We start from the raw sequence: 57671 nt of genomic DNA on the forward strand, positions 1-57671 counted from the left end.
AGAAGAGGTTATTTTACAGTGTGAAAGCACCCGAAAATAAAACAATGGTCAGGAAAATGAGTGCGACAATTCCGCCAATTCTACTCATGATCAAGTAAGCTTCGCTTGGCTCTGATTCACCTTTAACCATCCAACCATAGCGCATATACCAACCGAAGGATGGATAAACGATATTAAGTATTGCAAAAATGATAAAAAGAATAATGAAGACAACCATATTCATCATCTCCTTTTTATGTAATACGTGAAGGGTAGGGGAATGTTTCGGAAGAGGGGCGAGCGAATGATCGGAGCTGCTAACGATCTTAAATGGCAACAGCGATTTAGGGCCAGTACGTACATGAAATAGACAAAAGTGTTGCTAGACGGGCAGGCATGGTATTATCTGATCCTTTAAAAGTAAAATGGCGAAAAACCCAAGTCATTTTAACCACGACCTGGGTTTCTCATCATCTGGAGGTATTTAAGGGAGTCCCTTTTAATTATCGTAATTTATAATTGAATTCATCTCCATTTATTGAGATCACAACGTTGATTGATTTATCATCTTTAGACGCTTCTTTGGGTAGTTCGGAAATAAAATGGAGAATCCCTGTTTTTAATGGCTCAATGCTTGTGATATTGGTATAGGTAAAGTCGGATCCGCCACTTTCCTCAATTGTCGAAAAGCTATTATACTTGTATTTTTCATCATAGATTACTGTGACTGATGCAAACTCATCGGAGCTTTTTCCTGACGTTAAGAGACTCTTTACATTTAAGACCGTTTCTAAGTAAATATTGTCTGCATCTTTTACTTCGTAGTAGGAATAGTAATCACGAGGTTTAGGTGGAACAACTTTTGATGTGAATTTTGCTTTAGTTAAGGTGATTTCTGCAAAATCCGGAACTTCAAATGACTTTTTCAGTTCAATAGTATTTTTTTCTTTTGCAGTTGATTCGGGTGCTGGTTCGGGTTCGGAGGGCGATTCGCTCTCAGGGGAACTTTGGTCATTCAAGGATTCAAGTTGTTCTTTTAATTGTTTGTTTTCTGCAGTAAGTTGGTTTATCTGATCCTTGAGGCTGCTGAGCTCCTCAGTTTGAACCGTGCCAGTCGAATTATTTGTATTACAGCCGGCTAAAACAATGAGTAAGAAATAAAAGCGAACATTAATATTCGTTTCATGTTACCTCCTGAAATTTAGGAAACTTTGTTCATGTAGATCTCTTTTGTAGATTCTATAAACTTGTATAACCTTTTTCCTCTGACCATCCCCAGTAAATACTTTATTATAATGCGATGAATACCTCCGTTTGTTTATTAGTTTCAGTTCTAATGTCCTATCCTATTATAAATCAATTATCCTATTTTGGCGATCTGTGGAAAATGACGGGGAAAGTCGCCTTTTAGAAGCCACAATGAGCATCAAAGAAACTAGTAACTTCTTAACTCCCCAAATTGCGGCTCCAACGAAAACGATAAAAGCAACTCCATTTAAATACGCAACCATTTCTCCGCCTCGTCTCGATTATAGTTGACACCATTTTACAACAGCCTCAATCGTTTGCGAATATGCTAAGGGGATCTTTTTCCAGAGAATAAAAGACCGAATCCGCGCGTAAAATTTTTTTGTTTTCTGAGATCGTATTCGATAGTATAGAGGGATAGATGCATTGGGGGGATTGAGATGATTATCCGTGAGGCTGCTGAGAAAGATATTGATTCGTTAATCTTAATGCGCTGGGAATTTACGATAGAGCATCAGCCTCATGTTCGAGATGATTTCGATCTTTTCGCTACTGAGTGTCGGGCATTCCTAGAGCAGGCTATGAGTGGAGAGCGTTGGCATATTTGGGTTGCAGAATTAAACGGCATTATTGCCTCTCATGTCTACATTCAGTTAATCGATAAGGTGCCGAGGCCAGGAAGAGTCACTTATCCGTTCGCCTACATGACCAACGTCTATACCGATCCGGACTACAGAGCTCAAGGAATTGGCAGCCAGATGCTGCAAACGATTAGAGAGTGGGCCAAGGCGAATAAATATGAGTTTATTATCGTCTGGCCGAGCGAAGAAGCGAGAGAGTTCTATTCCAGAAACGGATATGTGCTGTGTAACGATCCGATGGAGCTGCAGTTATAGCGGATTAGAGAGCAACTCGAACCTCTTATTGGAAAAATAACAAGTCAAAAGGCCGCCGGAGAACCGACGGCCTTATTTGCATATGCGATTAGCCCGGGAATGGAGCGGCAGGCTGTTCATCCCCCAATACAGGAGTCAGCTTCGCCGATATATAGGTGGAGACGGATACGTCTCTGAGAGCTTGTGGATACATTTTATCGGGATCGGGAAGAACTGCGCGCAAGTGGATGATCGCCTCGCCTTTTTCGAAGGAAATGCCCGTGATCTCCATACCATAGCCGGAATGCGGTACAGTGGCTGTAACGGTGACTTTGAGCACATCATCCGTAATCTTTTCAGTGGAGAGGGAAGCATTGCTTAGAATAGACGGCTTAGGCTCCTCGATAGGCGCGTTTTCACGGATAAACTTAACCGTTCTGGCGATGACGACATCGGCTTGCGCTTGTGTGACGCCGTTCTTAGGATGGAAGCGCTGTTTGCTGTCCAAAGTAAAGATGTTGGCGATCAGCAGCTTTTGGATGCTGTCCATGTATCCGTTTGTAATATGCTTGGCATCGGAGATCTCCAGGAAGATTTCGATCCAGGCGTATTCCCCTTTTTGGCTGAGAGCTCCATAGAGCCATTTGGCGAATTGCTCGCGGGTGACCTTGGCAGAAGGATTGATGTCTTTCGGAAGATCCAGGCCGTTGAAGTTAGCAACGATAAAATCACCCGCATATGGCGCATTGTCTTGAACTTTCGAATAAAAATCGCTTGCTTTAGGCTCTTTGATGAAGCGAATATGATCGATATTCAACCCGAGTCCCTTAACGATGGCGCTGACTGCCTGCGCTGTTGTGATTTCTTTTTTGTTGGTTGCCTTGGAGTTTCCTTGACCAGCGAATACCGATCCTCCGATGGCCATGCTAACGACAGCGATCAATGCGAGTAAAATAATGGATTTACCGATTCGCGATTTCATTTTCATTCCCCCACTTTTTTAGAATATCGTGTAGTTGGTATTGTAGACGGCGACAAGTTGGAAAAGGTTGCATTCGTTTTGTTGGATTGGGGGAGTTTTTTCACGAGACAGGTAAAACAGATTTAATCAGTACCCGGATACTGTATCATTGCCCTAGGGTGGCTCACTAGTATTGAAGGAGATTGCTTCCTTTTGTCGAAATTAAGTAAGCGAATTTAAGACAAAGGAAAGAGGATGGGTACACTATGGCAAAATGGGAATATAAATCGTTGGAATTTTTCATAGAAAAAGTAGGAAGAGGATTTTTCGATACGACTAGATTGAACTTGACTAAATTCGATCAAGAAATAAACCAAATGGGTGAAGAGGGCTGGGAATTAGTAAATACCATGACGACAAGCGATCATCAGGGGACTACTGGTCAAATCGTAAGTGTTTTCAAAAGGTTAAAATCCTAATAACAGAGGCAGCGAGGCACCTTGACGGGTGCTTATTATTTATCCTTGGAAGGAAGTGGCTGCAAGAAATATCATATTAGGTACAGTGCGAAGAATGCCCGGAATTAGATTACAATGCTCCAAGTACAGCCAAATACTATACACGAGGCTATTCAGGCGGATCACCTTTTCTAGCTTTATACCAACTCATGAAAATACTAAAGGCTATCGCCGATACAAAAGGTATTATTACGTTATATACAATACTGAAAGCAATCACCCCCAGTTTTCTATTTTACTTCGACAGGGTTTGGGTAATTCCTTGTCCGAAAGGATATCATACAGCTGTTAGTTTGGAGGAAACGGGTTGGAGAGGTTCTAACGATTCGATCGGTAACTCACGCTGCATCATGCCACAAACTTGATGCATAAGGTAGTAGTGCAGTAGTAAAACAGAACGACGAGTCTATTTAAAAGGTTTTTTGAACAGCTCCTACTAATAATTATATACTCGTTAAGTGAGCGGTAGCAGAAGTGGTGTTCGGGAGGCCGTGCAAGCTGGTTAGTGCGAGCGATAATAGTCATAATGCGGACAAAATAGAACCCATAGGGGATGATGAGAAGGGGTTTAAGGCAACTTAGCAAGATTGCTCACTCAGCCAGGGGACTTAAGCTCCTGGGCTTTTTCTTTTTTATGAAGGGGGTTTCCTCTCAACCTTCCAGTATATTGTAGATTACTGTCGATTATCAGACTGAAAATTCCTGAATTTTCCTTGTATGATAGTGGCATTACATAAGAGGAGGACTTATTTTGAAGAAATTAATCATGGTTTTGATGGCAGGTCTACTACTTGCTTCGGGAGTAGGCATCTATCCGCAAGTAGGACATGCAGCTATTGACTACAGCGGGGGATACTTGGACGGACAACCTTATAACTTAGGTTCGGATGAGAACACAATTAAAACCACAACTTATCTTTTGACAGATAACAATGAAGCAACGAGTGTAACTATGTCCAAATGGGTTAGTTCAGGCACGACAGATCTTGATCATGCAATAAAGAATTTTGGCACAGCAATTACTGTTAACGCTTTTAGGCTCAAGGCATCTGCAAACATGCAAATTTATTTTTATGATGAAGCAAATAAAAATATATTGGTAAACGGTATCGGTCGCATTGATGTACCAACTTCTCAAACTGACGGTAGTCTGGTACAAATTCCCCCTACTTCCGGTATTCGAAAAGTTGTATTGTTTAATCCAAGTACAACAAGCTCTGTGTCAGTTTCTGAATTTCAAATATATAATCTAAGCGCTCCAGCGGCTCCAATCCTAAACGCAAGTCCGAGTAATTCGAAAGTAGATTTGGCTTGGAATGGAGTTTCGGTTGCTACAGGGTATAACGTTAAAAGGTCACTAACACCAAACGGTCCCTACACTACTATTAGAAGTAACCTGACCACAACCACATTTTCTGATGCCGATGTAATCAACGGGACGACTTATTATTACATAGTTACAGCACTCAATGCTATCGGTGAAAGCGAACCGTCTAACGAGGCATCAGCGACACCAACCGCATCGCCGATTCTTAATGTTGTAATCGAGAACGAAAAAATCAAAGTTGGAGAACAGTTTACGTCAGACATTGTTCTCGAAAATGTAAGTAATATATATGCCGAGGACTTCAAAATCGATTATGACAGCAACTTGTTGAATTTCATTGGTTTCGAGGAAGTTCCTGGATACAAAATCTATAATCAACCAACCGACGAGAACGGAAAGCTACGCTTCATTATTGCCAGCCACGGGGAACAGTATGGAATTACCGGAGATAAAGTTTTTTTGAAGTTGAAGTTCTCGGGCAAAGCAAAGGGGACGGCTAAAGTGGATGCGTTGGAATGCCGGATTGCGGATACCGAGTCGGAGTATGACCTGAACGAAGATTCCTGCCTGGAAGACAGTATTGTAATAGAAGGGATTAAAGACGTAAATAGAACGGGAGAGTATACGTTAGTCGACTTAGCGATCGACGGATTCTATTTTGGCAAGACAGTTGCTCAGACGGACCTGTCCAAGCATGACGCCGATCAAGTGGAAGATGGAATTGTTGATGATAACGATCTCGTATTTATTGTTAATGAAATCTTGAACAACCCGAATTATCCTTTAAATGCGTAAATAAAAGATCAGCCTGGGAGCTTCGGCTCTCGGGCTTTTTTTGTTTGTAGTACGATTGCCACCAAGAGATGAAGGGACAATTTGTATAGACGAGGAGTTGAAGCAGATGCCTGAAATAACACCGCATATCGGTCTGAAGAAGCCGTTAGCGAGCGAAACAGCGGACATATCCGTTATTAACGACAACATGGATACGATTGATTCCGCGTTAGGCGACCTATCAGCGGTTCCAACGGCGGCTAAGGACGCTGCGGGCGCAATAACGGAGCTGCACGAAGCTATTAAAGACATCGACGTGGAGATTCCGGATGGAACGATCACGCCCGTTAAGCTCTCGTTTGATCCGGCGACTCAGACGGAATTGGACGCTCACACCAACGCCACTAGCGTTCACGGTGCAACCAACTCTCCTACCGCAAGCCGGATTATTATCCGTGACGCCGCCGGTAGAGCGAAGGTGGCAGCGCCAGCGGCAAGCGATGACATTGCGAGACTTGACTCGATTACGAAGACGCAGGCGGGGCTCGGCAGCGTCGACAATTACGGTACCGCGACGCAAGCCGAAGCAGAAGTCGGGACGGCGACCAACAAGTTTATGACGCCGCAGAGGACGAAACAGTACGTAGACAAACGTCTGCTTAACAACATCATCTGGCGGATCAATGCTGGGCAACCGGAATGGTCGTCGGATGGCGGAACGACGTGGAAAGGGGCGGCATCCGACTTGAGTCAGTATCAGAATATGATAGTGGGTAGTATTGCGCCAGCAACTACCTTGACCGACGTCGTTAACATAAGCGGAAAAAAAGGATATCTAGATAGGGCTTTAATCTACGCAGTTAATGCCAACGGTAATAGTCTCCAATTAGTAATTACAGTTGATGGCGTAGTAGTATTAAACACTACTCATGCTCCTGGTGGTTCGACTGCGATATTAACCGGAATAACAACTAGTGGACAGGAAAGTATAAGAGCACCCGGAATGGGGGGCGCGGCAGGAGGAAATATTGTCGCGTCAATAGTGTCAATTCCTTATCCGAGTGGCACGTTGGCGGCTTTATGTCCGTTACCGAGTAAACTATTCTTTAACAGTTCTATACGAATACAGGCTAAACAACAACATCTTTCTGGGCAAGTTAGTTGCGAATATGGTATCGCTACTGAATAAGGAGGGGCTAGCATGAATGTCGAATATATCGTCGGTGAACAAGACCGGGTATTTAGAAAAACAACTTATGTCGACGGTGGAATTATTGAAATCTACTTAGGAATGACAATCAAATTTACTATCGTAGGCGATCAAATCTACTATGAAAAATTCGCAGTAGATCATTATGAATTGAAGGAGACCACAGAAGTTCCTAAGACAGTCGAAGACAAAATCGATTATGAAGCAATAAATGTTCGATTGGAATATTGGCAGTCCGAAGGCTCCGCAACCTAAGCGGGCCTATTTTATTGGCCTCTTTCAGCCCGAGGGCTTAGGTTCTCGGGCTTACACTACAAACTCGACAAACTCCGGATTCCACAGCATCCCGGCCCTCGTCTAATTACGAAACCGAACCTGTACATTAATCCGCGGCTCTACATAAACAAAATCCTTATTCTCTCCCGTTTTAAGCCGGTCCGCCAGCCCATAAAAAGCCCGCTTATGTTCTGTCGGCAACGCTAGCTCGATTATGCCGACCGGCCGCCCCTGATACCGTGCTAACCACCCGAATTGATTTTTGCGTTATCCCGCTATTTGCACAGTGGCATACGTATAATTGATAATCTTCAACCAATTCGCGCTTCGCTGGCCTACGTACTTGCTCGCCATCTTCTTGGCGACGTTCCCCTCCATGCCTCGCTGCTTGATCACGTCAAACAATGCTTTTCCTGTACCCGGAACGCTCATGACGATGCTGCAAAGATCGATCGACGAGGTCAGTTTATGCGCACGGTGTTAGATCGTGCAAGCCTCGAATCATTCAATGTCCGGAGGGAGTTGAAAAAGCGAAATATCAAGATCCTATCCGACCAGACTCAGGATGATATCGTATATAACCGCTATCTCTGTCGAGGATATGAAAATACATTTGGGATGACCCGGGAGGTCATTCGGGCGGAGATCGGGAAACATCTTGCCAAAGTGGTCGATAGTATTCTCAACCCATCCCAGGAGTGATCATCATACCGATAATAGATAAGTAAGAGAGAATTAGAGGAAGAGCTTGCAAACCCAGATTATGAAATGAAGGAACTTTGTCGCTATTTAGCGCACAGTATTAAATATTTTTGCGGCACTTTTGCGGCAAGAGCAATTTTCTAGGGGGCCCTAATATGGGAATACCCACAGACAAAAAGAAGAGAGCCCTTATCACTCTAAGGCTCTCGGTAGTTTAAGTATGGTGATCTGAACAGGGATCGAACCTGTGACCCCCACCCTGTCAAGATGGTGCTCTCCCAGCTGAGCTATCAGATCATGTTTTGTTTCGTGGCGACAAGTAATATAATACCAAGCCCAGAATCTAAAGTCAACAAGATTTTCAAAAAAAGTTTGGCGAAATTTACGATAAGTTTAATGCACGCACCCGTAAGCTTCGAGCAGTCGTAGAGAGCAAACTGAGCGAGCGGGATACCGAAGAAGTTGCACAAAATGCCAGCACAAAAACGGAGGTATCCTAAAGCGACTATTCGCTCCAAGACACCTCCGTTTGTTTTATTCCTCCCATTTACGGGAGTAAGCTTTCTTGGTCACCCACAGCACCATCCAGATAAGCAGGACGGCTATGACGCCGGAGACGATAAAGGTGGTAGTCAACAAGCTTCTTCCTTTCCTTGAGCGGTGTTCCTGTTATCATATCATGAATTACCGCCAGGGGTAAGCTGTTCGACCTCGTAGGCGATTTGCTGTTCGATGAATGTCATCGCTCCGGTACGACCGATGAAGTTGGGCTGATCGTCTCCGTAGTGCATCAAGTAGATCCGTTCCTGCAATTCCGCAGGAAGCGTCAGGAGCTGTGGCAGACAGGCATGAACGACGCCGGGAGGGTGCAGCTGACAGTCGTGGAATATCACTTTTACGTTGCGGTCGCGAACGAGCCCGGCCAACAGGTCGGGGTCGAATACGGTGTCGCCGGAATAGAAGAAAAAGCCGTTAAACAACATGGAAAAATTCGGCTTATTCGGAATATGACGAGTCGGCACAAGCTCGACGTTAAGACCGGGCATAAGCTCGTGACGCGCACCAATCGAGAGGGGGCGAACATCGAAAAAGTCGTGAAGCGTTTCCGCTTCGTCCTGCTGCAGGCCTCCCCGAAGAGAGTGCTCCCAGATCGGTTGAACCAGCGTATCGGCAATATAAAGGATCGGCTTGCGGCCGTAAACGAATTTCATTTGGAAAGCGAACTCTTCCAATCCGCCGATATGATCGGCGTGGATATGGGTAATCAGAACCGCGTGCAAGTCGTTAAAGCCGTATCCAAGCTCATGGAGAGCTTTGGGCGCCGTTATTCCGCAATCTACGAGCAGAAGGCGGCCTTCCTTCTCGATAATCGCGTTATTGTTGTTGAAGGCTTTAGCAAAAGCGCTGCCGGTTCCAAGCATAGTAATTTTCAACTCGGTACCTCCTAAGAAAGGGGAATTGCATATGTGAACTTTAGCTTTATTCAATGTACCATAATTTACCTAGCTAAGTAAGAAGGCAAGCCAAAAAACATGGCGATTCAGTGACGGCATAGGCATTGCCCGCATAGTCTATGGAAACGTTTGTTACTTCCAGGGGTATGTGAAAGGAAGATCGCCGATGGGCAAAGTGAATAAGAAGAAAAAATCGGCAGCGGCGGAGCAGCAGCGACGAGCGCAAATGAGAATCGTAACCTCCGATGTCTGCGCCGTGTGCAAAACTCCCTGCAGTAGGGGCCTTCGTTATTTGGCTCGGATGAGCGTTCCCGGCGCATCGGGGAAAGGGGTCCCATGTGTGCTGACGCTGCCCGGCAGGCAATAAAATACGATTTCCCGGGCAAGCGCACTAATCGCCACAATATGACATCAGCCCATCAAGTGAAAAATGATAAACTTTTCATCTAATTTTAACTTTCCTGCGCAACTTTCCGCTCAACCGTTAGTATAACCAAGTACAAATAGCTATACGAGACGGCGAAAAGACGGAGGAAACGAATGATGAGAGTTCGGAGACTGATTGTGCTGGTTACGACGTTAACGCTGCTATGCGGCAGCGTGGCATATGCGGATTCCGTATCGCAGAAGTTAAGGATTTTGATTAATAACAAGAAGTCTGAGGAAGTTGCGGATGGAGGAATCGTCGTAGACAACAAAGTCTACATTTCCTCTCAGGTTGTATCCGATAAGCTTCAGGCAATCGTAGTTAAGGAAGACGGCAAGGCGATAATTTATAAGCCTAACGTTCATATGGTGACCAGCGCTGGTCCGAAAATTTTTGCCGGCGTCAACAAGGGCGACAAGTTCAAGTTCACCACGTTTATCCAGGTGGATACGCTTAAGCCGGACATTAATGCTCTGAAGCTTACTATCGCTGACCCTTACGGGGATGAAACGTTAATTGAACAGCGTAAATCCGGAGACGCCAATTTCCCGGCAGACGGCAAGTCCGATTTCTGGATTACAGTCGAGGATATTTCTTACAATTTTGACAAGGCCGGAGCGTATACGCTGAGATTCTCGGTTAAGCCAACTGGAGAATCCTCCTTTAAGGTCATTTCGGAGAAAACAATCAACTCTCAGTGAACCAATAGAACGAAGCCCAATCCCTCGGCGGATCGGGCTTTTTTTAAGGTTTGACCCTTGTGGGCGGAAGTGATACGATACGTGAGTAGGAAAAAACAACCGAGTGAATGGAGGCTCGCTATGAGCGATCATGTCCATGACGAGAACTGCGAACATGACCACGATGAAGCCGTATTTATCGTAACGGATGAGGAAGGCGTCGAGCACGAGATGGTGCTTGTGTACACATTCGAAATGAATGACCGCGTGTATGCGGTGTTGTTGGATCGCAACGATCCGGAGGACGACGGCGTCATTTTCCGCGTCGAAGAAGACGGAGAAGACGAAGTTCTCGTCAACATCGAAGACGACGAGGAATGGGAAACGGTCATGAAAGCATATGAGGAGCTTGCCGCGCAAGAGAACGGGCAGGCTTAAGGTTCGTTGTTATGCAATAAGGCTGACATCCTCTTCGCTAGCGAAGGGATGTCAGCCTTATGTTATTTTCTCGGATTATAGTAGATTGTTCTTCCATTGAACATGCATACTTCCGCTTGCAGCTGTTTTCCGATCCATTTGCACAGTTCATTGGCTTTCGACTTGTCTCCGTGCGTAGAATCGTTCGGTAATACGAAGTGGATGTAGGGAACGGGCTCATTTTCCGATTCGCGCAATCCCGTGCCAACGACGATATAACGGTACTGAGGGGACTTGCCTTTCAAGTAAAACCAGCGGCCTTCCGCTTCGGGCTTCTGCTCAATGCTGTAAGGAAATGCCGAATCGGCGTAATCCCACCCCAACTGCTTGCCTGTTAGCTGCATTTGTTCCTTGTAACGGTGCAATTGCTCTTGAACGCCGGCCAGATCGATTTCGGATAAGGTCGAGCCTTGCACTAGCGATATGTAAGCGCTTTGACTCATCGGTTCCACCCCCACGCCCATGATAGCATTTCCCGCTTCTGTTGGCAACGGGTTCCAGAACGACAAAGAAGCCCGCCGCCTGACGCGTATCGCGCCGGACTGCGGGCCGGATATATCGAGAAAATGGGCTGATTGCAGGATTCTAAGCCGAATCCAGCTCTTCTGAATACCGCGTCGGAGAGCAAAGCCGAATTGTGAACCATTTTACGAAATAGCGGTTTCTTCCTTAAGAACTTTGATATTCGTAACCGAACGGTCCTCTGGCCCTTTGACCGGCAGGCCGACTTCCAGATGGTTAATGATATAGTCGATATTCTCCTGGGAGATGACTTCGCCGGGCAGCAAAATCGGAATGCCGGGCGGGTAGACGTAGATGAACTCCGCGATGATGCAGCCGACGGACTCCTTGAAAGGAACCAGCTCGGTTTCCCCGTAAAAGGCGTCTCTCGGTGTCAACGCGAGATGGGGAATTTCCGGAATGACAACGACAACTTCGGGAATTTCTTTCGAATCTGCATGATAGGCATCCGACAAGCCTTTGAGTGCTTCGATCAGAATGCCGATGGAGGATTCGTCGTCGCCCGGCGTGGCCAGGCACAAAATATTGTACATATCGCTGAGCTCGACCTCGAGCTTGTAGTGCTCGCGAAGCCAGTTTTCCGCATCGTAGCCCGTAATCCCGAGATGTCGCACATGGATCGCCAGTTTCGTCGGATCGTGGTCGTAAGTCGCTTCTTCGCCAAGCAGCTCTTCACCGAAACAGTACAGACCGGCGATCTGGTTGATCTGCTCTCGCGCTTGCTGTGCAAGCCGCAGCGTCCGCTCGGCCAGTTCCTTGCCGTGAATCGCCAGCTGTCTGCGCGCCGTATCCAGCGATGCCAGAAGCGGGTAGGACGTCGAGGTTGTCGTCAGCAAGCTGAGAATGGTCTGCACGCGCTGCGGGTTGATAAGCCCTTTGCGCACGTTCAGAATCGAGCTTTGCGTCATGGACCCCCCCAGCTTATGAATGCTCGTCGCCGACATATCGGCTCCGGCCTGCATAGCGGAGATTGGAAGCTCCTCCGAGAAATGGATTAGCGCTCCGTGCGCTTCGTCGACAAGCACAGGGATGTCGTATTCGTGAGTTAGGTCGACAATCTCCTTCAGATTGGCGCATACCCCGTAATAGGTGGGGTTAATGACCAGCAGCGCGGCGGCGTCGGGATGACGTTCCAATGCGCGTCGAACCGAGCGCGTCGTGATGCCGTGATCGATACCGAGGTTCGTGTCCCGAACAGGAGACAGGAATACCGGCCGCGCGCCGGCAAAGATGATCGCCGACAGAACGGATTTGTGCACGTTGCGAGGGACGATGATTTTGTCCCCTGTGCCGCATACCGATAAAATCATCGTCATGATGGCCGTGCTCGTTCCTTGCACGGAGAAGAAAGTCATGTCCGCGCCGAAAGCATCGGCGGCCAGTCTCTGCGCTTCCAGAATAACCCCCGTGGGCTGGTGCAGATCATCTAGTGGAGCGATATTGATCAAGTCGATATTAAGTATGTTTTGTCCGATATATTCGCGATATTCGGGATCCATGCCCGCGCCTTTCTTATGCCCGGGAATATGGAATTGCACCGGATTTTGCCTCGCATGGGAACGCAACGCGTCGAATAATGGAGTGCGATTATGATCCAATAGGGGTTCCCTGCCTTTCTCGTGACTTGCCGAAGGAATAGACGTAGCTTTTTGTTCAAACAAGCATGAGTATAACAAAAATGGGGGGGAAATCAACTATTGCTTACAGATTGCGAAAGTTGTCACCAAAACGTCAACGTCTGCGATTTGGAACTGCGAGGATTTATGTGCTACCATCATTAGAAGATAGAGTTCGGCACGTTATGCTATTTATCGTTCAACAAGAGGAGAGAAAACGCGCGTGAAAAGCAAACTAGCGGTCGTAGGGCTGATGCTCTTTACGATTTTTGTCGGGTTCGGCATCATTATTCCGGTGCTGCCCCAGCTCGTGACGGAAGCGAGTAAAGAGTCTGCAAACTGGCATACGGGCGGGATGCTTGCCATTTATTCCTTAATGTCCTTCGTGCTTAGCCCGCTCTGGGGCGGTTTGTCTGAGCGAGTCGGCAGACGTCCTGTTATTATGACCGGAGTGTTCGGCTTTGCGGTCAGCTTCCTGCTGCTCGGCATGTCCGGCGACAACCTATGGCTGATGTATGCGTCCCGGGTGCTCGGAGGACTGTTCTCCGGCGCGGTCGTATCCTGTATCGTCGCCTACGTTGCAGACATTACGACAGAGGAGGAGCGGACGAAGGGGATGGCGGTCGTCGGCATGAGCATCGGACTTGGCTTTACGTTTGGCCCTGGGTTCGGGGGCTGGCTGAGCAAGATCACGCTGCACACGCCGTTCTATGCGGCGGCGGCGCTTTCCTTGATCGTCTTCGTTGCCGCCTGGTTCAGCTTGACCGAGTCGCTGCCGCCGGAGAAACGCGCTTCCCGCGTCAGGAGCAAGCGGGTATCGCGCTGGACCGCATTCCAGGGGGCGCTTAAGTTTTTGTATGTGCTGGCTTTCTTCGTCACGTTCTCGCTCGCGATTCTGGAAGCGACTCTGCAGTTGATCGGAATGGAGAAGTTCGGAGTGACCCCGCCGCAGGTCGGCACGGCGTTCGTGTTCTGCGGCTTGGCGGGAGCGGCCGTTCAGGGCGGCGTCGTGCGCAGACGCGTGAAAGTCGGCCAGGAAGGCCGCTATATCGCGCTCGGACTGGTCATATCCGCAACCGGATTTTTCCTGCTGCCCACGGCGCCCAATTGGACGATGGTGATTGTGTACCTGTGCGTGTTCGGCATCGGGAACTCGTTGATCAAGCCGTGCGTGATGTCGCTCATCACGCAGAAAACGACGGTCGAACAAGGCATCGCCTCCGGTCTCAGTTCTTCCATGGACAGCCTGGGACGGATTGTCGGACCCTTGCTCGGGGCGGTTCTGATCTGGGCGGCAGACTGGCTGCCGTTCGTCGTATCCGGTATTCTCTCGATCGCCGCTCTCGGGCTGCTGGCTCAGTTCCGCAGCAGAGACCGCCAGAAAGCGCACGCCTGATCGCAAGACCCATCAAGGCCGTTCCCACAAGCGAGCTCCAAGCTTACTTGCCGGGAACGGTCTTTTTCTATTTTCCGCTGAAAATGACTTTCGTCACCCGAACGTTCCCCTCCAAAGTGACTCAATACACCTGTGCGGATTATTCAAACGCCCTACAATGCAATCAAGGACGGAATACGGCTTGACGGAAAAGAGCGTACGAGAAAAAGGGAGACCGGAGGCTGACGACGTCTCGGACTCAAGTCCAGGAGAAAGTCCGGTCTGCAGCCGATTCTCGCGCCGGACCGTTATCCGTTAAGCTGAACAATGAAAAGACGCAGATGCGGAAGGGGAACGGGAAAGTTGAAAAATTTAATTAACGGAGCATTTCGCAACAAAGCGGCGATGATCCTTATCGTCATTATGGTGCTTGCGATGGGGGGACTAAGCTATACGAAGCTTCCGATGGAGTTTTTGCCGGAGGCCGACAACCCGCAGGTGACCGTATCGGTCATTGGACCGGGCTACGATGCTTCCGCCATGGACCGGACGGTTACCGGCCCGATCGAACAGGCGCTGGCCAGCATCAAAGGAAAGACGAATACGTTCTCCACGTCGGGAGACGGCTTCTCGCAAGTGAATTTGAACTTTGATTCGCGCACGAACATGAAGGAGGCGAAGCAGGAGGTCGAGCAGGCCGTGAACACAGTCGCTCTGCCCGACAACGTATCCTCGCCGTACGTTGTGCAGCTCAATACTTCGATGATTCCGATCTCGTTCGTGACGCTAACATTTGCGGATGGCGTTAGCGACGCGGAGAAGGAGTCGCTGGAGCAGCGCATTCGCGACGAGTTCAATGCGATTGACGGCGTGGGCAGCGTGATGGTCGCCGGCAAGCCTCAGCCTTCGGTCAGCATCGAGCCCAATGCCGAGAAGTTGGCGGAGAAGGGCGTTCCGCTTCAAGCGCTATACGGAGTGCTGCAAGGACGGACCGCTTCGTCCGCGGTCGGAGAGAGCGTTCTGGATGGCCAAATCGTCAATCTGAACGTTGTCGCCAACCTGCAGGATATCGATACGCTGAAGCAGCTTCCCGTCGTTCCCGGAGTGAAGCTGAGCGAGGTCGCGGATGTCAAGCTGGACGATTCGAAGGAAAGCCTGTTTCGTGTAGACGGCAAGGACGCGATTGAGTTCGTCATCTCCAAAGGAGCGAATTCCAATGCGGTCAGCGTCGGCAAGGAAGTCGAGAAAATTATCGACAAATATAACGAGGAAAACGCGGCGGTCGAGCTGAAAGTCGCTATAAGCACCTCGGAGCAGGTCGTGCACTCGGTCAACAGCATGATGAGAGAGGTGCTGCTTGGCGCCTTGTTCGCCACAATTGTTATTCTTATTTTTATGCGCAACATTCGCGCTACGCTTGTCACAATCGTCTCGATCCCGCTATCGCTGGCGATGACGTTGTACCTGCTTGATCTGTCCGGGATTACGCTGAACATTTTAACGCTGGGCGGTGTCGCGGTTGCGGTCGGACGGCTGGTGGACGACAGCATCGTTGTCATCGAGAACATTTTCCGCAGGCTTCAGAAAGAGAAGTTCTCCAAAGAGCTGGTCATCGATGCGACCGCAGAGGTGGCGCGTGCAATTACCGCCTCTACGCTGACGACAATCGCGGTATTCCTGCCGATGAGCTTGCTGCGAGGCAGCCTGCAGTCTTTCCTGCTGCCGTTCGCGTTAACGATGACTTATTCGCTGCTGTCCTCGCTGATCGTCGCTTTGACGGTAATTCCGCTCATGAGCGCCGGCGTGCTGCGGAACTCCAACATTAAGGAGCACCAGCCTTCAAAACGGTTCGTACGTCTGTTGGAATGGAATCTGAAGCGCAAGTGGCTGCCGATTCTCGGCGCGGTCGTTCTGCTGGTCGCTTCTATCGCCACCTACATGACGATGCCGAAGGGAGCGATCGATTCCTCGAACGCGGAAAACGTCAACGTAAGCCTGCAATACAAGCCGGGCACTCCGGCCGAGCAAGTGCTGGAAAACGGCTTTAAGCTGGAAACCTATTTGCTGGGACGAGAAGATGTGTCGCTGGTTATGATGGTGAACGGCAATAGCTCCGAATCGGCCAAGTACGGCTCTGTCAGCTCTCCAACCCTTGTTACTTACATGCTGAAAATGAAAAAGGGTGCGGATGCGGAAAAAACGATGGAGGAAGTGAAAGCGCAGGCCGGCGGATATCCGGAAGCGGAACTGAACGTATCGACGGGCGACTTCATGTCCAGCGGCAGCTCCACGGAAGTCATTATCGACGTTACGGGCGGCAATCTCGAAGACATCGGCAAGACGGCCGAGGAGGTCATGGCCAAGATCGCGCCGATCAAGGACGTGCTCAAAGTCGAGAGCAATCAGCAAGAGAAGAAAACGATCTATACGCTGGAGGTCAACCCGGCTGCGGCCAAGGCGGGTGAAATCGCCGCTCAGCTCCAAGGGATGCTGAACCCAGTTCCGGTCGGCTCCATCGTCGTGGACGGACAGACGATTCCCGTGAGGATCGAGCCGGCGCTAAAGCCGCAATCCGAGAGCGAGCTTTCGGCTCTGACCGTAATGACCGACGAAGGTCCGAAGCCGGTATCCGCCGTGGCCAAATGGGAGAAGTCGGAGCAGGCGACGATGTTCTACCACAAGGACGGCAGCAGCTATGTTCGCGTATCGGCCTCGGTCGAGCCGTCCCAACTGTCCAAGGTCGGAACGGAGATCGACAAGCAGCTGAAGGAAATCTCGCCTCCGGAAGGCGTCAAGCTGAACGTAGGCGGAGCTTCGGCGGACCAATCGGCCGACATTATGAGCCTGTTCATGATGATGATCGTTTCTATCGGAGTCGTCTATCTGATCATGGTGTTTACGTTCAAGACGCTTAAAGCGCCGCTAGCTATCATCAGTTCGATTTTCTTCGTGCCGATCGGGGCTGTGCTGGGGCTGATCGTGACGGGGGTAACGCCGGACTTCACCGCAATCTTCGGCGTCGTCATGCTGATCGGCATCGTCGTCACGAACGCGATCGTTCTGATCGACCGGGTGAAGCATAACGAAGAGCGCATGACGATTCGCGAAGCGCTGCTTGAAGCGGCCGGTACACGTATGCGTCCGATTCTGATGACGGCGATCGCGACCGTCGGCGCGATGCTCCCGCTCGTGTTCGGCTCGTCGGAGAGCGGCAGCATCGTCTCCCAGAGCTTGGCTATCGTCGTAATTGGCGGACTCGTCGTCGCGACACTGCTGACGCTCGTCATCGTACCTTGTGTGTATGAACTGCTCTATTTCCGCAAGTCGGCTCGTCAGCGCAAAATTGCCGCAGCGGCGGTAAGCGAAGCGGCGGCGCATTCGTCTTGGGAGGGGAGCAAATGAGCATGAACTTGCAATATACGGACATTTCCGACTCTAAGCTACAGGTGGTCAGGGCCGATGGTCTTGTATTGGAAGAGGTAAGCATGGCGAAGGCAAGCCTCAAGCGCGTGAACTTGAGCGGAGCGCAAATCTCGAATGCGACGCTGGCCGGAGCGAAGCTCGCGAGTTGCGACTTGTCCGACGTCGAAATCACCGATTGCGAACTGGCCGGCTTTAAGATCAACGGCGTCTTGGTCACGGAGTTGTTGAAACGGATGTAGCAGAGGTAATGGCGTCCATAAGTACGGGGGGCTGCCCCATAAGCAGTTGACTTGAAATAATCGACAGACAAAGAAAGGTATATACACCTTTCATCTTTGTTATCGATTATCTTTCAGAGCAACTTGACATGCTTATGGGGCAGCCCTTCGCCTTACAGCGCCATCCGATACAGAGGCAGCAGCGTGCGGAACGTGTCTTCGGCGCGTTTCATGAACGCTTCTCCGTCGGCCAGCAGCGGATCGCCGCGCTGAATGTGAATGCCGCAGGTCAGCTCGGCGGCTTTGACCGTTTTCAGTCGCGTAAACAGCTCCTTAAGCTCGTCGTCTGCCAGCTCTCCGTGAACCAAACCCGTCGGCACCATATGGTCCTTCGACCATACATATGACGAAGGGACAGAGCCGCGAATCGACGACAGCTCAGCCAGTGCCCGCTCGGCGAACTGATCCTTGCTCGGGCATTCGTAAATGACCGCGAATTGCACGAAGACGTGCGTCGACCAGAGGCCGATCTGGAAGTGAGGGTGAGCCTTGTATCCTCTTTTATTGGGGGCGAAGGCGACCCACGAGTCGTTCGGCGGGTTAACGGTTCTTCTGGCGTGTTTGGCGACATGCGTAAACATTTCTTCGCCGCAAGCCTCGGTCAAAAACGGCGTCATACGCTCTCCCAACTGATGAAATTTCGGCCGTACCCGGGCGATCAGCGCCTCCATGCGCGCCTCCAGCCCTTCAATTTCGAACACCTCGAAATCCTTGTCCTCGAACCCTGTGAAACTATCCGTTGCGATTACGCTCATGCTCTTGACTCCTTCAAATAAAAAATAGCGATCTGAGTGCGGTCCCGAAGGCCCAGCTTTCCTAAAATTTCAGAGATGTAATTTTTCACCGTACCTTCGCTAAGAAACATCGCTCCGGCGATTTCTTTGTTGGATTTGCCGTCGGCAATATGACGAACGATATCCTGCTCCGCCGGGGTAAGTCCGGAATCCGCTAGTCTCTTGGCCGCTCCGCCGGCAGACTCGCGCGAATCCCGCTGGTCCAGCAGGCCGGCCAGCTTGCGGGCGATGTCCGGATGGATAAGATGGTTGCCTTCGACGACCGACTTGATCCCGGAGACGATCCGGGCCGGCGGCACGTTTTTGAGCAAGTAGCCGTTGGCGCCGTTGCGGATCGCCTGCACGATATATTCGTCGTCGTCGAAGGTGGTCAGAATAAGCACCGCCGGCGGCTTGTCCAGCGTTTTCAGCTTGCGCGTCCCTTCAACGCCGTCGCATCCCGGCATGCGAATGTCCATCAGAACGATGTCCGTCTCCGGATGCTCCTTGACGAATCGGTAACCTTCCTCGCCGTCTCCGCATGTGCCGATAACCGTTAGATCGGGGTCCAGGTCGAGAATGAGCTTTAAGCTTTCCCGAATGAACGGATCGTCGTCCACAATAACCAATTGAATCATGACAAAATCCCCTTTTCCTGCGCTGGCCGCGTTCGTGAGTACGGAACGATCGTCGACAGGACGAACCGAGGCTCCATGGCGATGCGGAGCTGTCCGCCGACAACGGCCAATCTGTCTTGCATTCCTTTAATCCCCATACCCGGAGCGAGCTGACCGGGAGGCTTGCCGTTGTTGGAAATGTTCATGGCGATCCGGTCCTCCGCGAAATCGAGCCCGACCTCGACCGCGGTAGCGCCGCCGTGCCGGACTGCATTGGTAATCGCCTCCTGGGCGTTCCGGTACAGCACGAACTCCAGACTCGGATAGAGCGGGAACGGGTTGCCGGTTACCGCAAAATCGACCTCGATCCGCAAATCTCTCGCCGCGTCCTCGATTAGGCGATGCAGCGCATATCTTCTCGCGCCTGCGGAATCGACGGGCTGCAGCTTCCGAACCGTGTACCGCATATTGTTCATGCTTTCTTCCAACTGTCCGCGCACCTGCTCGATCAGCCCCGTCGCTTGAGCCGGATTGCGTTCCATGAGCTGGAGCGCCGCCTCGGTCATCATTTTCACCCGGATCAGCCTGTGGCCTAGATCGTCGTGCAGCTCGGTGGCGATTCGGCTGCGTTCCTGGACCTGCGCATAATCCTCCACCTTGCGAGCATATTCCATCGCGCGCGCTCGCTCCTGCTCAAGCTGCTCTTGGCTGCCCGCGAGCGCCTCAACCGCATTTTCCAATCGCTCGGCCTGACGCTTCTGCAAGAAGACGGCGGCGACGAACAGTGCGACAATCAGCCAGACGATGTTCATCGTCCAGACTGTGCCAGCGGGAAGTCGATCCACACCGGAGTTGAGAACCACGGCGGATAGAAGGAGCGCAACGCCAAGCTCGACCGGTTTGTTTAAGCACAGAACGGCGGTGACGAGCAAGGAGTACTGGAGAAAATAGAGCAGTCCCCCATATTCGTGATAAAGCAGCGAGAAAGCGATCATACCGAGCGGAATGAGCAGCATCGCGAGCTTGCGGGCCGGCAGCAGCAATCGCGAGTACAGCAGCGCCAGAAGAATGCAAGCGACGTATTTTCCGACTGAGGGGATGTCGACTTCGTAGAGCGTGGCGATCGCGGGCGCCGCGACCAGAAGGTGCTGAAGCCAGACAAGAGGGTGCCTCATGAGGGAACTCCTTCCGTAATGCCTGAGTGATTCCCATTATAGCATTCAAGAAATGACTTTTGTCACCTCGACGCGCGAAAAGCGGTGACTCAGTATACCTGTCGGCGAATCGCCGATCCCCTATAATGAAGTCAACAAGTCAGAGAGGGGCTGTCGGCATGACGTTCGTGCAATTCAAAAACGTCGTTAAAAAATACGATACGAAAATCAGCGTTAATCACCTAAACCTGGACATTGCGGAGGGGGAGATTTTCGGCTTGCTCGGCCCCAACGGCGCGGGGAAAAGCACGACGATCCATCTGCTCTCCGGCCTGCTGCCGATGGATGGCGGGGAGATCGCGCTTGACGGCTATTCCGTTGCGAAGCGTCCGCTTGAAACCAAAAGCAGAATCGGGCTTGTGCCGCAAGAGCTGGCCATCTACGAGCAGCTGTCGGCCAGGGAAAACGTGACGTTTTTCGGTAAGTTATACGGGCTAAGAGGAAATCTGCTTAAGGAAAGAGTAGAGGAGGCGCTGGAGTTTACGGGGCTGCAGGATTTCGCCAAGGGCAGGCCGGTTACTTTCTCCGGGGGCATGAAGCGGCGACTGAACATCGCTTGCGCCATTATGCACCGGCCGAAGCTGATCATCATGGACGAACCGACCGTCGGCATCGATCCGCAGTCGCGCAATCATATTTTGGAATCGGTCAAAAAGCTGAACGAGATGGGTTCGACCGTCATCTACACGAGTCATTACATGGAAGAAGTCGAGGCGATCAGCACCAAAATCGGGATCATGGATCAAGGCAGGCTGGTCGCGCACGGAACGAAGGAGGAATTGATCCTTCAGGCCGGTCTGGAGGAGCGGCTGATGCTCGAGACAAATCGTCTGACGGATGAAGCCGCAGCCGAAATTCGCAGTCATCCCCGGGTGACCTCCTTTCAGAAACGCGAGGATTCACAGTTGGAGCTGGTGCTGCAGGAATCGCAGACGTATTTGCAGGATATTTTGTTTATTTTGACCAAGCATGAATTAAAGCTGCAGAAGCTGACCCGCGTCGAGCCGGATTTGGAAAGCCTGTTTTTGACGCTGACGGGCCGGACGCTGCGGGACAAAGCTTAGCGGGGAGGAGGATGCGAAATGAGATTGACCCTGTGGGTAGCCTGGAACGAGGTTGTCCGGCTATGCCGAATCCGCACCGTTATTCTAATGATGCTGGGATTGCCGCTGATGCTCATTTTCTTGCTTGGCAACGCTTTGGAAAGCGATCTTGAACCGATCGATCTATCCGTATCCGTCGAGAGCGGGAGCCCGCTCGGCGAAGCCGCGGAACGCTATATGGCTTCCCCGGGGGTTGCGGGCTATGTCCGTGCGCTGACGCGAGCCAGCGAGAACGAGGTTCGCGAGGATGTGCGCAAGGGCAAGGCGGATTTCGGGTTTGCGCTGACCGCGGAAGGCGTCCGTTATTATCCCGGACAGTTCACAGAACGCAATTTAGTCGCCGAATCCGTCCTGAATCGGTTCGTCGCGGACGCGAATGTGCGCCGGACGGCTGCCGCTGCGATTCCGAACCTGTCCGGCGAAGCGCTCGAAGCGAGCATGGCCCGTGCTGCCGCCGCGGAGAGGGTGCAGATCGGTACATTGAGTACCCGGAACACGACGGATTTCAATAACTTTTCGGCTGTACAATATTATTCGGTTGCCTATCTGATCATGTTTCTGCTGTATTCAGGCATGTCCGCAGCGCTCGGGCTGACCGATGAACGGCAAAAGGGAACGCTGCTGCGCCTATATTCGATGCCCGTATCCTTGAACGTTCTGTTGTTCGGCAAGTTGCTGGGATCCGCTCTGTTCGCCTGTTTGCAGGCTGCCGTGATCGTCGGCTTCACCAAGGCGGTATACGGCGTCGATTGGGGAGGGAGCTACGGCGCGATCGCGATTGTTTGTGCGCTTGTAGCCGCGGCTGCGATCGGCTTTGCAATTCTCGTCGCATCCTTCACCCGCAGCCGGAGGACGATCGAATCGATCTTCAGCCTCGTTATTACATCGATGACTTTCCTAAGCGGCGGAATGATCGCCGATCTCGGACCGGGCATGCGCGAGATTGGCAAGTTTACGATCAATCATTGGGCCAATGAAGCGCTTCGCCGGTTGATGGCGGGCGGAACGTTGGGCGAAGGCTGGCAGGACGCGCTCATTCTCGGAACGATTACAGTTATCATTATGGCGGCGGCCATGCTCAGATTTCGAAAGGCGGTGGCGTTATCGTGAAAAGTCTCATCATTGCCCGGCTTCAAATACGCAGAACGGTCGGTAACCGCAAAGCGCTGCTTACGCTAGTGCTGCTCCCTATCCTGATCATCTCGGGAATCGTCGGTCTATTCGGCCGAACAACCGGTGAGCGCATTCCCGTCGCGCTGCTGAACGAGGACGGCGGCTGGCTCGGCCAGCACGTCGCGGCTGCGATCCGTTCCGACGAAATCTACGATTTGCTGGAGCAGAACGGAGCCTCAAGCGACCTGGAGCAGTTGAAGAGCAAGGTGTACGACGGAGAGTGGGGGGCGCTGGTCTATATTCCTCCCGGTTTCACCGACAGGCTGTTGAGCGGCGAGGAAACGGCAGTCCAGCTTATCCGCAAAAACGAAAAGCAGTGGAACGTATCGCTAAGCTTGGCGTTGTCGGAGACGACGGATCGGCTGGCGGGCTCGATCGCGCTGGCCGCCGCCGCGGAGGAGCGCCCCGAGAATCGGGAGGCGCTTGCGCGGACATTGCTTGAACGACAGACGACGGAAGGGCTGCGCGTCGAACGGGAGCGGCTTGTTCATGAGACCGACAATGCCTACGTGCTCGTCGTCGGACTTATGCTCTTGTTTGTGATGATGCTGGTGAACCAATCTATTCACGGAGTCGTCGAAGATCGCGACAACCGGACGATGGCCAGAATGTTCGTGGCGCCGATCCGTGCGATAGAGATCGCCGTAGGCAACTTCCTCGGCTGTTTTCTTCTTGGAACCTTACAGCTCGTTCTTATTCTGATCGTGACGCGTTATGTGATCGGGTTTGATCTGGGCGTGCCGTTCGGCGTGCTCCTCTCGGTAATGGAATGCTTCCTGCTGGCTGCCGTCGGTTTGTCTTCCGCTGCGGCGGCGCTGGTGAAAAACAGCGCGATGCTCGGCAGCATCAACAATATGATCGTCATTCCGACCTGCATGATTGGCGGCTGCTTCTGGCCGCTTGCGATGATGCCGGAGTTCATGCAGAAGCTGGCGAACTTCACGCCGCAGAGATGGGCGATCGCAGCGCTCGATCAAGCTTCGTCCGGCCAAACGCTGTCCGGCATCGGACTTCAGCTGGGCGTGCTGGCGTTGTTCGCCGCCGTGCTGCTCGCCTTCGGCTCTTATGCGCTTCGTCCGGCGGAGCGCTAAAAAAATAGTCAAGAAACCAAGTTGCCATAACATACAATGAAGTATAAGATAGAAGTAAGACACAATATTCTGACAATTCGGTCAACGTCTCATGCCATGCGCGCAAGGTGGGAGGAGGGATGGCCGTGAACCGGAGCTATGAAGTGGAATATTGCAATCTGGAGCTTCGCTTCGACCGCAGGCAAATCCAGAACTTGATCCGCGAGCTGATTCAGGACGGTTATTCCTTGTACTGGAACGAAAGCGAGCATCATTTTATTGTGTCGGTGCGAACGGGGCGCAAGCTCCTGAAGCTGAGATTTCTCAGAACGATGGGCCGCTACAAAATGGTGGGGGATTACTTGGTCAGAGACGAGAAGCTTTCCTTATGGATCGAAAAGCTGATCAACGATTCCCGCGGCCACGCCGTCGTCAAGCGAATTCATGATCGCCAGGTGCTTAGAATCGAGAATATCATGTTTGGCGAAATTATCCGACTCGTGGAGGTGTCCGGCATGGAGCATCGCATTATTTTCCAGAAGAGACCACAGGTAACGGTGGAAGACATGGTGCAAGCGTTCAAGTCGAACAGGGCTGAGCTGCGAGCGGGAGTTCTGCGGCTTGAAATCGATTACGAGCTTGCCGTGCTTCACGAAGCGATTCAGAACGGATGGCAGGAAGCAGCAGAGACGAGCAAAGAAAAGCTGAAGACGATGAGGCTGGAAATGCTGCAGCTGGAGCTGTAGCGCCCGTAAATCCTTAACCTCGATATTTTCTCCTCCATATATCAAAAGCGGAGCATCATCTGAGAAGACGATGGCTCCGCTTTTTCTGTCGTTTCGGTTGTACGAGGTCGGATTAAGCTTGGGCGAACTCGAGCTCGATATGGATTTTGATGGCGTCGCCGACGAGAAATCCGCCCGTCTCAAGCGCGGCGTTCCAGCTCAACCCGAACTCGGAGCGGCTGATCGAGCCGTCTGCGACAACGCCGAACTTCGTGTTGCCCCAAGGATCTTTGGCAGGGCCGGAAATTTCGGTGTTCAACGTTACGGATTTGGTCACGCCTGCGATCGTCAGGTCGCCGGTTAGCGCGTAATCTTCTCCGCCTTTAGCGACGAGCGCCGTCTTCTTGAAGGCGATTTGCGGGAATTGCTCGGCGTTGAAGAAATCCGGAGATTTCAGATGGCCATCGCGTCCTTCGTCCTTGGTGTCGATGCTGTTGACGTCGATCGTGAGCGAAGCTTCCAGACCTGTCAGATCGGACGCGTCCGCGGATACGACGGCGTCGAAGTCGTTAAAGCTGCCCCGTACGTTCGTAATCATCATGTGTCTTACGCTGAAGGTAATACCGCTGTGGGATTTATCCAAGTTCCAAGTGCTTGCTGCCATTATGAACACATCCTTTATAATTTATATTAACTATTAAATAATAAGTAACGAAGAAAAGCAAGAGTTTTTTTGCAGCCTTTTTAATGCCGACCGCAGGAAAGCAAATGATGGTTTTCATCTCCGGGCAAAAAGAGTACAATAGTCTTATTGTGAAAATTTTTGCGCTAAAGGATGAAGAAAATCATGTCGAAAGCTAACATTGGCGTTGTCGGCTTGGCCGTCATGGGCCGCAATCTGGCCCTTAACATCGAGAGCCGCGGATTCACCGTTGCGGTGTATAACCGTTCGAGAGAGAAGACCGAAGACCTGCTGAATACGGAAGGTCAAGGCAAGAAGCTTGTCGGCTCTTACTCAGTCGAAGAGTTCGTGAACTCTCTGGAGAAGCCCCGCAAAATTTTGATCATGGTTCAAGCCGGAGCGGGCACCGATGCGACGATCGATTCTCTCACGCCTCATCTGGATAAAGGCGATATCATTATCGACGGCGGCAACGCCTACTTCCCGGATACTCAGCGCCGCAGCAAGGAACTGACGGAGAAGGGCTTCCACTTTATCGGAACCGGCGTCTCCGGCGGCGAAGAAGGCGCGCTGAAAGGCCCGTCCATCATGCCGGGCGGACCTGAGGAAGCTTATCGCCTTGTCGAGCCGATTTTGACCGGCATTTCCGCGAAGGTGAACGGAGACCCGTGCTGTACATACATCGGACCCGACGGAGCCGGACACTACGTCAAAATGGTGCACAACGGCATCGAGTACGGCGACATGCAGCTCATCTGCGAAGCTTACCAATTGCTGAAGGACGTACTCGGCGTTTCGACGGACGAGCTGCACGAAATTTTCGGCGAGTGGAACAAAGGCGAGCTGGACAGCTACCTGATCGAGATTACGACCGATATTTTCGCGCAGAAGGACTCCGAGACCGGCAAGCCGATGGTCGACGTCATTCTTGACGCGGCTGGACAGAAGGGCACAGGCAAGTGGACGAGCCAGAGCGCGCTCGACCTTGGCGTACCGCTGTCGATCATTACGGAATCGGTATTCTCGCGTTTCCTCTCCGCGATGAAGGAAGAGCGCGTCGCTGCAAGCAAAGTGCTTAAAGGGCCGCAAACGAAGCCGTTCCAAGGCGACAAGACGGCATTCATCGAGAGCGTGCGCAAGGCGTTGTTCGCCAGCAAAATCTGCTCCTACGCGCAGGGCTTCGCGCAAATGCGCGCCGCTTCCGAGGAGTACGGCTGGAACCTGCGTTACGGGGATATTGCGATGATTTTCCGCGGCGGCTGCATCATCCGCGCGCGTTTCCTGCAAAACATCAAAGACGCCTACGACCGCGACCCGCAGCTGCGCAACCTGCTGCTGGACGAGTACTTCAAAGGCGTCGTCGAGTCGTACCAGGACGCATGGCGCGAAGTTGTCACGACGGCTGTCGCATACGGCGTGCCGGTACCGTCGTTCGCGAGCGCGCTCGCGTACTATGACAGCTACCGTTCGGAGCGTCTTCCGGCCAACCTGCTGCAAGCGCAACGAGACTATTTCGGCGCGCACACGTTTAAGCGGGTGGACAAGGAAGGCACGTTCCACCACAACTGGATCAATTCCTAACGCTCTTGCCCGCGCGGCAGCAGCTCGCTCAGCATCGCGCGGAAGCAGTCGGTTTCCCGGCTGCTCGGGCTGCGCCGATGAAGCAGCAGCAAGGCCATGTCCGCAAAGCAGGCAAAATGGGCAAGCAGCTGTGGCCGATCGAGTCCCGACCATTCGGGGGCTCCATCGGCCACTTTTTTCTTAATAAAGCCGAGCGCCCACAGAACGTCCTCCCGTTGCAAAGGATGGGAAGGGTCGAGAAGGCGGCGGAGAGGCTGCTCGGACGGCGGTTGGGGTCGGTAGTTGTTCACTGCGTCATCCCCTTTGGGCACAGGATTGTACACTATCAAACTTACGGAAAAACTCGTCGTTTTATACCTTGGAATCGTTATGCTATGATGGATAAAAAGTAAAAATCAAACTTAATGATCAAAACCGGACTTTTTGAATGAACCTCTACAATGAAAATTCAACAATTCGGGTTTCAGCACCGAGAAGCTTGGATGAAGACCGGTGATGAGGAACGGAGCGTAGTGGGAGCTACGTGAGTACCGGAAGATCCGGCTGAATTCAAGATTCGATGTCGAGTAGGCTTCATTGGAATACTTCGTGATCAAAACCGGATTTTTTGAATTAACCTTTATAAGGAATGGGGAACGCGTGGTGAGCGGGACAGGCTTTAGCCGCAACATTATTCTTGTCGGCTTCATGGGAACCGGCAAATCGACGGTCAGCCGTCTGCTGGCCGAGCGTCTGGGCTGGGAGAGTCTGGATACGGACGAAGAGATCGTGAAGGCGGCGGACAAGTCCATTCCGCAAATCTTCGCGGAGGACGGAGAGACCGCTTTCCGGGATTGGGAGAGCCAGGCTGTGCGACAGGCGCTGAGCGGAGAGCGACGAATCGTCGCCACCGGCGGGGGCGCCGTGCTGCGCGAAAGCAATCGGCAGCAGATGCTGGAGCGCGGTTGGGTCGTTGCGCTGACGGCGGACAAAGCGAGCCTCGTCCGCCGCGTGACGAGCGCCGAGACGGGAACGAGACCGCTGCTTGCCGGCGATGCCGAAGCGCGGGTTACGCAGCTGCTGGAATCAAGACGGCATGCCTACGATTTTGCGAATGCGAAGGTGGACACGTCGGACAAGTCGCCCGAAGAAGTCGCCGAGGCGCTGCTGCGGGGACTTCCGGACGGCTGGCTTTAATCTTCTTCCCCCAGCTCGAGCTCGTTCCAGGCGAGCATTCCGCCGATCAGGTTGACGGAGCCTTCGTATCCGAGCGAAGCGAGAAATTGGCAGGCTCTGTCGCTGCGGGCGCCGCTTCGGCAAATCAAAATGATTTCTTCATGCTTTGTGATCGAATCGATCTGTTGCGGCACTTGGCCCAGCGGAAGGTGCAGCGCTCCGGGAATCATGCCCTGCGCGACCTCGTAATCTTCGCGAACGTCGATCATATGGGGAGTTTCCCCGGCATCCAGCCGGGCTTTCAAGTCCTCGGCGGATATTGTGCTATAGTCACTCATCAGAATCAGCCTTTCCATCAGGAAGTATATAGCCTCATCATAAGAAACTGCGCACGGCGCTGTCAAACGATAGGCGGTATGAGATATGAGAATCGCGCTTGGCGTCGCGCTTGCGGGTTGCCTGGGAGCGCTCGCGCGGTATGGAATCGGATTTTTATTTCCCGTCTCGGCAGCCTCGGACGCCTTTCCGTGGGCGACGACATTGATCAACTTGTCCGGCTCGCTGCTGCTGGGCCTGCTTACCGGCTGGTTAACGGACAAGCCCGCCTTGGCTTGGGCCGGGGATTTATTGGGAACCGGCTTTCTCGGCGCTTATACGACGTTCAGCGCGTTTAACGGGCAGCTCTGGCTTATGCTGGAGCAGCATGCCTACGCCATCGCGGCGGCATACGTATTCATCAGCGCAGCGGCAGGCTGGGCGCTGGCTGCGCTAGGACTCTCCCTTGGAACCGCTAAAGGTAAGAGAGGGGCGAGGCGAGTATGAGCGGCTTTGGTCTTACATGTCTGGTCGGCTTGGGCGGCTCGGCGGGAGCGCTGCTCCGCTACGGAGTCGGCCGCTGGATCGCAGCTGAAGGCAAGCCGGGTTTCTACGGTACGCTGGTCGTCAACCTTGTCGGTTCGTTGGCGATGGGCGTGCTGATCGGAATCGGGCTTGAGCAGCGCAACGCTGCGGTATATGCATTAACCGGGATCGGTTTTTTGGGCGGGCTGACGACTTACTCTACCCTTAACGTGCAGAAGGCGACGCTGTATCGCGGCGGCGGGGCCGCCAGGCGAACGCTTTATCTGTACCTTGCCGCGACGTATGTCGGCGGATTCGCGCTGACTGCGGCCGGCGTCGGCGCGGGCAGCCTGATTTATCATTTATAGCTTCTAAGGAGCGTGTTTATCGAACATGGATATGATCGTAACCCCGACTGGCAGACTGAACGGCGAAATTCAAGCGCTATCCTCCAAAAATTATACGACGCGTTATTTGCTCGTTTCCGCGCTGGCGGAAGGAACAAGCACGATTTTGTATCCTGCGCACAGCGAGGATGGCGAAGCGATGCGCCGTTGCATTCGCGATCTCGGCGCGATCGTCGAGGAGGACGACGAGAAAATCGTCATTACCGGCTTCGGACGCCATCCGCGCCCGACGAAGGAACTGGACGTCGGCAACGCGGGCGCGGTTTTGAGATTCATTATGTCGGTGGCGGCGCTGTTGCCGGAGGTTCACTTCGTCAACTCTTATCCGGCGTCACTTGGCAAGAGACCTCATGACGATCTGATTACTGCGCTGGAAAGCATGGGCGTGCGCATCGAGCATCAGAACGGTCGGCTGCCGATGACGATTCGCGGCGGTCAGCCTCGCGGCGGCAAAATTCAAGTGTCGGGCAGCGTCAGCTCGCAGTTCCTCAGCTCGCTGCTGTTTTTGACGCCGTTGCTCGATGAGGACAGCGAGATCGAAGTGCTGCACGATCTGAAATCGAAAGTTGTTGTCGGCCAGACGCTGGAGGTGCTGGAGCAGGCGGGCATCGTTATTGAGGCGTCTGAGGATTTAATGCATTTTCGGGTTCCCGGCAGGCAGAAATACAAAGCTCAGACCTACACGGTCCAAGGCGACTATCCGGGATCAGCAGCCATTCTTGCCGCCGCGGCCGTCACCGAGTCGGACGTCGTCGTTCACCGGCTGAAGGAAGACAGCAAGCAAGGGGAGCGTGCGGTCGTCGATGTGTTGAAGGCGATGAACGTACCGCTTACGCACGAGAACGGTATCGTGCATGTCCGCGGCAACGGCAAACTTACGGCGGGCGAGTTCGACGGGGACGAGTTCACCGACGGCGTGCTGGCAATGGTCGCCGCTGCCGTGTTCGCGGATGGAACCTCTCGCTTCTATAACGTGGAAAACCTGCGCTACAAGGAATGCGACCGCATTACCGATTACTTGACGGAACTGCGCAAGGCGGGAGCGCGGGTCGACGAGAAGCGGGACGAGATCATCGTTCATGGACGTCCGGAAGGCGTAGAAGGGGGCGTGGAGATCGACGCGCACTACGATCACCGCGTCATTATGGCGTTGACGATTGTCGGCCTTCGTTCCGCTCGTCCGATTCGCATCAAGGACGCGCACCACGTCGCCAAATCGTATCCGATCTACTTCGACCATCTGAAGTCGCTTGGCGCTCAGGTTGAATGGACAGACTAACCGAAAATCCGTTCGCCAAGCAAAAACGCCTTCGGCGTCTAAACGCGCCGGAGCAGATTTGCGTAGACGATTCAGACAAAGAGGTACGTGAAACTTATCTATTCTGAATCGTTAAAATAAGGGAGGCATGCTAAATGGCTTACGTTCATCCGTCCCGTGAAGAGATCAAGCAAATTTTGGAGCAATCGACCGTAATCGCCGTCGTCGGTCTGTCCGACGATGCGTCCAAGACTTCGCATATGGTGTCGGAGGCGATGCAGCGCAAAGGCTATCGCATCATTCCGGTTAATCCGAAGGCAACGACGATTCTGGGAGAGAAAGCGTACGCTTCCTTGAAGGACATCCCGGAGCCGGTCGACATCGTCAACGTATTCCGCCGCCCGGAGCATACGCCTCCGATCGCGCGGGAGGCCGTCGAGATCGGCGCCAAGTCGCTATGGCTGCAGCTTGGCATTCTGAACGAGGAAGCGGGAGCGATCGCTGCCGAAGGCGGTCTTAACGTCATTATGGATCGCTGTATTAAAGTGGAGGATTCCCTTCTGCTGCCGAACGGAAAAGCCTGATTAATTGGCCCGTTCCCATCCGCGGCGCCGTCGTCATCGCTGACGGAGGCGCCGCGAGATCGTTCCGGGAAGGAGGAAAGCCATGTACGGAATCGGTTATTTGCAGAGGCTGGGCCGGGCAATGATGCTGCCGATGACGGTGCTGCCTGCTGCGGCCATCTTTCTGATGCTGGCGCGATTGCCATGGGATTCGCTGGGCTGGACGCAAGTGCCGGAGATGCTGCACGCCGCAGGCATGACGATTTTTCAATACGTTCCCTATGTGTTCGCGATCGGTATCGCACTCGGGATGTCCAACCAGTCCGCTATGGCGGGTATGGGAGCGCTCGTCGCGATGTTTATTTTTCATGTCGTTACGCATACGTACGATCCGGAGGGCGTCCAGCCGTCGATGTTCGCGGGCGCCGTCATCGGCATCGCGTCCGCTTGGGCGCACGAGCGGTTCAAATCGTTCCGGCTGCCCGAATATTTGCAGTTTCTCGGCGGCTCCAGGTTTGTACCGCTGTTTATGAGCGTCCTGTCGCTCGCATTCGCTTGGCTCATGATCGGTCTGGGCGAAGGGATGAAGAGCTGGGCGGTATCCGCAGGCACGCTCGTCCATTCGGCGGGCGGCTTCGGCGTGTTCCTGTACGGCTTTCTTCACCGCATTCTGGTTGCGTTCGGACTTCACCATATTTTGAATCATCTGTTCTGGTTCCAGGTCGGCGAGTACCAAGGGGCAGACGGAGCGGTCTACTTCGGCGATCTGCCGCGCTTTTTTGCCGGAGACGAATCGGCGGGCATCTTCATGGCCGGCTTGTACCCGACGATGATGTTCGCCCTGCCGGCCGTCGCTTTCGCGATTATTCACGAGGCGCGCGAGGATCTGAAGCCGAAGACGAGCAAGCAGTTTCGCGCCGCCGCTCTGGGCTCGTTCCTGACTGGCATTACGGAGCCGGTCGAGTTCGCTTTCTTATTCGTCGCGCCTTATTTGTTCCTCGTTCATGCGCTGCTCTCGGGAGGCGTGATGTGGCTTGTGTACGAGCTCGATATTCATCACGGCTTTGCATTCTCGGCCGGCGTGCTGGAATATCTGGTCAATCTGCCGCTTGCTCAGAGAGGCTGGCTGCTGTTGCCGATCGGGGCCTTGACGGGACTTCTCTATTACGTGCTGTTCCGCTGGAGTATCCGTCGCTTCCAGCTTGCCACACCCGGACGGGAGGACGCCAGCCGACTGGACGATTGGGCCGGAGACATTCCGTATCGGGCTCCGCTGATTTTGCAGGCCCTCGGAGGCAAGGAGAACATGGTTCGCCTCGAAGCATGCATCACCCGCCTGCGTCTGACGCTGGAGGACGAAAGCAAGGTCGACGTGCAGTCGCTGCGACATCTGGGGGCGGCGGGCGTCATTCGTCTTGGCGGCGGTCATGTGCAGGTCGTGTTCGGCACGTTCTCGGAGCTGATCCGGGAAGAAATTCATAAGCTCATGCAGACCGACGTGCAGCGGATTCAATTCCATTCCCCGGTGCAGGGACGAATGATTCCGCTGGAGGAGGTCGACGATCCGATTTTTGCGGAGCGGCTTGTCGGCCGCGGCGTCGCCTTCATTCCGGACAAGGGGGAGCTGGTGGCGCCGGTACAGGGCAAAATCATCCATATTCATCCTTCGCTGCACGCGATCGGCCTCGTTACCAAGGACGGTCTGGAAGTGCTGCTGCATGTCGGTATCAACACATCCCAACTGGAGGGCAAAGGCTTCACGGCGCTCGTTCAGATGGGAGACGAGGTATCGCCCGGCCAACCGCTGTTGAAATTCCACATTCCTACGCTTAAGCAGTATGCCAAATCGCTGGAGACGCCCATGGTGATCACGAACAGCGACAAGGTCAAGTCCTGGAGATTCGCTCCGTATAAAGTGGTCAAAAAGGGTCAGGCCGCGGTCATGTCGGTTGTCGTACACGAGAGAGAGAACAAGGGGGCGGAGAAATGATACAGGCATTGGGGGCGTCGCAGGGGATTGCGATAGGCAAAGCCTTCGTGCTGCCGCATTGGGAGTGGGAGCTGCCGGATCAGAAGATCGACGTGGCCGATTTGGCCAAGGAGTTCGATCGGTTGTACGAGGGGGTGCGCCGGTCGAAGACGGAGATCAGCCAGATGAAGACGGAGCTGGACGAAGCGGTCGGCTCAGCGGAGGCGAGCATATTCGACGCCCATCTGGCCATCCTGGAAGATCCGGTGTTCATGAACGAAATTCAAGGCATCATTCAGCGTCAGTACAAGGTCGCCGAAGTCGCCGTGAAGGAAGCGATCGATCATTTCGTGACGATGTTCGATCTGCTGGACGACGAATATATGAAGGAGCGGGCGCTGGATATCAAGGACGTGGGCAACCGCCTGCTGAAGCATCTGCTTGGCGCTCCGGAAATTTCGCTGCCGGAGGATACGCAGCCCTTCGTGCTTGTCGTGCGAGAGCTGTCTCCTTCCCAGCTCGTTCATCTGAAGCCGGAGCTGGTGCTCGGCATCGTTACGATGGTCGGCAGCCCGACGTCGCATTCGGCCATTATGGCGCGGGCGTTCGGCATTCCGATGGTGATGGGCGCGGAGGGCAAGCTGGAACAGCCGATCGGCACGGGAGACCTGCTTATTCTCGACGGCGAGACCGGCATGCTGCAGGTCGATCCGACTCCGGATATGGTCGCCCGCTACACCGAAATGCGCCGGAGGCAGCTCGCGGAGAAGGAACAGCTGCTTAAGCTGGCTGAATTGCCCTCCGTGACACAGGACGGAGTGACGCTTACGCTGGCGGCGAACATCAGCTCCCTGAAGGAGCTGGAGGCGGCGCTAGGCAACGGGGCGCAGGGCGTCGGCTTGTTCCGGACCGAGTTTCTGTACATGGACAGGATGTATTTTCCTTCCGAAGAGGAGCAATTCGAAGTGTATCGCAGCGCCGTCCAGAAGCTGAAGGGCGAGACGCTGGTCATCCGTACGCTCGACATCGGCGGCGACAAGCAGTTGGACTATTACGAAATGCCGGAAGAGGAAAATCCGTTTCTCGGCTTTCGAGCGATTCGCTTCTGTCTGGAACGCAAAGATCTGTTCAAAATTCAGCTTCGCGCCATTTTGCGGGCATCGAATTTCGGGGATGTCCGAATTATGTATCCGTTGATCACTTCGGTCGAGGAGCTGCGGGCGGCGAATGAGGTGCTGGCTGAGGCGAAGCGCGAGCTGCAGGAGGAGAGCGTTCCGTTTCGCGCGGACATCAAGCCCGGCATTATGGTGGAAGTTCCGGCCGCTGTGGCGATCGCCGATATTTTGGCCGAAGAGGCGTCCTTCTTTAGCATTGGCACGAACGACTTGATCCAGTTCACGCTGGCCGTCGATCGGATGAACGAGCAGATCAGCCACATGTACGAGCCGTTCCATCCGGCGATTTTGCGAATGATCCGAACGGTTGCGCACGCGGCCAAGGCGCAAGGAATTCCCGTCAACATCTGCGGGGAAATCGCCGGCGACGTGAACGCCCTGCCGATCTGGCTGGCGCTGGGCATCGACGAGCTGAGTCTCTCCGCGCAGGCGATCCTGCCGGTCAAAGAGCGTCTGCTGCGCTCCAAAGCATCGGACAGCCGCAAGCTGCTGGACGACTTGTTCCGCTGCCGGACGTCGATGGAGGCGCGCGAGCTCGCACGCCAATTTTATGCAGGCGCGGCGCTTGCTCCCGGTGCTAACCCGCTGATCTAACGCGGATTGAGGCCGGGAGCAGGCTTCGGATCAGCGGCCGAACAGTAAATCGCAGAAGGCCTTAGCGTACGGCGGCAGATCGGGCGGTCTGCGGGCGGATACAAGATTGCGGTCAACGACGACCGCATCGTCCACCCATGTCGCTCCCGCGTTTTCCATATCGTCGCGGATGCCCGGCGTAGAGGTCACCGTTCTGCCGTCGAGAATTTTCGCCGAGACGAGCACCCATCCGGCGTGGCAAATTTGCCCGATCGGTTTGCCGGCGGCGTCCATGCGTCGTACAAACTCCAGCACGCGAGGGTCTCTGCGGATTTTATCCGGCGCCCAACCGCCGGGAACGAGCAAGCCGTCGAATTTGTCGGCGTCCAGCTCATCGTAGGAAATGTCCGCCACCGCGGGGACTCCGTACTTGCCAATGTGTTTGCGCCCTTGCTCTGGTCCTGCATACAGCACCTCCGCGCCTTCTTCGCGCGCGCGGTAGACCGGATACCAAAGCTCCAAATCTTCGAATTCATCGTCAAGCAAACAAACGACCCTTTTGGTCGAGGCCATGGCAGGCCACCTCCATTTCAATAGTACGATGCCAATCAGACATCCATTGTACCAAAAGTTGGCCCGTCCTTCACCTTGCGAGAGAGGAGTGACCGTTTTGAAAGGAAAATGGAGATATGCGCCGGCGCTGCTCTGCATGATCGCCATATTCATATCTTCGTCGCGGAGCGGGGACCAGCTCGATAGCGTGCTGCCCTGGGTTCAGCGATGGCTGCCTTTTTTATCCGATTTTAATCCGATGCACTACGTGGCGTATTTTGTCCTTGCTCTGACGATCGCCTACGGAATGGGCAGACTGTCGGCTACGTGGAAAGGCTGTCTGCTTAACGTCCTCGTCTGCGTCCTGTACGGGTTGACGGACGAATGGCATCAATCGTTCGTGCCGATGCGCAGTCCGGACCCGCTGGATCTGCTCCACGACGGCATGGGGGCCGCGGCGGCGAGCTTGCTCGTACTGCTGATCTGGCGGCTGTCGGACTGGCGTCGTTCCAGAAATTACACGGCCTCCTGAGCAGGAGAAAAAGCGCCGATCAGCGAATTAGTTACGGATAGCTCTTGGTTACTGTAAGGAGAGAATGCCGTTGCTTAAACACTGTCTATGCGGAGAAGAGATGAGTCTCGGTCTCCGTACCGTCATTTTTGCAAGAAAGGTCAATATCAATAACGTTCCCGTATACAACTGTCCGGGTTGCGGAAGAAACGACGTATTTCCGGGTATTAAAGAGGATGTCGGCAAGCTGGTTGGTCAGCTCGGCGCCAAACCTACACCTGGCAGTATCCCGTTCGATCAGGTGCACGAATGGGCGGGGGTTCTGTCGCAAGCGCTGAACGATTCGGATTCTCTGCAAGCGACAGCGATCGCTAAAGCGACCGAGGAAAGAATCGATCGACTGCTGGATTTGCTGCTCATCGCCTCATCGCTGGAGGACGAGGCATGGAAGAGTGAAATACATATGCGTCTGAGCCAATTAAGCGCCCAATACGTATCGTAGCTCTAATGAAGATCTGATCTTTAATATTTGGTAAGATAGGGACGCCCCTCTTTATATTTTCAGCGGTTGCTTTGCGTGCAGCTTTATTTTCTGCTACGATATTCGTAACGATTTTCAAGGAGGCGACAACTTATGGTCAACCTGCAGCAGCTTACCTCTCTTGAGCAACGAGATCGCGAAGCGGTGTCAATCACCCTCTCCGCGGATGAGCTTGGTGAAGGACGGCGAAGCGGGGGGAGCGCCTTCCGTTGGCATATTACTTACGATTTTCTGTCGGAAAAGCTCGCAGCAACGTTAAGCGGTTCTTGATGAAAATTTACAATTTTTGAACGACCTTTGCTGGTTTGATTGCTAAACATACGGTTTTGTCGTATTATTACCTTAATCATCCATGATTGGACAAACCTCCGGTTTGCGGTCATGTACATTGGAGCGAATCATAGTGACGGTAACCATTTACGACGTGGCACGGGAAGCAGGCGTGTCGATGGCGACGGTATCCCGCGTCGTCAATAATAACCCTAACGTCAAGCCTCAGACGCGGAAGAAAGTTTACGAAGCGATAGAGAGACTCGGTTATAGGCCGAATGCCGTAGCGCGGGGACTTGCAAGCAAGAAGACGACTACGGTAGGCGTTGTCATCCCGGATATCGCGAATGCGAATTTCGCGGAAGTGGCCAGAGGCATCGAAGACATCGCCAACATGTATCACTACAATATCATTTTGTGTAACGCGGATAAGCGCAAGGACAAGGAAATTCGCGTCATCAACACGCTGTTGGAGAAGCAGGTCGATGGACTGTTGTTCATGGGCGGCGCAGTCACGGACGAGCATATTCAAGCGTTCAAGACGTCGAACGTGCCGATCGTGCTTTGCGGTACGAAGGATGAGAGGGGGGTTATCCCTTCCGTCGACATCGACCATGAAGCGGCTGCCTTCGATGCCGTGACCAAGCTGATCCAGGAAGGGCACCGTTCGATCGCGATGATCAGCGGTACGCTGCAGGATCCGGCCAATGGCTACGCCCGTTACCAAGGCTACAAGCGCGCGCTTGAGCAAGCCGGTTTGGCTTTCCGCGAAGATTACGTACGCGTGGGCAACTACAAGTACGAATCTGGCATCGAGGAGATGCAATATTTCCTCAACCTGCCGGAGCGTCCGACAGCGGTATTCTCCGCTACGGACGAGATGGCGATCGGAGCGATTCACTGCATCCAGGACGCCGGACTCTCGGTTCCGGACGACGTGTCCGTCATTAGCGTAGACAACAGCCGGATCTCGTCGATGGTGCGTCCGCTGCTGACGACGGTTGCCCAGCCGATGTACGACATCGGCGCGGTCTCAATGAGATTGCTGACGAAGCTGATGAAGAAAGAAAACGTGGACAACGCGACGGTCACGCTGCCTCATGACTTGATCGCTCGCCGTTCCGTTGCCGGACCGAAAGGCAGCTAACATTCGCAATGACAGAGCCCTGCCGGCGTTTCGCCGAAGCAGGGCTTCTTTATGGACAAACTCGACGAGAGAAAGGATAGATACGGATGACATTCGGAACGATCGGCATTATCGGGGCGATGCAGGAGGAGATTGAGCTGCTGCTTGCGCAAATGGAGAACAAGCAAAAGGAAGCTCATGCGGGGATCGCCTATTACCGCGGCGTATTTCACGGGAAAAAGGTAGTTCTGACGCGTTCGGGCGTCGGCAAAGTGAATGCGGCGGTATGCACGCAAATTCTGATCGACAAGTTCGGAGCCGATGCGATTTTGTTTACCGGAGTTGCAGGGGCGGTCGATCCGGGGCTGAATATCGGTGATATCGTCATTTCTTCCAGCAGCCTGCAGCACGACGTCGACGTTACGGCTCTCGGTTTTCCCCGCGGTACGATCCCGTACCAGGACGTATCGGAGTATAAGGCCGACGAGAGGCTGATTGCCCTTGCCGTAGAGGCCGGGAAAGCCGTACATTCAGGTTGCTGCAAAGTCGGCAAAGTTCTGTCCGGAGATCAGTTCATTGCCGACCGGGCAACCGTTAAGACGCTGTACGAGCAGTTCGCAGGGGCATGTACGGAAATGGAAGGAGCTTCCGTCGCGCAGGTATGCTTTATGAACGACATCCCTCACGTCATTATCCGTTCGATGTCCGACAAAGCCGACGGCTCGGCGCATGCGAACTTCGCCGAGTTTACGGTGGAAGCGTCCAACCGTTCCTACGCGATTGTTGAAGAGATTGTGAAGTCGCTCTAAGGCGCTTAACCGATATGCTGTAGAGCGATTTCTAGATTTTTGATGTTTTTTTCCGTAATTTCCGTCCGCCGCGGCATTGGCGTCCAGTTCTTCACATCGTCCAGCCAAGTCGTAGGCAGCTCGTAATCGGGCTTGTTAGGGGCAGGCACGTCTGACCAGCCTTCAGGCAGCAAGCCTCCGTCTTCCTGGGCGTCGATGGAAGCCAGCAGCGGATGGTTGTTCATCTCCAGCCATAGCAGGCTCCAGGCCCGCGGCACGACCCTCCAGTGGTCGTATCCTCCGCCTCCGAGAGCAACCCATCTTCCGTCGGTATATCGATCTGCAAGGCTGTGGATCATTTTCGGCATCTCGCGGTAAATGCGCATGCTGCAATGAATGTGCGCCAACGGATCGAAAGCGTGCGCATCGCACCCGTGCTGGCTGATGATAAGATCCGGACGGAAGGCGCGGGCCGCGCTCTCGAGCGCTCGACCGAAGCAGTCCAACCATGAATCGTCCTCCGTATAGGGCTCCATAGAGACGTTTAAGCAAGCGCCGTAGCCATGAGAGTCTCCCCGTTCATGCGGAAAACCGCTTCCCGGAAACAAAAATTTGCCCGTCTCGTGAATCGACAGCGTGAACACATCGGGCTCCGTGTAAAAAAACCATTGAACTCCATCGCCGTGATGGACGTCCGTGTCGATATAGAGCACGCGCGCCGAATACTTTTCCCGCACATGACCGATTGCGGCCGCCGCGTCGTTGTAGACGCAGAAGCCGGAGGCGCGATCGGGAAAGGCGTGATGCAGGCCGCCGGAAAGATGTAGCGCCCGCTTGGCTTTGCCAGACATGACCGCATCCGCGGCTGCCATCGACCCGGCCGCCAGTTCAACCGCAGTCTGGTGCATATCCAGAAAGTAAGGGGTATCTCCGTCCTCCTCCAGTCCGTATCTCTCCGCATCACTAAGCGCTTTCATATCGGGCTTGGGGGCACTCAGCGCTTGTACGATTTCAAGATAATCGGGTCTATGTATGCTCCGGATTCTTCTCTCCGCCTCCGCAGCGGGAAAGGGAGGGAGGGCTTGCTTGTCGTCCAGCGCTCCGATCTTCCTCAGAAGATTTTCCGTCAGTTTCAGTCGGATCGGATGGAAAGGATGATCGTCGGAAAAACGATAACGCCCGGAGGCTTGGTTGTCAATCCATATCGTAGAGGAAGCCAGATCTGGTCGCCTGCCTTTCTAGTACATAAAACGTTGTCTGAAGCGCACGCGGTCGAATTGCTCGGCGGAGGACAGAGGAACGTCTTTGCCGATCCGCACCATGAGACAGTTTGCCGGATGCGCGCAAATTTCCGGATCGTCCGTGGCGAACCAGACCATGCCGACCGATTTCATCAGCCGTTCCATCATTTCCCGGTACTCCCAGACGTTCAGACCGCTGGTTTCGAGATCCCAGTGCCAGTAATATTCGGTCGTATAGACAATCATATTGTCAAGCTGCCCGTCTTCGAACGCAGCGGAGATCATGGCCTTGCCCAGTCCGTAATTCCGATAGTCGTCGGCAACTTCGATTGCCCCTAACTCGACTAGATCTTCCATACCGCCTTCCGACCAACGTTCCATCTCGTCGGGATAATGGAAAGTCACGTATCCGACGAGGACGTCTCCGTCTCGCGCCGCAATAATTCGGCCTTCCGGCAGCTCCGCGATTTCGACCAGCGCGACATGCTGCTCCGCAGGTCTGCGAAAAGCGTCCAGCTTCGGATGCATGGTCAGCCGCCGCAGCTCTTCAGGTGCGATCGGGCCTTCCACGATCAGGGTTCGGCCGTGCCGTTCAATCGTATGGCGGACGTATTTTTTGATATGCTCCATGCCGTTCCCCCCTCATAAAACCGTGTTTGAGCTTCGTATATTATAGCATAATAAAGCCTAGCAAAGTGTCTATGGCGCCCCAATCAAAAGAATATTGCCCCTGCAGTGACAGAAATTGTCCTTGCCTACTATGCAGACTCCGAATGTGCTGTGGTATAATGGCTGTGGCGGAGGGTTAACCTCAAGTTACTGAAAGCGCATTCGTATAACGGGTGGCCGCATTTTAATGGGAAGGTGATCAAAGTGACATTGCAATCGAACGAAAAATTGGCCGTAACGGCGAAGGTGTCCAATATGGCATCTTACGAAGAGGCGGTCGAGAGCTTTAACTGGGCGGACATCGAGAAGCAGTTTACATGGTCGACGACCGGCAAGGTAAATATGGCATACGAGGCGATCGACCGCCACGTTGCTGAGGGCCGGGGCGACAATATTGCGCTGCACTACAGCGACAATCAGCGCGAAGAGAGCTATACTTTTGCCGATCTGTCCAAGCAATCCAACCGATTTGCCAACGTGCTTCGCGGGCTGGGAGTAGGCAAAGGGGATCGCGTATTTATTTTCATGCCGCGGACGCCTGAGCTATATTTCAGTTTGCTCGGTACGATCAAGGTTGGCGCTATCGTCGGCCCCTTGTTCGAAGCGTTTATGGAAACTGCAGTCAGAGATCGGTTGCAGGACAGCGGAGCAGTTGCGCTAGTAACTACGCCTGCGCTGCTCTCTCGCGTACCTCGGGAAGAATTGCCGGATCTGAAGCATATTTTCATATACGGAGATTCCGTCGCGGAAGAGGACGGCATTGTCGACTTCGGCAAAGCGCTGGCAAACGCGTCCGACGAAGCGGAGCTAACTTTCCTCGATCGCGAGGACGGCCTTATTCTTCATTACACTTCGGGCTCTACGGGCAGACCTAAAGGCGTGTTGCACGTTCATAACGCGATGCTGCAGCATTATCATACGGGCCGTGTAGTGCTCGACTTGCGCCAAGGCGACGTGTACTGGTGTACGGCCGATCCGGGCTGGGTAACGGGAACTTCTTACGGCATTTTCGCGCCGTGGCTGAACGGCGTGACGAACGTCGTGCGCGGCGGACGTTTCAGTCCGCAGGATTGGTACTCTACGATCGAGAAGTATAAAGTCACCGTCTGGTACAGCGCGCCGACCGCTTTCCGCATGCTCATGGGAGCCGGCGACGATGCCGTCAAGTCGTTTGACCTGTCGAGCCTTCGCCATGTGCTGAGCGTAGGAGAGCCGCTTAATCCGGAGGTTGTGCGCTGGGGCAACCGCGTATACGGCCAACGCATACACGATACGTGGTGGATGACGGAAACCGGCGGGCAGCTGATCTGTAACTATCCGAGCATGGAGATCAAGCCCGGCTCGATGGGCCGTCCGGTTCCAGGCGTACAGGCGGCGATTATCGACGATCAGGGCAACGTGCTGCCTCCGTTCCGGATGGGCAATCTAGCGATCAAGACGCCGTGGCCGTCGATGATGCGCGCCGTTTGGAATAATCCGACGAAGTACCAGGAATATTTCCATATTCCCGGATGGTACGTCTCCGGAGACTCGGCCTATATGGACGACGAAGGCTACTTCTGGTTCCAAGGCCGAATCGACGATGTCATTAACACATCAGGCGAAAGGGTTGGCCCATTCGAAGTCGAGAGCAAGCTGGTCGAGCATCCGGCCGTTGCGGAAGCCGGTGTTATCGGCAAGCCCGATCCGCTGCGCGGAGAGATCATCAAAGCGTTCATTTCGCTGCGCGAAGGCTTCGAGCCATCCGACGAGTTGAAGGCCGATATCTCCAAGTTCGTTAAGGAAGGCTTATCCGCTCACGCATCTCCGCGGGAGATCGAGTTCAAGGACAAACTGCCGAAAACTCGCAGCGGTAAAATTATGCGTCGCGTACTGAAGGCTTGGGAGCTCAACCTGCCGACAGGCGATCTGTCCACGATCGAAGATTAATAGAGGGGGCACGTATCTCCTGTAAGGAACGGAGTACTTGCCTTTGCCGACATAAGAACTTCGTAAACATAAGGAAAGGGATGTCCCTAGTCATCTTAATGACTAGGGACATCCCCTTTTTGCTATGATCGGCGTTATCCGCCGGATTTCACTTCGACCGCGGAGGTTGGCGACGATTCGCCGGATGAGCCGACCGCCGTAATTCTGTACCACCCTGCGGCGGCTGGAGAAATATACTCGAAAGATGTAGATTCGGTTGTGCCCAGAAGCTTGTACTTGTCGTTTTCCGAGCTGGCGAACCAGACTTGGTATTGGGACACGCCATCCTCTGACGGGTTGGCGTTCCACGACAGAATAACGCCGATATCCGTGCCTTGAGCGCTGAATCCGCTCGGGGCGGACGGAGCGCTGTTGCTTCCGCCGCTCGGAATCTCCGGACCGACCTCGCCTGTGTTGCCCCCATGCTCACCGCCGCTAGTGCCATCTCCAGGGCCTGCGTTCGGATCCGGCTGATTCGGCAGCGTAGGATCGATAATGATGCCGCCGTCCGTCGAATGGATCTCGCTTGGAGCCGACTCGTTGCCGGCGACGTCGACTGCCGTCACGTAATAGCTGTACGTTTGGCGCGAGCTGATGTAATTGACGAACTTCAAATCTTCGCCGACCGGCAGCGAAGCTTCGACCTTCTGGAACGGGCTGCCGTTAATGGAGCGGTACAGCCGATAGCCGGCCACGTCGGCTTGCGGAGACGCGGAGAACGTAATTCTTGCGATATTGTCCAGCGTCTCTACCGCGACGTTGCGCGGAGGATTCGGGACGGCTCCGTCCTCGACTCTCGGATCGACTTTCGAAGGCGCGCTGTCTTGCGCATCCTTCGGCAGATAATAGGAGAGCGGCTTGCGGCTTTGGGCCGCGACTTTGCCAAGCTTCGCTTGCAAATCCTCAATCAGCGCGTCGAGCGGCGATTGGCGGACGACCATGACCGATTCTCGAAGCAAATCCTCAGGCGTGCCGCTCTGCGGCAAGTAGTTGACTCCGTTATAGGAGATGTACTTGACCTTGACCAGCCCGTCGTCGGATTCCGTCGGAATAAACTTGCGGTTAAAGATGTCGGTAACCATTCGACCGGCCTGTCTGGTCAAATCGGTAGGCAGCTTGCCGCTAACGCTGGATACGGTCATCGAGACGATATTGTCCGGCTTCTCGAACTTGGTAGTCGGGAACAGCTCGGGCTTCGCCTCGGTCACTTCGTTCATGATCTTGGCCCAGATCGCTCTAGCGCGGCCGTGGCTATCCGACGAGAGCGTATGAATGACCTTCTCGTACCCGGCCCAGACTCCGAGCGTAACGTCCGGCGTGAAGCCTTCGAACCAGACATCGCTGTAATTTTGCGTCGTGCCGGTTTTGCCGACGATTGGAATGTTCTTGTAGTTTTTGAATTGCGACGTCAGGGACGTCGCCGTACCGTTCGTAACGACCGTACGCAGCATATCCGTCATCAAGTAGGCGGATTGCTCCGAGACGATTCGCTTCGGATCTAATTCGTGCTTGTAAACGATCTGATTGTTGGCGTCGCGAATGCTTTCGATCAAGTAAGCATCGTTGAATACGCCTTTGTTTGCAATCGCCGCGTAGGCGTTTGTCAATTCCTCAACGGAAGTACCGTACTTTAGACCTCCGATAACTCCCGTCTGCGCTTCGTCGTCCTCCTTAACCAGCGTCGTGATGCCGAGCGAACGAACGAACGCCCAGGATTCTTTAATGCCGACCTTCTCAAGGAAAATTTTCAGAGCAGGGATGTTATAAGAGCTGTTCAACGCTTGACGCGCGGTGACAAGTCCCGAATACCGATTATTGGAGTTTTTCGGAATATGATAACCGCCGCCGCCGTTCTTCAGAATAACCGGAGAATCGTCCAAGATGCTGGCCGGCTGAATAACCCCTTTGTCGATCGCAGGCAAATATGCGGCGATCGGTTTCATCGCGGAGCCGGGCTGGCGAACCATCTGGGTCGCAAAGTTCATCTGCTCGATGTGAAAGTCGCGTCCTTCGATCATGCCGAGAATGGCTCCCGTCTTGTGATCCATCAGAACGGCGGCGATCTGTTCCACGCCTTTTACAGGATGATCCTTTGCGAAGTTTTCCGGATTTTCCGCAATTTCGTGCATCAGGTTGTAAATCTTCTTATCGATGGTGGTTGTTACTTTATAGCCGCCGCGCAGCAGTTGCGCGCGGGCATCCTCGATCAGCGCCGAATTTTCCTTCTTCTTCAAATCCTCGCGAGTCAAATTCGGATTTTGCTTCATGACGAGCAATTCGGCCGCTTGACGCTCGGCTTCCAGCATCAAGTAAGGATAAGTATTGTACGCTTTCTCCGTCGGCTTCGCCAGAGAGCTGCGGAGATCGAAAGCGAGCGCTTCTTCGTATTGCGCCTTCGTGAGTTTATTCTCTTCAAGCATGCGGCTAAGAACGAGCTTCTGGCGCGTGACTGCGCGATTGAAGTTCTTCTCGTTGAATTCTCCCTTGCCGTTAAAGGCGGAGTAGAGGGAGGGAAGCTGCGGGACTCCTGCGAGATAAGCCGCTTGGGCGATGTTCAGCTTCTCCAGCTTATCGATGCCGAAGATGCCTTTGGAAGCCGCTTTGATGCCGAATACTTGATACCCGTTGGAGCCGTTGCCGTAAGGCACCTTGTTTAAGTAGGCGGTCAAAATTTCTTCTTTGCTTAAGTACCTTTCCAGACGCAGGGACAGGAAAATTTCCTTGGCCTTGCGGCTCGAAGTCTGATCGAGGTTCAGGAATACCCGCCGGGCCAGTTGTTGCGTAATCGTGCTTCCTCCGGTCTGAACGCTCTCGTTCAGAAGCTGCTGCTTCACGGCGCGGAACAAGCCGTTCGTGTCGATGCCGGGGTGCGTAAAAAAGTTTTTGTCCTCGATGGCGATTACCGCGTCCACAATGATTTGCGGTATTTGATCATAGGTGACGGGTCTGCGGTCTTCCTCCGAACGAAGCTGTCCGATGGGAGTTCCGTCGTTGAAATAGACGAAGCCGGTTATCGCGTTTTCGTTGATCCTTTCTTCTATGAAGGTGCGATCGCGAATCGGTTCTTCATGGACAAGGGAAGCGACGAATCCCGCTACCGCCCCGGCTCCGACAAGTCCGGCCAAAATTCCGAACAAGATCAGCCATAGAACGGTAAAACCCGCGATTTTTCCTGCTGTTTTGAAGCCTTCTCCCTTGCGTTCTGGCTCCGAAGGGGGTTGTTTTGTAGTCGTCATTATTTTAGAAAGCCTCCTTCAACAAACAGAACTATTATAGCACAACTAACCATAGTTTGGCTCCATTGGAAAGCCGGTCCGCCGGAACGGCGAGCGCATGCGACCTAGGCGATATCCGCATCGTAACGGTTATACGCAACAGGAGGGCAGAGGTTGTGCTTTCGACAGACAAAAAAAGGGGTGCTTCGCCATCCTTTGATGACGCGGCATCCCTTTAATTTTGTTCGGCTTTACAGAGCTGGAGGAGTGAACGTCCTTGCGGCGAATTCCGAATCCATCATGAAGAAGGCGTTGCTGTCCTTGTCGATCCGCTTCAGCTTGTTAATGATCGTGTCGAACATCGACTCTTCCTCAACCTGCTCATCGATGAACCATTTGAGGAATTGAATCGTCGCATGCTCCCGGTCGTTCATCGCCAAATCCGACAGGTGGTAGATGCGGCGGGTTACTTCCTTCTCATGCTCATAAGCATGCTCGTAAGCGTCGAGCACCGACGAATATTCGTTGTTTGGCGTATCCATGCCCGCAAGCGTGACGCGAATGCCGCGGTCGTTCAGATATTTGTAGATTTTCATCGCATGGAACTTTTCCTCTTCCGCTTGCACGGTGAAGAAGTTGGCGAAGCCGTCCAAGCTCTCGCCGGAGCAATAAGCCGCGATCGCCAAATACACGTGAGCGGAAAACAGCTCGTAGTTGAGTTGGTCGTTCAAAGCTTTGCTTAAAGTTTCGTTGATCATCTCGCGACTCACTCCTTTTTGGAAATTTGTAGGTTCTACCCGAATTGTACCATAAAGCGTCGACTCAGCCTATCCGCTGCTTTAATTTCTCGTAAAGCGCTTCGGGGGACGGGGCGACGACGATTTCGGTTTTGCCGATCAGCGCCATGCACTGCTTTGTACAATGTTTGCACACGCCTAAACAATCCTTTTTCTTCTTCTTTAATTCCGGATATTCGATTTTTAGCGTCTTATAGACGGATTTGGAGCCATGCTTGTCGAAGTTTCGGCAGCAAAATTTGATTTTCTTCATTAAGAAGAACACCGACTTTCCGCTCAAGGTATCAAACTGTCATACAAATGATATTAATTCTCATTATCATTGTCAACAAAAATAAATTTAACGTTGGTTCGGTTAAGAGAGCAGGGGCGTAAGCGATTTGTTCGCGGCGAATTCGAACCGGTAGGAGAGGGATTGTGAGGGGTTAAAAAAACGCAAAGCTAATTACGCCTACTACTCCCTCCACAAGTTTTATAAATGGCCGTGTGAGTTTCTTGCGTTGTCACGTGAGGAGAAGGCTCTTGTTATGGCTGATATTGACGAGCGAATCGATAAAGAAAAGAAAGAAGCGGCAAAAATTAGGAAGAGATAGCCCGAACCTTGGTACGTGTGGTAATATGTAGAAAAATGTTGATTGGGGCGATTTTTTTGTTTTGCTCAAAATGTGGGGAAAAGTTGAAAGATAATGCGTCATTTTGTTCAAAATGTGGTGAAGCAGTTTCGCAACAAAGTACTGTAAATGAGACTGCTGCTACCAAAGAAGTCAATTCACCCAGTAATCTATCGGCAACGGGTTTACCACCAAAAAAGAAGAAGCCGGGTTGTTTAATTCTAATTGTAACGGTTGTTGCGTTTATTGCGATCATCGCTGTGGTTAATGCAATATCAGATACAAAACAAGGTTTAGGATCGAAAGAAAAAGTAGAAGCTAGCGCATCTGAGTTAAAAGAGCAAGGATTAAAGTTTGACGAACAAGCTTGGGGTGATTTTCTAAAAATATACGATGCGCATAATGATCTTATGAAAACGATGGGATTATACGCAGATGGGAAATTATCTAAATTAGACTTCTATGACTACAGTAAAAGAGCTCAAGAGTGGTTTGGAAAAGCATCCGTAAGCTTTAAATACGCTAAAACGGATAATGAGAAAACATATCTTTCCGTCTTTGAGATTTTTGCTTTAGCCGACCAGGCAGCAGCTAAGAGTCTGATTAAATATTTGGATTCAAACGCTACCAAAGACTTGTCCAAAGCAAGAGAAGAAATAGACAGAGCAAAACAAGCGGCAACTACTATATCAAGCAACAGAGTTGTATTTCTTAGAAGTATCGGTCTCTCCAAGGAAGAATTGGAGAAAAAGGTTAATGAAGCGGTTGCCGAGTTAGAGAAAGCGGAGTCAAAATAACATAGACTGTTTCAAATTTTCGAACAAAGTGGCACCCCGTTAAATGGGGTGGTTTTTATTTAATTGGGAGGTGCAATTAGTGCCAACGATTTCGACAACCTTGAATTTGATGGAGAGATTCTCAACACCACTACAAAGGGTCACAAACCAAGTTAATACGGTAATAGTGGCGTTGTAACGGATGAGTTGGCTAATTGAACAATCATCTACGATTACAGTACAGATCAATGCGGCAGCGATCAACGCACAACTAAGGAGAATTCACATAACTCCAACTTCTGTCCCGATAAGGGTGATCACAACAGAAATCAGCTCAGCCCTGAGCGTTCTCCATGTTACCCAGGACAGCGCGAGCATGGTCAGGTGGGGAAGTGCTGCAGTTCTCTCAATCCGTCGACGAGAATATGAATGATGCGCAGATCAGCGAGTATAGGATCAATCAGCTATTCCTCGTCGCTGCCTGCACGCATCGGTTCGACGGAGGTGCCCATACTATGTCTTTGGAGTAAAGGTCATATGAACATCGAAAAACTAATGGAAGCTATCAAGCAGGCGAGCATGGGACGGTAGGAGCAGGGGCGTCGGTCGCATCCGGATTGGCACAGTAAAGAGTGTATCGCCACTCTCGGTTACGTGGATCAGCGTTTGACACTCACGTCCGAGTTTTTGCTCCGAACCGCCAACATGCTACCGTAAAATTGATGATCGGCGACACGGACTACCCGGTGCAGAATGATCTAAAGCCGGGCGATAGTGTCGTGCTCCTGCGTGTCCAGGGTGGCCAGCAGTATGTCATATTGGACAAGGTGGTGAAATGATGATCCTGTTGGCGCATAGGCTGGACACCGTTATGCAGGCGGTGGTTAATATTTTGCAAACCGATCGTTTTCACTTTGATATATATTAATAATTATGGCCATGAACTTGGTTTGGTCTTGGGTGGCAATCCGCAGTATGTTCGTTCGGAAGTGTCGAGGATCAGATTTAAATAAGGTGGAGGATAGTCTATGAGTAGGTATCTAATGGATGGCGTAGTTTACGAGGTATAAATTGGATAAAAATACAATGTAAAAACCGTGTTGGGCGGTTTAACTATAACACGAACAATCCGTATCGACGCTGAAACGGTTGCAGATGTAACATACCTATTTGATGAGGCATTAGGTCACTACATTGAGCAGTCACTGGTCGAACGAGCAGAGCCGATTCTAACTGCGCCACCCGATCGCATAGCGCAACTCGAGACGAGTCGACCATGCTCGCTCTCGAACTCGTCGATACGCAAATCAGACTAGACGACACGGAGCGTCGGTTGGAACAGTCAGAAATGGAACAAGCCACGTTGTGCTTGAGCTCGTCGACAAGGGGGCTGCTATAAATGGATTGGTTTGCGACAGGGAAGCGGCATTACGATGCTGAGCGTTACAGCAATGCAGACGTCGCAAAGTTTGTGATAGCGGATAAGATAACCGTGCAACAATACGAATCCATTACAGATGAGAGGTACGAAGGCTTCGCAAAAAGCAGACTATTTAATTAGAGAGGTAAAAGGAACTTGATTGAAGGTTTCCTTATTAAAATAGAGCCCCAGTAATCAGGGCTCTATTTTCTATTATCCGACTATCAAGGAGCAGGTGGCACCGACCTAAGTACAATTTCATATCTGGAAGTTGGATTAACTTTTGATGGATCGGATGCTCGAACCTCGACGTTTAACACACTATTAGCGGGAACGTAAACAGTCCAACATTCGCGTCCCATTTGATCGAAATACTGGCTGAAGCTTCCGGGTGACGAGCCGGAAGCGCTCACCGAATATATCCAGTAGTCTAGACTTGGATCGTCAAGGTTGTACAGATACACCCAGTAAGTTTTAGCACTTCCCGTGTCATTCGTCCATCGGAAATAGTCAGTATCCGAATAGCTTGATATAGTTCCGGTAAAATAATCGTTCGGTGCATAGAAGATATTCGGATTACTTGAACTATCCGGCTCCATAGCTGTTGCAGCAAAAGCGGACGAAGATCCAGCAACAATCATTACAAATACGAGCAAGGTCATGGCGATTTTTCTCATGTGATCCATCCTCTCTCGATAAATTGGAGTTGGCCAACTCACAATGTAAGACGTTTTTCGATAGGGTATAGTTGCATTTGATGTTAAAAAAGATAATAAATACCTATATGATGTATTTTTATGTCGAAATATGGGATTTGGTCCGCATAAAGCGAAGCCTATTATATTGGAGGTGGAGTAGTTGAGCCAAGTGGATAACACGGACGTACTGCAGCGCATGACACGCGTTGAGACCAACTTGGACATATGGACGGCCAGTTCGCTCGAGCGACCAGCGCCAGTGAGACGGCCGTACAAGCACTCTATTCAGCTAAGTCGGTACATTATCGGTTGGACGAGATTAAGGACAATCAAAAATGTCAGTGGCGCACTGTCATTGGCACGATACTGGCCGAGGCGATCAGTGCGCTTATTAAATTTAATGGGGATGATCGCCATGAAAATCAATTGGAAACAAAACTCGCGATCCTCCCGGCTACCGAAGTTTCCGGGATTTTCCTTTTAACCTTATAGCAAACTGTAGATTCCTTTCGAATATCAGACTGCAAATTCCCGAATCTTCCTTGCATAATGGTGGCCATACATAAGAGAGAAGGACTTACATTGAAGAAGTTTTACCAAGCGCTTCTGTCTATTATTATGTTCGTATCAACTTTTTTCCTTTGAATAAGTACATTTGCTGCGGAACCAGAACTTAAAAGTTTAAATTCCTAATATGACTTCGAAGGTCGGTAAATGGAACGGACTGTACAACATTGAGTAATGCAGAAGATTTTAATGATTGGGGAGTAATGGGACCATATACATTCGAAATAACAAATAATACGGCTTACACTAGCTATAGGATAAATATCACAAAAATAATGGTCCTACAACATACAATGTGAATTTAGCAATTCATGAAATTGAAATGTGGGGGTATGATGCTTCGGAACAAATATCAAAAAGATGGTACACCAATTACTAATCCAGGAATTACTGAACTAGGTAAATCTTCAAGACATATGGAAGATTAACTGTGTCTATAAATAGCGGCCAACAATTCTAATAACGATCAGTCCGGGAGCGTATGCTGTCCGGGCTTTTTTGTTTGTCGTACGATTGCCACCAGTAGATGAAAGGATAATAATGCAGACAAGGAGCTGAGGCGAATGCCTGAAATGACGCCGCATATCGGTCTAAAGAAGCCGTTAGCGAGCGAAACAGCGGACATATCCGTTATTAACGACAACATGGATATAATCGATTCGGCATTGGGCGATCTATCGGCGGTTCCAACGGCGACGAAGGATGCAGCGGGGGCGATCACGGAATTATTCGAAGCACTTGAAAATGCCGACATTCCCGATGCCACGCTGACTACAAAAGGTAAGGTGCAGCTATCCAGCGCGACCAATAGCGTCGTAGAGGACCGGGCCGCAACGCCGAAGGCGGTCAAGGATGCTATGGAGGCAGCATCGGGAGCATCGGATTCGCTCACCACTCATGTCAATGCGACCAACGTCCATGGCGCGACCTCAACCGCTACGGTCAGCAGACTCATCATCAGGGACGCTGCTGGTCGGGCAAAGGTGGCAGCTCCTGTAGCTAACGATGACATAGCCCGTCTGGATTCAATTACGAAGACACAGGTGGGGCTCGGAAGCGTCGACAACTACGGAACAGCGACGCAGGCTGAGGTAGAGGCGGGAACGGCGACCAACAAGTTTATGACGCCGCAGCGGACGAAGCAGGCGATAGACAAGTTCACGGGTGGAGTTCCATTGCGGATTAATGGGGGACGGCTAGAATTCTATGATGGAGGTTGGAAGAGCATGGGGGGAGTGAAGAGCATCCAAAGAGGCATACTTGGGACTGTGCCATCTTCCTATTTGGGAGTACTCAACATAACAATTAGTGCAGTAAACCCGGACAAATGTTTACTGCATCCCGCGAACATGATTTCGGGTAACTTTATGGGAAGAGCTCAATTAACTAGCGCAACAAACTTACAAATAGTTAACCTTTCAAGTTCTGTGAATATCCCAATATCTTGGCAAGTAGTTGAATATGAGTGAGGAGTGAAAATATGTATAAATACGCCCAACTCGATGAATCGGGTCGATGTGTCAGTGTCTCGCAATTATCGGGAGAAATTGTCTCTGTGCATATGTTACCGCTTGGGTCCGATGACGATGTGCAACCAGGAGACATCTATGACGGTCTTTCTTGGACACGACCAGAAGCGCCTGAACCCGAACCGGATCGAATCTTGCAGCTTAAGACCGAGAATCTCGAATTGAAGCTCGCCCTTGTAGAATTGGCCGAAGCACAACATACCTATAACTCGCGCTGGCCGAACTGGCTTAAATTCAACGGAGGTGAATGACTGTGGCGAAAATTTACTATGACCTGATCAAAGAAGGATTACGTACGATTATCGACGTACCGATCCGCTGGCGCGCCGATGTTCAAACGATTATTGACGCAGATAGGCTAGGTTCCGCATCTTAAACGAACAGCTCGGGGGCTTAGGCTCTCGGGCTATTTTCTGTTTTAATGAAGCATTTCCAGGGGGGGTTCTTCTAACTCTCCAATATAATGTAGATTTATGTCGAATATCAGACTGCACATTCCTGAATTTTCCTTGTATGATGAAAAAATGACTTACCTAGGAGGTAGTGTTAATATTATGAAGAAAAAATCTCTGCTTTTGTTTACAATGCTTACAGCTTTCGTTATCGCCGTTGTGTCATTATCGACACTCGTTTTTGCGAATAGTCAAAGTAATGTTGCTGAAGGAGATCAGGTATTCACGATTCCCATGAATGCATACTGTGATACTTCGCATATCGCCAATCTATCAATTAATATTACAAATCTAAGCAGCGAAAATGCAAATGTAACATTGAAACTATTTAAGAAAGATGGATCTCAACAGACAACAGCAGGAAGTTCATACAACGGAATAGAATCTGCTATTACTCCAGGAACACCAATTTCAATTGGATCCAATACGACGGAAAACTATCGCATTGCATTTGGCGGGGGAGTTAACAATTGTTCCGATCGCGTTTATTACGGATCCATTTCAAGCTCAACCAACTCCCAACTTCTTGCAGGCGGGTGGGTCGATAGTACAATAGGCAATGCGACACTATTAATTAACAATGGACAACCGTGGGATAGTGTGGGATCGAATGAATCTACACCAACCCCAACACCATCCCCCACTTCGAGACCGCAGATCGATGCATGCAGTTTAACGACATATTCATTAATCGAACCTATGACGGGAGATTCTGATGAGTACGGCACAGCAACTTCTAGTAGCTATGATAATACACACAATTCGAGAGCTTTCGCGGCTTTCGATAACGGATGCGGTGCCTTCTCAACTGCCGCGGGGAACAAAACTGGTTGGTTACAGTATGAGTTTAACGTAGAAAAAAGAGTAAATAGCTATTCGATTTTAATGAAAAATAATGACCCTGCAAATGCCTACGCTCAATCTCCAAATTCATGGGTATTTGAAGCCTATGATAATCAAGCGCAAAAGTGGGTTGCTTTAGATACACAATCAAATGTTACTTTGTGGACAACAGATTCGCCAAACACCTACTCTTTTAGCAATACTACTGCCTACAATAAATACAGATTAAACTTTAAGGGTAATAATGGGGGAGCAGTGATTACTGTTGCAGAAGTTGGAATGATGGGATATTAAATCACAATTGAATGGATAGCCCGAGGGCTGCGGCTCTCGGGCTATTTCTATGTAACAAACTCCACAAACTCCGGACTTCTCAACATCCCGCTCTCGTCCAATTCCGGAGCCGTACCCGCGCATTTATTCTCGGTTTCACATAAACGAAATCCCGATCCTCGCCCGTCTTAATTCGATCCTCAAGTCCGTAGAAAGCTCGTTTATGCTTGTTTGGGACCGTTAATTCTATCATCTCTACTGGCCGTCCAATATGTTGTGCCAGCCATTCGAATTGATTTTTGCGGTATCCCGCGATCTGTACAGTGGCTTACGTATAGTTGATGATCTTCGAGATAAGCCGATCTCAAAATATTCATGCGCAATGTAATGCCACGATTCATACGGGTGCTCCTAGATCGTGTAAGCCTTGACTCCTTCGGTGCACGGCGGGAGTTAAAGAAACGAGATATTAACATCCTTTCTGATCAGAAGCAGGACGATATCGTATACACTTGTTATCTCTACAGGGGCTACGAAAACAAATTTGTGATGACGCGGGAGATTATGAGAGCGGAGAAGTAGTCTATTGCTAAAGCTGTTGAAAGTATGGAAATAGCTATGCCTTGAAAAACATACAAGGCGAAGAGACCAACAAGAGACGAGTTTGAGCTTGAGAATTAGCGGATCAATTGACCGGAGCGAAAAGAGAAGAGATCGAAGTCGTATTGACGTATGGGGGAGTGAAGAGGCGGTGAGAGGTACAATAACGGAAATGGATACCAGGACTACGTTTGTGCATGTCTATCGAAACGGTGAGACGGTTAAGGTTCCGTTTTCTGGATATTATGAGAAGCCCCGGAGATCAATGACCGGGGCTTCCTTTCGCTCTTCTTACTCTTAAACGTTTATGAATTTCACGGCGCAATAGTGAAAGGAGATAGCGCCTACCACGTAAAGTTTAGCCCCAATTAGCTCCATTTCGACGCATTTTACTGTAGTATCTGCAATTTATCGATACCGGCAAAAACCCCGGAATCCCACTGCTATAGGGGATCCCGGGGTTTTTGTTAACTAGGTTTGCGTTCAGCCGAAATTAACGGCTGTAGAATTCGACGATTTGTTTAACGTCGATTTCTTGGGACAGCTCGCCGCGATCCGGAAGACGAGTGTACTTGCCTTCCATCGTGTTGGCGTTGTAGTCCAGGTAGCCAGGAATGTGGTGACGTCCTTCCAGAGCTTCCTTGATCGACTTCATGGAGCGGCTACGCTCGCGAAGGCCGATTACGTCGCCTGTTTGCACGATGTAGGAAGCGATGTCGACTTTCTTGCCGTTGACCGTAACGTGGCCGTGGGAGACCAGTTGACGGGAACCGTAACGGGAGTTAGCCATGCCGAGACGGTAGACAAGGTTGTCGAGACGGCTTTCCAACAAGATCATGAAGTTGTCGCCGGCGATGCCTTGCAGCTTCGAAGCGCGGTCGAACAAGTTGCGGAATTGCTTCTCGTTCAATCCGTACATGTGACGAAGCTTTTGTTTTTCTTGCAGCTGCATGCCGTATCCGCTGATTTTGCGGCGTTGGTTGGCGCCGTGTTGTCCCGGAGGGAATGCCCGCTTCAATTCCTTGCCCGATCCGCCCAGAGAAATGCCCAGGCGGCGACTTAACTTGAACTTAGGACCTGTATATCTTGCCATGTGTGAGAAAACTCCTTTTTCAAAATAAATAGTTTTGAAAATGGGTCTCGTTGCGCGGATTGTCCAATAACCGATATTGGTTCCGGCAGGGAGTTCAGCCGCTGCCCGCCGGTGGATCGTCCGAGAGGGTGCCACAAGATCTAAGCCCAGTATTCAACAAGATATATTATAAGAAGCTGAGGGAATTTGTCAAGAGGCGTTGTTTTATTTGAATTGTTTTACGCCGACGATGAGCGACTTCGAGGCGCTAAAACTGTGAGAAACAAGGGCTGAGAAAATAAGTCAAAAGGCTATAGACTTCTATAGAGGTTAGTGCAAAAATCACGGTTTCATTGTATAGTAAAGAGAGTTACACGGGGGATTAGGGGGTGTCGGGTACGGTCTACAAGAGGAATGTTCAGCAACATCACGAAACGCCAAACGTTACGGAGAATCCGTCCCTTACCCGTCAGCAACTGCCTCAGTGGTTACAGAAGCAGGAGCTAACCGAAGCGGACTTGCCGTATATCCATGATTTGCTGGCAAGCGGCTTCGCAAAGTGGCTGGAAGAAGCGGAAGGCTTCCCTTGGCTGGGTGGGCCGATCGCGCTGCTTCACCCGGACGGAACGAATGTCAACACGAGTCAGCCCTCGGAAGAGTCGGAAGCCGAGCTTCCATTCTGGGGCGAAACGGGCATCGGCCCTACGGCCGCCAGCAGAGCGCTGGATACTTGCCGCCCAACGCTGATGCGTGCGGAAGAGCATCGTATCGCCAAGCTCAAAGAATACGATTCGATTGCCGTGCCGATCTTTGCGAGAACGACCGGCTTTCCATACGCAGTTGTCGCATGTCTGCTTCCGGCAGGCACTGCGCAGGCGGGCGACCTGAAGCTTCTTCAGGCCGCAGCGCTTCATATACGAAGCTGCATCTACCGGAGCTTCGAGAATTTATTCGTCGGAGGCTTGCTGAGGGAACGCAAGCTGTCCAATAAAGAAGAGGTTCGCCGGAATACGCTGTTCGGCGTCATGAGGCGGCTGAACGACCATATCGACGTCGAGAGCGTGCTGTCCGAAGTGCTGGACAGTCTCGAACAGCTGTACCCGGTTTGCAAGGCGGACTTATTTCTCTCCCAGGATTATTCGAGCCCGAACGAGAAGGTTCGCCCGCTCGCTTTCCATCTCAACGAGATGGAGCTTTGCAAGGCGGCTTTCCTCGACGGGAAAATCCGCGAGGAGTTCTCGGTTGGGCGTCATCGCGCCGCGCTACCGCTGTCTGGTAAGCAGGGTGTGTACGGCGTGCTTAGGCTAGATATGCCGGAGAAGCAGCTGGATGAAGCGGACATCAGCTTCCTGACGATGCTCGCGGGTGCGGCGGGAGCCGCTTTCGAGAAGGCGAAGCTTCATGAGCAGGCCAACGTTCTCGTAGGAGAGCTGCGCCTCATCAACGAGCTTACGCAGAGGCTCAACAGCAGTTTGAAGCTGTCGGAGACGATGCAGTTCGCTTCTGCCGAGCTGCTTGCGATTTTTAAGTCGGATTTTTGCTGCATCCTTCAATTCGATACCGGACTTCAACAATTCATGGTCATGTCCTCGAACGTAGCGGAGATGATCGGGGAGACGTACTCGAAAGATTACGGCTTCTGCGGCGTCATGTGGTCGACCCAGGAACCGATCATTCTGTCGGACTACTGCTCGGCGACGCCTGTCCAGTCGAAGCTTATGGACGTGACGGACTCGCGCTCCTTGCTCGCTTCGCCGCTGCTGCTCAACGGAGAAGTCATCGGGGCGGTGATGATCGCGAAGCGCGAATCGAACTTTTTCTCCTACGATAACTACAAGTTATTGCAGGTGCTGTCGGCCCATTTGGGTCTGGCGATTTCGAACGCTACCCTGCATGCCGAAGTGCGACGGATGGTCATTACCGACAATTTGACCGGTCTGTATGCGCGGCATTATTTGAACGAGCGAATCGGCCGCAAGCAGTTGAAAGACAGCTCCGGCTCTTTGATCGTCGTCGACATCGACCACTTCAAGAAAATTAACGATACCTACGGGCATCAGGTCGGGGACGATATTTTGATTCAGGTGAGTCAGATTATTCGCACTTCGATTCGGGACAGCGATATCGCCGCCCGCTGGGGCGGGGAGGAACT

At 52.1% G+C, this 57671-nt stretch carries 60 protein-coding genes and 1 tRNA gene (1 of these 61 only partly in view); 39 read left to right on the forward strand and 22 right to left on the reverse strand.

Features of this window, described 5'->3' with window-relative positions:
• Positions 1–13: 13 nt before the first annotated feature.
• On the reverse strand, positions 14–217 hold the full coding sequence (locus DFP98_RS04425; RefSeq protein ID WP_116059361.1) for a DUF6199 family natural product biosynthesis protein: 204 nt from the start codon (positions 215–217) through the stop codon (positions 14–16).
• Positions 218–482: 265 nt separating this feature from the next.
• Complete coding sequence (locus tag DFP98_RS38590) at positions 483–998, reverse strand: hypothetical protein (RefSeq protein WP_147310126.1); 516 nt, start codon at positions 996–998, stop codon at positions 483–485.
• Positions 999–1667: 669 nt separating this feature from the next.
• On the opposite strand from DFP98_RS38590, the gene DFP98_RS04430 reads away from it, so the two are divergent.
• A complete protein-coding gene (locus DFP98_RS04430; protein WP_116059362.1) occupies positions 1668–2123 on the forward strand; it encodes a GNAT family N-acetyltransferase in 456 nt (151 codons plus the stop codon).
• 88 nt (positions 2124–2211) lie between these two features.
• Here DFP98_RS04430 and DFP98_RS04435 read toward each other — a convergent pair whose 3' ends face one another.
• Complete coding sequence (locus DFP98_RS04435) at positions 2212–3084, reverse strand: S-layer homology domain-containing protein (RefSeq protein WP_181917488.1); 873 nt, start codon at positions 3082–3084, stop codon at positions 2212–2214.
• Between the two features lie 245 nt (positions 3085–3329).
• On the opposite strand from DFP98_RS04435, the gene DFP98_RS04440 reads away from it, so the two are divergent.
• From DFP98_RS04440 to DFP98_RS04455, 4 genes are all read left to right on the forward strand, one after another.
• Entirely contained in the window at positions 3330–3542 is a 213-nt protein-coding gene (locus tag DFP98_RS04440; RefSeq protein WP_116059364.1) for a DUF4177 domain-containing protein, read from the forward strand.
• A 790-nt stretch (positions 3543–4332) separates the two neighbouring features.
• Positions 4333–5703 (forward strand): cohesin domain-containing protein, encoded by a 1371-nt coding sequence (locus DFP98_RS04445; RefSeq protein WP_116059365.1) that lies wholly within the window; start codon positions 4333–4335, stop codon positions 5701–5703.
• A 106-nt stretch (positions 5704–5809) separates the two neighbouring features.
• Positions 5810–6871 carry a hypothetical protein gene (locus DFP98_RS04450; RefSeq protein ID WP_116059366.1) on the forward strand — a complete coding sequence of 354 codons (1062 nt, stop codon included), beginning with the start codon at positions 5810–5812 and terminating at the stop codon, positions 6869–6871.
• A gap of 12 nt (positions 6872–6883) precedes the next feature.
• Positions 6884–7147, forward strand: coding sequence for a hypothetical protein (locus DFP98_RS04455; RefSeq protein WP_116059367.1), 264 nt, complete (start codon positions 6884–6886; stop codon positions 7145–7147).
• Between the two features lie 288 nt (positions 7148–7435).
• On the opposite strand, the gene DFP98_RS39980 is transcribed toward DFP98_RS04455, so the two are convergent.
• The gene (locus tag DFP98_RS39980; protein ID WP_281275125.1) at positions 7436–7564 is read right to left on the reverse strand and encodes a hypothetical protein; all 129 of its coding nucleotides are present in this window, start codon (positions 7562–7564) and stop codon (positions 7436–7438) included.
• A 72-nt stretch (positions 7565–7636) separates the two neighbouring features.
• On the opposite strand from DFP98_RS39980, the gene DFP98_RS40370 reads away from it, so the two are divergent.
• A complete protein-coding gene (locus DFP98_RS40370) occupies positions 7637–7870 on the forward strand; it encodes a YhjD family protein (RefSeq protein WP_116059368.1) in 234 nt (77 codons plus the stop codon).
• 221 nt (positions 7871–8091) lie between these two features.
• Here the strand turns inward: DFP98_RS40370 and DFP98_RS04465 are convergent.
• Positions 8092–8167: transfer RNA gene (locus DFP98_RS04465), tRNA-Val, on the reverse strand.
• A 380-nt stretch (positions 8168–8547) separates the two neighbouring features.
• Positions 8548–9303: an MBL fold metallo-hydrolase gene (locus tag DFP98_RS04475; protein ID WP_246016414.1), complete on the reverse strand. Its 756-nt coding sequence runs from the start codon at positions 9301–9303 to the stop codon at positions 8548–8550.
• Between the two features lie 187 nt (positions 9304–9490).
• Between DFP98_RS04475 and DFP98_RS04480 the strand changes: the two genes are divergently transcribed.
• From DFP98_RS04480 to DFP98_RS04490, 3 genes are all read left to right on the forward strand, one after another.
• A complete protein-coding gene (locus DFP98_RS04480; RefSeq protein WP_116059370.1) occupies positions 9491–9691 on the forward strand; it encodes a hypothetical protein in 201 nt (66 codons plus the stop codon).
• A 173-nt stretch (positions 9692–9864) separates the two neighbouring features.
• Entirely contained in the window at positions 9865–10452 is a 588-nt protein-coding gene (locus tag DFP98_RS04485) for a hypothetical protein (RefSeq protein ID WP_116059371.1), read from the forward strand.
• Positions 10453–10572: 120 nt separating this feature from the next.
• Positions 10573–10869, forward strand: a complete 297-nt coding sequence (locus tag DFP98_RS04490; protein WP_116059372.1) for a DUF1292 domain-containing protein — start codon at positions 10573–10575, stop codon at positions 10867–10869.
• Between the two features lie 62 nt (positions 10870–10931).
• On the opposite strand, the gene DFP98_RS04495 is transcribed toward DFP98_RS04490, so the two are convergent.
• Positions 10932–11351 carry a DUF1885 family protein gene (locus tag DFP98_RS04495; RefSeq protein WP_116059373.1) on the reverse strand — a complete coding sequence of 140 codons (420 nt, stop codon included), beginning with the start codon at positions 11349–11351 and terminating at the stop codon, positions 10932–10934.
• Between the two features lie 204 nt (positions 11352–11555).
• A complete protein-coding gene (locus DFP98_RS04500; protein WP_116059374.1) occupies positions 11556–13028 on the reverse strand; it encodes an aminotransferase class I/II-fold pyridoxal phosphate-dependent enzyme in 1473 nt (490 codons plus the stop codon).
• 241 nt (positions 13029–13269) lie between these two features.
• On the opposite strand from DFP98_RS04500, the gene DFP98_RS04505 reads away from it, so the two are divergent.
• From DFP98_RS04505 to DFP98_RS04515, 3 genes are all read left to right on the forward strand, one after another.
• Positions 13270–14442 (forward strand): MFS transporter, encoded by a 1173-nt coding sequence (locus DFP98_RS04505; RefSeq protein ID WP_116059375.1) that lies wholly within the window; start codon positions 13270–13272, stop codon positions 14440–14442.
• 342 nt (positions 14443–14784) lie between these two features.
• Positions 14785–17823 (forward strand): efflux RND transporter permease subunit, encoded by a 3039-nt coding sequence (locus tag DFP98_RS04510; RefSeq protein ID WP_246016415.1) that lies wholly within the window; start codon positions 14785–14787, stop codon positions 17821–17823.
• Positions 17820–18083 carry a pentapeptide repeat-containing protein gene (locus DFP98_RS04515; protein ID WP_116059377.1) on the forward strand — a complete coding sequence of 88 codons (264 nt, stop codon included), beginning with the start codon at positions 17820–17822 and terminating at the stop codon, positions 18081–18083. The genes DFP98_RS04510 and DFP98_RS04515 overlap by 4 nt, the downstream gene beginning before the upstream one ends.
• 152 nt (positions 18084–18235) lie before the next feature.
• Here DFP98_RS04515 and DFP98_RS04520 read toward each other — a convergent pair whose 3' ends face one another.
• From DFP98_RS04520 to DFP98_RS04530, 3 genes are read right to left on the reverse strand one after another with little or no spacing between them, the layout of a single operon-like run.
• Positions 18236–18877: a YktB family protein gene (locus DFP98_RS04520; RefSeq protein WP_116059378.1), complete on the reverse strand. Its 642-nt coding sequence runs from the start codon at positions 18875–18877 to the stop codon at positions 18236–18238.
• On the reverse strand, positions 18874–19533 hold the full coding sequence (locus DFP98_RS04525) for a response regulator (protein ID WP_116059379.1): 660 nt from the start codon (positions 19531–19533) through the stop codon (positions 18874–18876). The genes DFP98_RS04520 and DFP98_RS04525 overlap by 4 nt, the downstream gene beginning before the upstream one ends.
• Entirely contained in the window at positions 19530–20687 is a 1158-nt protein-coding gene (locus DFP98_RS04530; RefSeq protein ID WP_116059380.1) for a sensor histidine kinase, read from the reverse strand. The genes DFP98_RS04525 and DFP98_RS04530 overlap by 4 nt, the downstream gene beginning before the upstream one ends.
• A 158-nt stretch (positions 20688–20845) precedes the next feature.
• Between DFP98_RS04530 and DFP98_RS04535 the strand changes: the two genes are divergently transcribed.
• The 4 genes from DFP98_RS04535 to DFP98_RS04550 all read left to right on the forward strand — a co-directional run bounded on the left by DFP98_RS04535 (position 20846) and on the right by DFP98_RS04550 (position 24818).
• Positions 20846–21790: an ABC transporter ATP-binding protein gene (locus DFP98_RS04535; RefSeq protein WP_116059381.1), complete on the forward strand. Its 945-nt coding sequence runs from the start codon at positions 20846–20848 to the stop codon at positions 21788–21790.
• An 18-nt stretch (positions 21791–21808) separates the two neighbouring features.
• Positions 21809–22939, forward strand: a complete 1131-nt coding sequence (locus tag DFP98_RS04540) for an ABC transporter permease (RefSeq protein WP_116059382.1) — start codon at positions 21809–21811, stop codon at positions 22937–22939.
• Positions 22936–24093: an ABC transporter permease gene (locus DFP98_RS04545; RefSeq protein ID WP_181917489.1), complete on the forward strand. Its 1158-nt coding sequence runs from the start codon at positions 22936–22938 to the stop codon at positions 24091–24093. Before DFP98_RS04540 ends, DFP98_RS04545 begins: the two co-directional genes overlap by 4 nt.
• Positions 24094–24218: 125 nt before the next feature.
• Positions 24219–24818, forward strand: a complete 600-nt coding sequence (locus DFP98_RS04550; protein ID WP_116059705.1) for a hypothetical protein — start codon at positions 24219–24221, stop codon at positions 24816–24818.
• Positions 24819–24930: 112 nt separating this feature from the next.
• Here DFP98_RS04550 and DFP98_RS04555 read toward each other — a convergent pair whose 3' ends face one another.
• Entirely contained in the window at positions 24931–25461 is a 531-nt protein-coding gene (locus DFP98_RS04555; protein WP_116059384.1) for a YceI family protein, read from the reverse strand.
• Between the two features lie 183 nt (positions 25462–25644).
• Between DFP98_RS04555 and gndA the strand changes: the two genes are divergently transcribed.
• Positions 25645–27060, forward strand: coding sequence for an NADP-dependent phosphogluconate dehydrogenase (gene gndA, locus DFP98_RS04560; RefSeq protein ID WP_116059385.1), 1416 nt, complete (start codon positions 25645–25647; stop codon positions 27058–27060).
• Here the strand turns inward: gndA and DFP98_RS04565 are convergent.
• Positions 27057–27350: a hypothetical protein gene (locus DFP98_RS04565; protein ID WP_116059386.1), complete on the reverse strand. Its 294-nt coding sequence runs from the start codon at positions 27348–27350 to the stop codon at positions 27057–27059. The genes gndA and DFP98_RS04565 overlap by 4 nt on opposite strands.
• Positions 27351–27702: 352 nt before the next feature.
• Between DFP98_RS04565 and DFP98_RS04570 the strand changes: the two genes are divergently transcribed.
• Positions 27703–28236 carry a shikimate kinase gene (locus DFP98_RS04570; protein WP_246016416.1) on the forward strand — a complete coding sequence of 178 codons (534 nt, stop codon included), beginning with the start codon at positions 27703–27705 and terminating at the stop codon, positions 28234–28236.
• Here the strand turns inward: DFP98_RS04570 and DFP98_RS04575 are convergent.
• Positions 28233–28553 carry a rhodanese-like domain-containing protein gene (locus DFP98_RS04575; protein WP_116059707.1) on the reverse strand — a complete coding sequence of 107 codons (321 nt, stop codon included), beginning with the start codon at positions 28551–28553 and terminating at the stop codon, positions 28233–28235. The genes DFP98_RS04570 and DFP98_RS04575 overlap by 4 nt on opposite strands.
• Before the next feature lie 85 nt (positions 28554–28638).
• Between DFP98_RS04575 and DFP98_RS04580 the strand changes: the two genes are divergently transcribed.
• From DFP98_RS04580 to ptsP, 6 genes are all read left to right on the forward strand, one after another.
• Positions 28639–29037 (forward strand): fluoride efflux transporter FluC, encoded by a 399-nt coding sequence (locus DFP98_RS04580; protein ID WP_116059387.1) that lies wholly within the window; start codon positions 28639–28641, stop codon positions 29035–29037.
• Complete coding sequence (locus tag DFP98_RS04585; protein WP_116059388.1) at positions 29034–29423, forward strand: fluoride efflux transporter FluC; 390 nt, start codon at positions 29034–29036, stop codon at positions 29421–29423. The genes DFP98_RS04580 and DFP98_RS04585 overlap by 4 nt, the downstream gene beginning before the upstream one ends.
• A 25-nt stretch (positions 29424–29448) precedes the next feature.
• On the forward strand, positions 29449–30741 hold the full coding sequence (gene aroA, locus DFP98_RS04590; RefSeq protein WP_116059389.1) for a 3-phosphoshikimate 1-carboxyvinyltransferase: 1293 nt from the start codon (positions 29449–29451) through the stop codon (positions 30739–30741).
• A 134-nt stretch (positions 30742–30875) separates the two neighbouring features.
• Entirely contained in the window at positions 30876–31304 is a 429-nt protein-coding gene (locus DFP98_RS04595) for a CoA-binding protein (RefSeq protein WP_116059390.1), read from the forward strand.
• An 82-nt stretch (positions 31305–31386) separates the two neighbouring features.
• Positions 31387–33273, forward strand: a complete 1887-nt coding sequence (locus DFP98_RS04600) for a glucose PTS transporter subunit IIA (RefSeq protein ID WP_116059391.1) — start codon at positions 31387–31389, stop codon at positions 33271–33273.
• Complete coding sequence (gene ptsP / locus DFP98_RS04605; RefSeq protein ID WP_116059392.1) at positions 33270–35021, forward strand: phosphoenolpyruvate--protein phosphotransferase; 1752 nt, start codon at positions 33270–33272, stop codon at positions 35019–35021. Before DFP98_RS04600 ends, ptsP begins: the two co-directional genes overlap by 4 nt.
• Before the next feature lie 30 nt (positions 35022–35051).
• Here the strand turns inward: ptsP and DFP98_RS04610 are convergent, their stop codons facing one another.
• Positions 35052–35573, reverse strand: a complete 522-nt coding sequence (locus DFP98_RS04610) for a type 1 glutamine amidotransferase domain-containing protein (protein WP_116059393.1) — start codon at positions 35571–35573, stop codon at positions 35052–35054.
• An 88-nt stretch (positions 35574–35661) separates the two neighbouring features.
• Between DFP98_RS04610 and DFP98_RS04615 the strand changes: the two genes are divergently transcribed.
• The 5 genes from DFP98_RS04615 (at position 35662) to DFP98_RS04630 (ending at position 38809) form a co-directional block, all read left to right on the forward strand.
• A complete protein-coding gene (locus DFP98_RS04615; RefSeq protein WP_246016417.1) occupies positions 35662–36084 on the forward strand; it encodes a VanZ family protein in 423 nt (140 codons plus the stop codon).
• 70 nt (positions 36085–36154) lie between these two features.
• Complete coding sequence (locus DFP98_RS04620) at positions 36155–36565, forward strand: hypothetical protein (RefSeq protein ID WP_181917490.1); 411 nt, start codon at positions 36155–36157, stop codon at positions 36563–36565.
• 132 nt (positions 36566–36697) lie between these two features.
• A complete protein-coding gene (locus DFP98_RS38900; protein WP_181917491.1) occupies positions 36698–36874 on the forward strand; it encodes a hypothetical protein in 177 nt (58 codons plus the stop codon).
• 133 nt (positions 36875–37007) lie between these two features.
• Positions 37008–38021 carry a catabolite control protein A gene (gene ccpA, locus DFP98_RS04625; protein ID WP_116059396.1) on the forward strand — a complete coding sequence of 338 codons (1014 nt, stop codon included), beginning with the start codon at positions 37008–37010 and terminating at the stop codon, positions 38019–38021.
• 86 nt (positions 38022–38107) lie between these two features.
• Complete coding sequence (locus DFP98_RS04630; RefSeq protein WP_116059397.1) at positions 38108–38809, forward strand: 5'-methylthioadenosine/adenosylhomocysteine nucleosidase; 702 nt, start codon at positions 38108–38110, stop codon at positions 38807–38809.
• Between the two features lie 5 nt (positions 38810–38814).
• On the opposite strand, the gene DFP98_RS04635 is transcribed toward DFP98_RS04630, so the two are convergent.
• A complete protein-coding gene (locus tag DFP98_RS04635) occupies positions 38815–40008 on the reverse strand; it encodes an acetoin utilization protein AcuC (RefSeq protein ID WP_116059398.1) in 1194 nt (397 codons plus the stop codon).
• Between the two features lie 18 nt (positions 40009–40026).
• Positions 40027–40659, reverse strand: coding sequence for a GNAT family N-acetyltransferase (locus tag DFP98_RS04640; protein WP_116059399.1), 633 nt, complete (start codon positions 40657–40659; stop codon positions 40027–40029).
• A 243-nt stretch (positions 40660–40902) separates the two neighbouring features.
• Between DFP98_RS04640 and acsA the strand changes: the two genes are divergently transcribed.
• The gene (acsA, locus tag DFP98_RS04645; protein ID WP_116059400.1) at positions 40903–42627 is read left to right on the forward strand and encodes an acetate--CoA ligase; all 1725 of its coding nucleotides are present in this window, start codon (positions 40903–40905) and stop codon (positions 42625–42627) included.
• Between the two features lie 134 nt (positions 42628–42761).
• Here acsA and DFP98_RS04650 read toward each other — a convergent pair whose 3' ends face one another.
• The 3 genes from DFP98_RS04650 to DFP98_RS04660 form a co-directional block, all read right to left on the reverse strand.
• A complete protein-coding gene (locus DFP98_RS04650; RefSeq protein ID WP_116059401.1) occupies positions 42762–45902 on the reverse strand; it encodes a transglycosylase domain-containing protein in 3141 nt (1046 codons plus the stop codon).
• A 230-nt stretch (positions 45903–46132) separates the two neighbouring features.
• Positions 46133–46636, reverse strand: a complete 504-nt coding sequence (locus DFP98_RS04655; RefSeq protein WP_116059708.1) for a ferritin — start codon at positions 46634–46636, stop codon at positions 46133–46135.
• Between the two features lie 67 nt (positions 46637–46703).
• Positions 46704–46931, reverse strand: coding sequence for a DUF1450 domain-containing protein (locus tag DFP98_RS04660; protein ID WP_116059402.1), 228 nt, complete (start codon positions 46929–46931; stop codon positions 46704–46706).
• Positions 46932–47306: 375 nt separating this feature from the next.
• Between DFP98_RS04660 and DFP98_RS04665 the strand changes: the two genes are divergently transcribed.
• The 3 genes from DFP98_RS04665 (at position 47307) to DFP98_RS04675 (ending at position 49626) form a co-directional block, all read left to right on the forward strand.
• On the forward strand, positions 47307–48086 hold the full coding sequence (locus DFP98_RS04665) for a zinc ribbon domain-containing protein (RefSeq protein ID WP_281275128.1): 780 nt from the start codon (positions 47307–47309) through the stop codon (positions 48084–48086).
• Positions 48087–48787: 701 nt separating this feature from the next.
• Entirely contained in the window at positions 48788–48904 is a 117-nt protein-coding gene (locus tag DFP98_RS04670; protein WP_116059709.1) for a DUF2577 family protein, read from the forward strand.
• Positions 48905–49464: 560 nt separating this feature from the next.
• On the forward strand, positions 49465–49626 hold the full coding sequence (locus DFP98_RS04675; protein ID WP_116059404.1) for an XkdX family protein: 162 nt from the start codon (positions 49465–49467) through the stop codon (positions 49624–49626).
• A gap of 83 nt (positions 49627–49709) precedes the next feature.
• On the opposite strand, the gene DFP98_RS38595 is transcribed toward DFP98_RS04675, so the two are convergent.
• Positions 49710–50162, reverse strand: coding sequence for a hypothetical protein (locus DFP98_RS38595; protein ID WP_147310128.1), 453 nt, complete (start codon positions 50160–50162; stop codon positions 49710–49712).
• Between the two features lie 1151 nt (positions 50163–51313).
• On the opposite strand from DFP98_RS38595, the gene DFP98_RS39675 reads away from it, so the two are divergent.
• From DFP98_RS39675 to DFP98_RS40375, 5 genes are all read left to right on the forward strand, one after another.
• On the forward strand, positions 51314–52219 hold the full coding sequence (locus DFP98_RS39675; RefSeq protein WP_246016418.1) for a tail fiber protein: 906 nt from the start codon (positions 51314–51316) through the stop codon (positions 52217–52219).
• Between the two features lie 11 nt (positions 52220–52230).
• On the forward strand, positions 52231–52530 hold the full coding sequence (locus tag DFP98_RS04690) for a hypothetical protein (RefSeq protein WP_116059405.1): 300 nt from the start codon (positions 52231–52233) through the stop codon (positions 52528–52530).
• Positions 52531–52532: 2 nt separating this feature from the next.
• Positions 52533–52655 carry a CD1375 family protein gene (locus DFP98_RS39430; RefSeq protein WP_220377051.1) on the forward strand — a complete coding sequence of 41 codons (123 nt, stop codon included), beginning with the start codon at positions 52533–52535 and terminating at the stop codon, positions 52653–52655.
• 178 nt (positions 52656–52833) lie between these two features.
• Entirely contained in the window at positions 52834–53868 is a 1035-nt protein-coding gene (locus DFP98_RS38600) for a hypothetical protein (protein ID WP_147310129.1), read from the forward strand.
• 366 nt (positions 53869–54234) lie between these two features.
• A complete protein-coding gene (locus DFP98_RS40375) occupies positions 54235–54429 on the forward strand; it encodes a YhjD family protein (protein WP_116059406.1) in 195 nt (64 codons plus the stop codon).
• 511 nt (positions 54430–54940) lie between these two features.
• Here DFP98_RS40375 and rpsD read toward each other — a convergent pair.
• Positions 54941–55540: a 30S ribosomal protein S4 gene (rpsD, locus tag DFP98_RS04705; protein WP_116059407.1), complete on the reverse strand. Its 600-nt coding sequence runs from the start codon at positions 55538–55540 to the stop codon at positions 54941–54943.
• 368 nt (positions 55541–55908) lie between these two features.
• On the opposite strand from rpsD, the gene DFP98_RS04710 reads away from it, so the two are divergent.
• Positions 55909–57671 carry the 5' portion of a sensor domain-containing diguanylate cyclase gene (locus DFP98_RS04710; RefSeq protein ID WP_116059408.1) on the forward strand. It continues 226 nt past the right edge of the window, so only the first 1763 of its 1989 coding nucleotides appear in the window; it begins with the start codon at positions 55909–55911; its stop codon lies off the right edge, out of view.

Source organism: Cohnella phaseoli, from assembly GCF_003386235.1.
GTDB lineage: Bacteria > Bacillota > Bacilli > Paenibacillales > Paenibacillaceae > Cohnella > Cohnella phaseoli.

Excerpts from the sequence above, each read along its gene's own strand:
- DFP98_RS04425 (WP_116059361.1), bottom strand. The coding sequence starts at position 217 with ATGGTTGTCTTCATTATTCTTTTTATCATTTTTGCAATACTTAATATC.
- DFP98_RS04430 (WP_116059362.1), top strand. The coding sequence starts at position 1,668 with ATGATTATCCGTGAGGCTGCTGAGAAAGATATTGATTCGTTAATCTTA.
- DFP98_RS04435 (WP_181917488.1), bottom strand. The coding sequence starts at position 3,084 with ATGAAATCGCGAATCGGTAAATCCATTATTTTACTCGCATTGATCGCT.
- DFP98_RS04440 (WP_116059364.1), top strand. The coding sequence starts at position 3,330 with ATGGCAAAATGGGAATATAAATCGTTGGAATTTTTCATAGAAAAAGTA.
- DFP98_RS04450 (WP_116059366.1), top strand. The coding sequence starts at position 5,810 with ATGCCTGAAATAACACCGCATATCGGTCTGAAGAAGCCGTTAGCGAGC.
- DFP98_RS04455 (WP_116059367.1), top strand. The coding sequence starts at position 6,884 with ATGAATGTCGAATATATCGTCGGTGAACAAGACCGGGTATTTAGAAAA.
- DFP98_RS40370 (WP_116059368.1), top strand. The coding sequence starts at position 7,637 with ATGCGCACGGTGTTAGATCGTGCAAGCCTCGAATCATTCAATGTCCGG.
- DFP98_RS04480 (WP_116059370.1), top strand. The coding sequence starts at position 9,491 with ATGGGCAAAGTGAATAAGAAGAAAAAATCGGCAGCGGCGGAGCAGCAG.
- DFP98_RS04485 (WP_116059371.1), top strand. The coding sequence starts at position 9,865 with ATGATGAGAGTTCGGAGACTGATTGTGCTGGTTACGACGTTAACGCTG.
- DFP98_RS04490 (WP_116059372.1), top strand. The coding sequence starts at position 10,573 with ATGAGCGATCATGTCCATGACGAGAACTGCGAACATGACCACGATGAA.
- DFP98_RS04495 (WP_116059373.1), bottom strand. The coding sequence starts at position 11,351 with ATGAGTCAAAGCGCTTACATATCGCTAGTGCAAGGCTCGACCTTATCC.
- DFP98_RS04515 (WP_116059377.1), top strand. The coding sequence starts at position 17,820 with ATGAGCATGAACTTGCAATATACGGACATTTCCGACTCTAAGCTACAG.
- DFP98_RS04520 (WP_116059378.1), bottom strand. The coding sequence starts at position 18,877 with ATGAGCGTAATCGCAACGGATAGTTTCACAGGGTTCGAGGACAAGGAT.
- DFP98_RS04525 (WP_116059379.1), bottom strand. The coding sequence starts at position 19,533 with ATGATTCAATTGGTTATTGTGGACGACGATCCGTTCATTCGGGAAAGC.
- DFP98_RS04530 (WP_116059380.1), bottom strand. The coding sequence starts at position 20,687 with ATGAGGCACCCTCTTGTCTGGCTTCAGCACCTTCTGGTCGCGGCGCCC.
- DFP98_RS04535 (WP_116059381.1), top strand. The coding sequence starts at position 20,846 with ATGACGTTCGTGCAATTCAAAAACGTCGTTAAAAAATACGATACGAAA.
- DFP98_RS04540 (WP_116059382.1), top strand. The coding sequence starts at position 21,809 with ATGAGATTGACCCTGTGGGTAGCCTGGAACGAGGTTGTCCGGCTATGC.
- DFP98_RS04555 (WP_116059384.1), bottom strand. The coding sequence starts at position 25,461 with ATGGCAGCAAGCACTTGGAACTTGGATAAATCCCACAGCGGTATTACC.
- gndA (WP_116059385.1), top strand. The coding sequence starts at position 25,645 with ATGTCGAAAGCTAACATTGGCGTTGTCGGCTTGGCCGTCATGGGCCGC.
- DFP98_RS04575 (WP_116059707.1), bottom strand. The coding sequence starts at position 28,553 with ATGAGTGACTATAGCACAATATCCGCCGAGGACTTGAAAGCCCGGCTG.
- DFP98_RS04580 (WP_116059387.1), top strand. The coding sequence starts at position 28,639 with ATGAGAATCGCGCTTGGCGTCGCGCTTGCGGGTTGCCTGGGAGCGCTC.
- DFP98_RS04585 (WP_116059388.1), top strand. The coding sequence starts at position 29,034 with ATGAGCGGCTTTGGTCTTACATGTCTGGTCGGCTTGGGCGGCTCGGCG.
- aroA (WP_116059389.1), top strand. The coding sequence starts at position 29,449 with ATGGATATGATCGTAACCCCGACTGGCAGACTGAACGGCGAAATTCAA.
- DFP98_RS04595 (WP_116059390.1), top strand. The coding sequence starts at position 30,876 with ATGGCTTACGTTCATCCGTCCCGTGAAGAGATCAAGCAAATTTTGGAG.
- DFP98_RS04600 (WP_116059391.1), top strand. The coding sequence starts at position 31,387 with ATGTACGGAATCGGTTATTTGCAGAGGCTGGGCCGGGCAATGATGCTG.
- ptsP (WP_116059392.1), top strand. The coding sequence starts at position 33,270 with ATGATACAGGCATTGGGGGCGTCGCAGGGGATTGCGATAGGCAAAGCC.
- DFP98_RS04610 (WP_116059393.1), bottom strand. The coding sequence starts at position 35,573 with ATGGCCTCGACCAAAAGGGTCGTTTGTTTGCTTGACGATGAATTCGAA.
- DFP98_RS38900 (WP_181917491.1), top strand. The coding sequence starts at position 36,698 with ATGGTCAACCTGCAGCAGCTTACCTCTCTTGAGCAACGAGATCGCGAA.
- DFP98_RS04630 (WP_116059397.1), top strand. The coding sequence starts at position 38,108 with ATGACATTCGGAACGATCGGCATTATCGGGGCGATGCAGGAGGAGATT.
- DFP98_RS04640 (WP_116059399.1), bottom strand. The coding sequence starts at position 40,659 with ATGGAGCATATCAAAAAATACGTCCGCCATACGATTGAACGGCACGGC.
- DFP98_RS04650 (WP_116059401.1), bottom strand. The coding sequence starts at position 45,902 with ATGACGACTACAAAACAACCCCCTTCGGAGCCAGAACGCAAGGGAGAA.
- DFP98_RS04660 (WP_116059402.1), bottom strand. The coding sequence starts at position 46,931 with ATGAAGAAAATCAAATTTTGCTGCCGAAACTTCGACAAGCATGGCTCC.
- DFP98_RS04665 (WP_281275128.1), top strand. The coding sequence starts at position 47,307 with ATGTTGATTGGGGCGATTTTTTTGTTTTGCTCAAAATGTGGGGAAAAG.
- DFP98_RS04670 (WP_116059709.1), top strand. The coding sequence starts at position 48,788 with ATGATCGGCGACACGGACTACCCGGTGCAGAATGATCTAAAGCCGGGC.
- DFP98_RS04675 (WP_116059404.1), top strand. The coding sequence starts at position 49,465 with ATGGATTGGTTTGCGACAGGGAAGCGGCATTACGATGCTGAGCGTTAC.
- DFP98_RS38595 (WP_147310128.1), bottom strand. The coding sequence starts at position 50,162 with ATGAGAAAAATCGCCATGACCTTGCTCGTATTTGTAATGATTGTTGCT.
- DFP98_RS39675 (WP_246016418.1), top strand. The coding sequence starts at position 51,314 with ATGCCTGAAATGACGCCGCATATCGGTCTAAAGAAGCCGTTAGCGAGC.
- DFP98_RS04690 (WP_116059405.1), top strand. The coding sequence starts at position 52,231 with ATGTATAAATACGCCCAACTCGATGAATCGGGTCGATGTGTCAGTGTC.
- DFP98_RS38600 (WP_147310129.1), top strand. The coding sequence starts at position 52,834 with ATGAAGAAAAAATCTCTGCTTTTGTTTACAATGCTTACAGCTTTCGTT.
- DFP98_RS40375 (WP_116059406.1), top strand. The coding sequence starts at position 54,235 with ATGCCACGATTCATACGGGTGCTCCTAGATCGTGTAAGCCTTGACTCC.
- rpsD (WP_116059407.1), bottom strand. The coding sequence starts at position 55,540 with ATGGCAAGATATACAGGTCCTAAGTTCAAGTTAAGTCGCCGCCTGGGC.